The sequence below is a fragment of the Bacillus sp. PAMC28748 genome (assembly GCF_014250415.1).
GTDB lineage: Bacteria > Bacillota > Bacilli > Bacillales > Bacillaceae > Bacillus > Bacillus licheniformis.
Genome location: NZ_CP060192.1, coordinates 2,907,270 through 2,964,940, shown reverse-complemented (window position 1 = coordinate 2,964,940; position 57,671 = coordinate 2,907,270). Strand labels below are relative to the sequence as shown.

The window sequence follows — 57,671 nt, the reverse complement described above, 5'->3', positions numbered from 1 at the left end:
CGCTTTTCTTCTGTCAGCGTATGCGACGAACGCTTCATCAATACATCCGGCGCGCCCTTTGTGATGACAAAGCGCTTGCCGCTCTTGTCTTCCACAATGACAGACATCATTTTCCGCGTTGAATCAAACGGAAACTCCTCGATGATTTTAAAATGTTCATCAACATATTTGTCCGTAAAGCCTGCTTTTCGAGCCGCCGTCAGCAAAGCCCCTTCGGTGGGATCGCCATCAAGACGAAACTCCCCGTCTTTTTCGATAATCGAAGATGAATTGCATAATGCGCCGAACAATAGTACCTGCTGGAGCGGTTTATGATGCTTTGCTTGCACATCTCGCCCGTTCATGCTGAAAGAGCCTTCAGGCTCATAGCCGATCCCTGACACGTTCCATATCTTCCCGCCTGACCAGACATGGGTGACCGTCATTTTGTTCTGCGTCATCGTCCCGGTTTTATCGGAGCAAATAATGGACGCGCAGCCGAGCGTCTCAACCGCGGGCAGCTTCCTGACGATCGACTTTTGCCTGATCATCCGCTGCACGCCGAGAGACAGAGCGACCGTGACAATGGCAGGCAGCCCTTCAGGTATGGCAGCGACGGCAAGGGAAACTCCCGCTAAAAACATGCTGTATAAATCATGCCCCTGAATGACGCCGGCAGCAACGACAAGCAGTGTCAGGAACAAAGCGGCGACAATCAAAATTTTGCCGAGCTCTTCAAGCCTTCTTTGCAGCGGGGTCGCCGTATTCCCGGCAGATTCAAGCATATCGGCGATTTTCCCCATCGCAGAGTTCATACCCGTACCGATGACGACGCCGATTCCGCTCCCCCTTGTGACAAGCGTTCCCATGAAAGCCATATTCTTCAGATCGCCCAGCGATACATCTGACGCCTGAAAAGCATCTGCCTGTTTGGACACGGGGAGCGATTCACCTGTAAGGGCCGATTCTTCTATTTCAAGGCTCTTTGTCTCGACAAGTCTGAGATCGGCGCCGATTCTGTCTCCGCTTGCAAAACGGACAACATCTCCCGGGACAAGCTCTTTGGAAGGAATTTTCACCCAATTCCCCTCCCGGAGCACAGCCACTTGAGGAGCTGACAGTTCTTTCAAAGCCTCGAGCGACCTTTCCGCCCGCCTCTCCTGAAAGAATCCGAGAATGCCGTTAACAAAGATGATCGCGATGATCGCGATGGCGTCAATGTATTCGCCGAGGAAACCCGAAATCAACGTGGCCGCAAGCAAAACAAGAACCATGAAATCTTTGAATTGAGAAAAAAACAATGCGACCGCCGATGTTTTTTCCCCTTCCTGAAGTTCGTTTGTTCCGTGTCTTTCCAGCCGCTTTCCGGCCTCTTTTTCTGTTAGACCTTTGTCGATGGACGTTTTTGTTATATTTAACAATTCGGTTTGTCCCATCTCGTGCCATTTCATTGAATCGTCCACTCCTCCTGCCCTAAAGGTTGCTTTTGGTGTATCCATCTCTATAAGTCAATTTATTCAGACTCGTCCCAAATCATGCTATAATTATTGAATGGACGTTTTACGAAGAGGATTAACGAGAAAAGGGAGTTTTTCATATGTCTTTTGACGGCATTTTTACATACGGAATGATCGAGGAATTAAATGAGGCGATTCGAGGCGGACGGATCGCAAAAATCCACCAGCCGTTTAAGCACGAGCTAGTGTTTCATATCAGGGCAAACGGGAAGAACCGCAAATTGCTGCTCTCCGCCCATCCGAGTTATGCGCGGGTACACCTGACAAACGAAACCTACGACAACCCGAGCACCCCTCCGATGTTCTGCATGCTCCTCCGCAAACATCTGGAAGGCGGCTTTATCGACCAAGTCGAGCAAATCGGCATGGACAGAATGATGGTCTTTCATATCAGGAGCCGGAACGAAATCGGCGACACGCTGACAAGAAAGCTGATGGTCGAAATCATGGGCAGGCACAGCAACATCGTGTTAACAGACGGAGAAAAAGACGTCATCATCGACAGTTTGAAGCATCTGTCACCTGCGATGAACAGCTACCGCACCGTGCTCCCGGGATACGATTACATTCTCCCTCCCGCGCAGAACAAATTGTCTCCGCTTGAAGCGGAGACTGAAGATATTCTCCGCCATCTGAATTTCCAGGAAGGCAAACTTGACAGGCAGATCGTCGATACCTTCTCCGGCGTCTCGCCTCTGTTTGCGAAGGAAGCCGTCTTTCGCGCGGGTCTAGCTAACAGGGCGACACTGCCAAACGTCTTGACGGAGATGTTCAGCGAAATCAAAAGCCGGCGTTTTCAGCCCCAGCTTGTCACCACAGAAGACGGAAAAGAATATTTTTACCTTCTTGAGCTGACCCATATAAAAGGAGACAACAGGCCCTTTCATACGCTGAGCGAACTTCTTGACCGCTACTATTTCGGAAAAGCGGAGCGTGACCGCGTCAAACAGCAGGCTCACGATTTAGAGCGTTTCGCGGCAAACGAAAAGAAAAAGAACGAAAATAAAATCAAAAAGCTGAAAAAAACGCTTGAGCAGTCCGAACACGCGCAAGACTATCAGCTGTACGGAGAGCTGTTGACAGCGAACCTGTACCAGCTGAAAAAAGGGGACAAAGAGGCGAAGGTCATCAACTACTATGATGAAAACGGCGGAGAAATCACGATTCCGCTCAATCCTAATAAAACGCCTTCTGAAAATGCACAAAGCTATTTTACAAAATATCAAAAAGCGAAAAATTCGGTAGAAGTCGTGAAGGAGCAGATCAAATTGGCAGAAGAGGAAATCGCTTATTTCGACCAGCTGATTCAGCAGCTTTCATCTGCCTCACCGAAAGATATAACCGAAATTCGCGAAGAGCTCGCCGAAGGAAAATACTTGCGGGCCAAGCAGCAAGGGGGCCAGAAGAAACAGAAAAAACAGGCGCCGACGCTCGAAGCATATGAGTCCAGCTCAGGAGAAACGATTCTCGTCGGCAAAAACAACAAGCAGAACGAATATTTAACGATGAAGCTTGCCGCCCGCGACCACATCTGGCTTCACACAAAAGATATTCCGGGGTCGCACGTCGTCATTCAATCGACCGATCCGGACGAGCAAACCATTCTGGAAGCGGCGCAGATCGCTGCATATTACAGCAAAGCGAAAAACTCCGCTTCGGTTCCCGTCGACTATACAAAAATACGCCACGTCAAAAAACCGAATGGCGCAAAACCGGGGTTTGTCACCTACGACAGCCAGCAAACCGTTTTTGTAACACCTGATGAAGACTTGATCATCCAGCTGAAAAAATAATAATGCCAAAAGCCTGAACCTCAAGGGTTCAGGCCTCTTCTTTTTCGGAAAAGCTCGTCGATCTCTTGGACGAGCTCATCATCGATCAAATCATCGATCTGTCCGGCCAGCCTGATCGTGTGGCGCGGGCTGGCTCCGTTTGTTGAGACGGATATGGTTATGTTTCCTCTGTTGATTATTTTTGGAACATATACATTTCCCAGCTCCGCTTCACTCGCAACATTGACGAGCTGCTCAGGAGCTGCCGATGCGGCGAGACGCTTGTTTGCCTCATGGTCATCGGTCGCAAGAATGATCAGAAATGCATTCTTGAAATCACCGGGTTCCGCCTTTTTCTTCTTCCATTCGATGCCGTGTTCGTTAATCAATCCGAGCATCTCTTCTGATGCTTCAGGGCTGATGACGGTCGCGGATGCACCTTCTGCCAGCACCGTTTTCAGCCGCCGCGCCGCAATCTTCCCCCCGCCCGCAATGACTGCGGCTTTGCCTTTCATGTTAATGTGCAGCGGCAGCATCTGATGCTCCTGTAAAATCAAAGCGGCCGGCTTTGTTGATAACCGCTTCCTCTACGCGGTGCAAAAAGGCGTTTTTTACATGGGGGTGGAAGCCGAGGTAATCCGTCAGCACGACATTCGGATTCGTTTCTTTCAGCTTTGCGGTTTCCCTTTCAATCTCGTTCATCAGCATACCGGTGAACAGCAGATACGGAACGATGAATGTCGTTTTTCCGTCCCGTTCTTTAAGCTGTTTAAACACATCCAGGTAGTGCGGCTCACAGGCTGTCATAAAGCAGGGAATGACCTCATCCACTGGTGTGAGGTCTCTCAGCCGTTCGCAAATATCATAAACATCCCGTTTGACATCCGGATCAGAGCTTCCCCTTCCGATCAACACGACTCTTGCATGTTCATATGGCGTCCCCGTTTCTTCGATCCTTGTAAAAACCGCTTTGACGACTTCCTGATCGACGCCGATCGGCTTTCCGTAAGCGACGCTGACGGAAGGGTACTGTGAGGAAGCACGGGCAAGCTCTTCAGGGATGTCCCTTTTGGCATGTGCGGCTGTCAAGAGGAGAAGCGGCACGGCCGCGATATGCGTCGCCCCCTTTTCCACACACGCTTTAAAGCCGGTTTCGATATCCGGTGCCGCCAATTCCAAAAAAGATATTTCCTGAATGGGGGCGGACATGTTTTCTTTGCAGCTCTCCAAAAAAGCGGCTGCTTCTGTTTGGGCTCTTTTCAGACGGCTTCCATGGCCGATATATAAAATCGCTTGTTTCATATTAAAGCGCCTCGCTTAATGCCGGATCTTTCAGCTCAGGTTCAAACCAGCTTAACTGCGAGCTGAATTGAACGACATCCCCGATGACAATCAGGCTCGGGTTTTCAATCTTTTCGCTTTCGACTGTACCGGCAAGCGTTTCAACCGTGCAAAGCACCGTTTTTTGTTTGTCTGTCGTTCCCCAATGGATGAAAGCGGCTGGCGTTGACGGGTCTCTGCCGTTTTCGATCAGAAGCCTTTCAATTTGCTTCACGTTTTTAATCCCCATATAAATGACAAGCGTATCGATCCCTGTGGCTAACGCTTTCCACTTCTCTTCAAAGTTTTCTTCTTTTTGATAATGGCCTGTCACGAAAGCGACGTTTGAACTCGCTTCCCGGTGTGTCACCGGAATGCCCGCATAAGCAGCGGCAGCTATTCCCGAGGTGATTCCCGGCACGATTTCAAAAGCAACCCCGTGCTCAGCGAGGGTTTGCGCTTCCTCGCCGCCTCTGCCGAATACGAAAGGATCGCCGCCTTTCAGTCTGACAACGGTTTTCCCTTTTTTCGCATACTTGACGAGAAAATGATTGATCGTTTCCTGCTTCATCATGTGGTAGTCCGGAAGCTTTCCGCAGTAGATGAGATCCGCTCCCTCCTTGGCGTGCTGTAAAATCTGTTTATTCACAAGCCTGTCATACAAAATGACATCGGCTGTCTGGATGGCTTTTAAAGCTTTGATCGTCAGTAAATCGGGGTCTCCAGGACCTGCCCCAACGATATATACTTTCCCCATCTTAGATCTCCCCCCGATCTGATCAACGTCTTCTTCAATTCATTATAAATCATAAAGAAAGCGTTTGGTGCCTGAAAATATCACAAAAACCAAACGTTTTCTTTATGAAATAGGAAAGTGCATGCGCCGCACTTTCCTATTCACCCGCATTTTATTTCGTTTGATCTTTCACGTATTGGACGAGCTGGTTTTTGCACTCTTCCCGGTTATGTGCGCCTGTATCAAGAACAAGCTCAGGCGTTTCAGGCTCTTCATAAGGCGAATCGATCCCTGTGAAAAATGGAATTTCTCCGTTTCTCGCTTTTTTGTACAAGCCTTTCGGGTCGCGCTCTTCACACGTCGCCAAATCGCATTTCACATAGACTTCGTGAAACTCATCTTCCTCGACAAGCTGTCTGACAAGCCCGCGATCTTCTTTAAAAGGAGAAATGAACGCCGTAATGACGATCGTCCCCTGTTCGACAAAGAGCTTCGCAACCTCGCCGATCCGGCGGATGTTTTCCTTCCGGTCTTCATCGGAAAACCCGAGGTCCTTGTTCAGCCCGTGCCTGACGTTGTCGCCGTCAAGCACCGTGACCTGGTAGCCTTGTGCAAACAACTCACGCGCAGCGGCGTTGGCAATCGTTGATTTTCCTGAACCGCTTAAGCCCGTCAGCCAAATGATTGAGCTTTTATGTTGATTTTTCTCATGATATTCCCGTTTTGTAATGGACGCTTCATGCCAGACAATATCTTTATTTACCAAGAGATGCTCCCCCTTAAGAAACCCCGGCCGCTAAGCCTTTGATTAATGTTTGAATAACTTCGGGACGGCTGAATGTGCTCGGCGGGAACTCGCCGCTTCTCAGCATCGCCCTCACCTTTGTGCCGGATAAAATGACATGATGTTCTTTGCCGTGAGGGCACGTTTTCGCCGTAGCCATTGAACCGCAGACATTGCAGTAGAAGCTGTGTTCGAATTTCAGCGGCGTAATGCCGATTTCTTCCGGCGCGAACTGATCGAACAGCTCCTGCGCTTCATATGTGCCGTAGTAATCGCCGACTCCGGCATGGTCTCTTCCGACGATAAAGTGCGTGCATCCGTAGTTCTTTCTCACAAGGGCATGGAAGATCGCTTCCTTCGGCCCCGCATAGCGCATCGCCGCCGGAAAAACGCCGAGGAAGACGCGGTCTTTCGGATAGTAGCCGTCAAGCAGCACCTGATAGCTTTCCATGCGGACATCAGCCGGAATATCGTCTGATTTTGTTTCCCCGACGAGCGGATTGAGGAAAAGGCCGTCTACCGTCTCGAGCGCCGTTTTTTGAATGTATTCGTGCGCTCTGTGAACCGGATTTCTCGTCTGGAATCCGACGATCGTTTTCCAGCCGAGTTCCGCGAATTTTTTTCTTGTTTCAAGAGGTTCGAATGTGTGCGCCGGGAATTGTTTTACACTCCGCTTAATGAGCGTGATCGGCCCGCCCACATAAACGCTGCCGCGGTCAAACAATTTTTTGACGCCCGGATGTTCGAGTTCGTCGGTTTTATAGATATTGACGGCTTCCGTTTTCTTGTCCAGCGTATAGATATCTTCGATCTCAATGACGCCGTAGGTTTCCCCATTATAGGTAAGGCGGACGGTGTCACCCGCTTTTAAGCTTAAAGCTTTTTGCTCGTCAACAGGCAGAGTGATCGGAAGCGTCCATACTTCGCCGCTTGATAGTCTCATATTTTCGACAACGGACAGATAGTCTTTCTCTGTCATAAAGCCTTGGAGCGGGCTGTACGCACCGATTCCGATCAGCTCCAAATCTGAAAAAGCCATTACATCAAGCTCAATTTCATGTGCGATATGTTGAAAATCGTATGCTTCATTGACGCGGTTAACCAATACACCGCCGTGTGGTGCTAAACTCATAAACTTGTTTCCCCCTACTTTGTGTTTAAATTCCTCCGCCTTGTTCATGGACGGAGCTGTGCTCTTTTTTGACCGCTCTCATCAGGCTGATCGTTCCGACAGATGCCAGCAGAACGCTTGTGACAACAATAAGAGCGTAGTAGTCTCCTTTTAATAAAAGGCTGACCAGCATATAAGATAGGCTTAATGAAAGGAACGGCGAGACGACCCATACTTTCAGCATCGTTTTGACCACTTGTTTATGAAAGACGTTGCCGCCGTTTTTTGCCATTCCCATCCCTATAATAGAAGATGATGTGACTTGCGCAAGCGGAACCGGTAAACCGAAAATTGAACTGGTAATGACAAGCCCGGCCCCCGTTCCGGAAAGGATGATTCCCTCTCCTTTTGAAAACCTCGTAATCTTTTTGCCGTTTGTTTCAAGAACGCGCCTGCCCAGTAAAAGGGCGCCCAGCGCGACAAACAGCCCGCCGTAGAGCGTTCCTTCCCCGACTGTCAAAACATGCGCCGCCACCAGAGGTCCGACAGCGTTTGCGACATTGTTCATGCCCGCTGAGAAGGCTTCAAAAAACCCTGTGATCAATAGAATGACCGCCAAAACCTTTGCTTTTTTTCCCGAGGCTGGACGTTTGATCGTTTTTTTCATGATTTTTGCCATCGCAAATGTAAATGCAAAAGCGACGATTGGTACAATGACCCAAAATGAGACGATGACAAGCAAAGATTTGACATACAAAACCTGGTATGCGACACCTACTCCGACAACAGATCCGACTGTCACTTCACTTGTCGAAAGCGGAATGCCGAGTACATTTGCGATAAAGAGCGACAGCGCCGCTGATCCGATAATAATGCAGACGATTTCAAGAGAAATCACCCGTTCGGGAATGATGCCTGAACTGATCGTTTTCACGACGTTTCCTCCGCCGATGACAGCGCCCGAGAGAACGCCCGCTGCACAGATCAGGAGGGCGTGAAACTTCTTTTTGACAGCTTCAGATCCATAGGCGATCCCCATTGAAGCAGCTGCACCGCTCGCTCCGATATTCATCGCAAAAAACATGCTAAATAAAATGGCGGCAAGTTCCATGACTCATCTCCTTACTCGTGTAATCCGCATTCTGTTTTAGCCGATCCGTTCCAGCGGCCGGATCGAAGATCATCCATTGTAAAGGCCGGAGAGGTGCACGGAGCGCAGCCGATGCTCGGATAGCCTTGATCATGAAGCGGATTGTATGGGAGATCGTGCTTTGTCACATATCTCCAAATATCCTTCCACGTCCAATGAATGAGCGGACAAACTTTGATAGACTTGAATTTTTCATCTTTGTTCAAAAAATTCGTTTTGCTCCGTCCGGGCGATTGCTCGCGGCGCAGACCAGACAGCCACGCCGGGTAGCCTGAAAGCGTCTCGCGGAGAGGGATGACCTTCCTCATTTCGCAGCAGGAATTCGGAGCGGTCTTCCATAGTTCGTCCCCATATTCTTTCGCCTGCTCTTCGACGGTAAGCTCCGGTTTTTTCATGATAATCTGAAGGCCTGGATATCGTTCTTTGACGGCGTCGATCGTTTCATACGTTTCTTTAAAATGAAGCCCTGTATCAAGAAAAACGATAACTGCATCTTTTTTCACCTTATAAATCAAATCGATCAGGACGATCCCCTCAATTCCGAAGCTGCACGCGTATACGAGCTGATCCCCGTAATGTCCGTACGCCCATTTCAGGACGGACAGCGCTCCTTTATAAGAGTCATCTTCCTGAAAAGAGATGTTTGGTTCCTCCCATGTGCTGTAAGTAAAAATTTTCGGTTCCCCCTTTTTTCGCCAACAAAAAAACGGCTTCCAGCAGAAAAAAAAACTGTGAAAACCGCCTCTAGTTTGTCTAGTCAGCTATTTCAATCTTATTTTTTCATTTTTTTCGATTTGAATGACTTTGCCGTCCTGAACAACGAATGTGATCGATCCGTAATTCATGTCTTTCAGCATGTCTTTCATTTTGATGATCACCTTTTCAAGCTGTTCATCTGTCTTCACTTCTAGCTCCTCCTCTGCCCCTAAAAAATTAAAATCTTTCTTCCAATTTTGAAAGAAAGACGAGGAACTCCGCTATTCCTTATCTCTCAAAATGAGGGCATTTTGCTGGAAGTAGCACCTTACGCTTCACACGCAGGTTGCCGGGTTTCATCGGACCAGTCCCTCCACCGCTCTTGATAAGTTTGCTTTTGTTATTTTAAAATTTTAGCACAATTCGAATAAAAGTCAACCCGACTTTTTTTATAGGATTAATAAAAAATAAAAATAATCCGATTTTACTATTTTAAAAACGGCAAAAAGGCGCAAAAAAGCCGTTCTCCCATTTGGAGAATACGGCTTTGATCATCAGTTCATCCAAGACTTGCTTTCAGGATCCGCTTTCCATTCTTTCAGTTTGGCGGCATCCTGTTCAGTAATATATCCACCGGCAAGCGCAGCCTCGGTCAGCGTATCGTAATCAGTCAGCGTGTGGTATTCAACGCCTGCTTCGCTGAAGGCGGCGGCGGCTTTTGGAAGCCCGTAAGTGAAAATGGCGGCGACGCCGAGCACTTCACATCCCGCCTCTGTGAGGGCGGCGGCGGCTTCAAGAACGCTTCCTCCCGTTGAAATTAAATCTTCGATCACAACGACTTTCTGTCCTTTTACAACGGCCCCTTCAATTTGGTTTCCTTTGCCGTGCGCCTTCGGTTTGCTTCTGACGTAGCACATCGGCAGGCTCAGCCTGTCAGCGGCAAGCGCGGCATGAGGGATTCCCGCGGTCGCTGTACCGGCGATCATCTCGGCTCCGGGAAATTTGTCTTGAATCAGTCCGGCAAGCCCTGAAGCGATATCATCTCTTACTTCCGGATATGAAAGCGTCAAACGGTTGTCGCAGTAGATGGGCGACAGAATGCCGCTCGCCCATGTAAACGGTTCGTTCGGGCGCAGGAAAACCGCTTTGATTTTTAATAAATGGTTTGCAATGTCTGTTTTCATGCCTTGGTTCCCTCCCACTCATGTCCTATTCTTCTGTAGGCTGACACAGGATCTTCCGCCTGGGTAATCGAACGGCCGACAACGATCGCCGACACGCCTTTTTCCCTTGCGTAGCCAGGCGTCGCCACCCGGACCTGGTCGTTGTTTTTGTCATCTGCCATGCGAATTCCGGGTGTCACGGTCAGAAAATCTACAGACACAGCCCGGTAAATGTGTTCGGCTTCATGAACGGAGCAGACGACGCCGTCAAGACCGCTTTCTTCAGCCAGCCGGCTGTAGTGGACAACTGTATCGAGAAGCGGCGTTTCAATCAGGAGCTCACGCTGAAGCATTTCTGAGGACGTGCTTGTCAGCTGAGTCACGGCAATTAATGAAGGGCGTTTTTGGCCTGCCGGAGTCCCCGCTTCAAGGCCTTCAAGCGCCGACTCCATCATTTGCTTTCCGCCTGCTGCGTGCACATTGACAAGACTGACGCCAAATCCCGCCAGCCTTTTCACCGCCTTGTATACGGTCGTTGGAATGTCGTGGCACTTTAGATCGAGGAAAATGCGGCAGCCGCGCTCCTGCAGATTTTCAAGGATGGCAGGTCCTTCCTGATAAAAAAGCTCCATGCCCACCTTAACGAACAGCTCTTCTCCTTGAAACCGGTCCAAAAACGCATATGTTTCCTGTGCTGATGCAAAATCAAGCGCGATGATGGGCGGCGTATTGTTCATCCTTCCAGCTCCTTCCGATACACTCGTTCAACGAACGGTATCCGTATTTTTCTAAAACGCGCGGCAAATCGTCGATGATGTCGGGACAAGCAAACGGATTAACGAAGTTTGCCGTGCCGACGGCGACTGCGCTCGCACCCGCCAGCAAAAACTCAAGCACATCTTCGGCTGACTGGACGCCGCCCATGCCGATGATCGGAATGCTGACCTTTTGGCTGACTTCATGCACCATTCTGATGGCCACCGGTTTAACGGCAGGTCCTGATAATCCGCCGGTTTTGTTCGCCAAAATCGGCTTTCCCGTTTTTAAGTCGAGCCGCATCCCGATCAGCGTGTTGATCATCGTCAAACCGTCCGCTCCCGCTTCTTCTATGGCAAGAGCGATGTCGGTAATGTTCGCGACGTTCGGCGACAGCTTCACATAGACGGGGACGCTCGCAACCTCTTTCACCGCTTTCGTCAGCTCGCCGGCCATTTCCGGCTGCGTGCCGAAGGCGATGCCTCCGGTTTTCACATTGGGACAGGAAATATTCAGCTCGAGCGCATGAACGTTTGGCGCTTTGCTGATTTCTTCAGCCACCTCAACATAATCCTCGATCTGCGAGCCGGCGACATTGGCGATAATCGGTGTATCGAACTGTTCGAGCCACGGCAATTCGCGTTCCATGACAGCCTTTAAACCCGGATTTTGCAGGCCGATGGCATTAAGCATGCCGGCTTGCGTCTCGGCGACGCGCGGCGTCGGATTCCCGAAGCGCGGCTCGCTCGTCGTCGCTTTAATCATGATCGCACCGAGACGCGAAAGATCGTAAAAGTTCGCAAATTCTCTCCCGAATCCGAAGCAGCCTGAGGCCGGCATGATCGGATTTTTCAATTGAAGGCCCGGCAAATTGATTTCAAGCATCATAACAGCACCTCCTGGGCTTTGAAAACAGGACCGTCAAGGCATACCTTCACATAAGACGTTTCGCTTTCTTCCGTATGGCAGACACAGGCAAAGCAAGCGCCGATCCCGCATCCCATGCGCTCCTCCATTGACAGATATACCTCTTTATCCGGATAGCGCTGTTTTAAAGCTTTCAGCATCGGCGTCGGTCCGCAGGCCATTATGCAGTCAAACTGAAGCCCCTCGTTTTCAATGACATCTGTAACAAATCCCTTTGAACCGCGGGTGCCGTCTGCGGTTGCCACATACACCCGGCCGAAACGGCTGAATTCCTGTTCGTAAAAGACATCTTTTGCAGAAGCAAATCCTAACACATGGATCGCGTGCACCCCTCTGTTTGTCAGCTGTTTGCTCAGCTCGTAAAGCGGCGGAACACCGATCCCTCCTCCGACGAGAAGAGCCGTTTTCCCCTGTTCAAGCGATTCAGCCGGAAAACCGTTGCCGAGCGGACCGAGAACATCGAGCTGATCTCCTTCCTGTTTTAAAGAAAGGAGTCTCGTGCCTTCCCCATCTTTGCGAAAGATGATGGTCACCTGCCGGGCGGCTTTGTTGATATCAGCGATGCTGATCGGCCGCCTCAAAAGCGGCGTGAGGGAGTCTGAGACCTTGATGTGAAGGAACTGGCCGGGAGCGCCGCAAACTTCGGCAATCTCCCCTTCCAGCACCATTTGATAAATATGATCCGCGATGCACTTGTTTGAACGGACTGTCATATACCCTTTTCTCATCTGACGGCCGCCTTTTGGGCGATTTTAATCGCCGGCATATGATCGGCGCGGAAGCTCATGCTTTCAAGCACCCGCAAAATCGCTTCCGCCGTATCAAGGGATGTCAGGCAGGCAACGCCGTTTTCAACGGATTCGCGTCTGATTCTGAAGCCGTCCCTTGCCGGCTGCTTCCCTTTTGTCAGCGTATTGACGACGAACTGCGCCTCCCCGTTTCGAATGACATCAAGGAGATTTGTACCTTCTTCGCCGATTTTCCCGACGGTTTTAACAGGTACGGATGCATCTCTTAAATAGCCTGCCGTTCCTTCCGTAGCCAAGATTTTATAGCCGATCGCATGGAACCGCTTGGCGATCAACAGCCCTTCCTCTTTATCTTTATCAGCAACTGTCAGGAGAACAGAGCCGTAGTTCGGAATTTGAATGCCTGAAGCGATCAGTCCTTTATATAGCGCTTTTTCCAATGTGCTGTCTTTGCCCATGACTTCCCCGGTCGATTTCATTTCCGGTCCGAGCGTGATATCCACTCTTCTAAGCTTCGCAAACGAGAAGACCGGCACTTTCACATATACGCCTTCCTGCTCTTTTTGGAGGCCTTCTGTATAGCCCATATCGGCAAGCTTCCCGCCGAGAATCACCTTTGTTGCGAGATTGGCCATCGGAATGCCGGTGATTTTGCTGAGAAACGGCACCGTTCGGCTCGATCTCGGGTTGACTTCAAGGACGTAAACCTCATCTTTTGAAAGGACAAACTGAATGTTGAGCAGGCCGACGATGTTTAAGCCCTTTGCTAGCTTAATCGTGTATGCTTCAAGCTTTTTCTTGATGTCCTCTGAAAGGGATTGCGGCGGGTAAACGGCAATCGAATCCCCCGAGTGGACGCCCGCCCGTTCGATGTGCTCCATAATCCCCGGAATGACGACCGTTTCACCGTCAGAAATGGCATCCACTTCTATTTCTTTTCCGGTCAAATATTTATCGATCAGGACAGGGTGCTGCGGATTGATTTTTACTGCATTTTCCATATAATGGAGAAGCTCTGCTTCATGGTAGACGATCTCCATCGCACGTCCGCCGAGTACATACGATGGGCGGACAAGCAATGGATAGCCGATATTGGCTGCGATTTCAACGGCGCCTTCCACAGATGTCGCCGTTTTTCCAAGCGGCTGGGGTACCTGCAGCATTTCAAGCGTCTGTTCGAACTTGTCGCGGTCCTCGGCGCGGTCCAAATCTTCAAGGGATGTTCCGAGAATGGCGACGCCCCTTTCTGCGAGCTCGTCGGCAAGGTTGATCGCAGTCTGTCCGCCAAACTGAACGACGACGCCTTTCGGCTGCTCCAAATCGATGATATGCATGACATCTTCAACAGTAAGCGGCTCAAAGTAGAGCTTGTCGGATATGCTGAAGTCTGTTGAAACCGTCTCAGGATTGTTGTTGATAATAATGGCTTCATAGCCGGCTTCTTTAATCGCCCAGACCGAATGCACGGTCGCATAGTCGAATTCGACCCCCTGGCCGATCCGGATCGGACCGGAGCCAAGAACGATGACGCTGTTTTTGTCCGTTCTGACCGATTCGTTTTCTTCTTCATACGTGCTGTAGAAATACGGCGTCTCCGATTCAAATTCGGCCGCGCATGTATCAACCATTTTATAAACAGGCGTGATGCCTGCTTCTTTTCTAAGATCATAAAGCTTTCGTTCAGGCATCTCCCAGAGAAGGCTGATAAAGCGGTCTGAAAAGCCGAGCTCTTTCGCTTCTTTTAAAAGGCCGAGGTCGCCGCGTCCGGCTTTCAGCTTCTCTTCAAAGCGGATGATTCCCTCAAGCTTGTGGAGGAAGAACAGGTCAATTGCCGAAAATTCGTGGAGGTCGCTGACTGTGTATCCTCTTCTGAACGCTTCGGCCAGGTAAAAGAGCCGTTCGTCTCCCGCTTTTTTAATCCGTTTTTCAAGCACTTCATTCGAGATCTCACCGGCATCTTTCAGTTCCAGATGGTAGACATCCGCTTCAAGAGAACGGACCGCTTTCAGGAGAGATTCCTCCCACGTTCTTCCGATCGCCATCACTTCGCCTGTCGCTTTCATCTGCGTGCCGAGCCTGCGGTTTGCTGATTCAAATTTGTCAAACGGCCAGCGCGGTATTTTTGACACAACATAGTCGAGTGCAGGTTCGAAAGACGCGTACGTTTTTCCTGTAACAGGATTCATCATTTCGTCAAGAGACAAACCGACAGCGATTTTTGCGGCAAGCTTTGCGATTGGATAGCCCGTCGCTTTTGAGGCAAGCGCAGAAGAACGGCTGACCCGCGGGTTAACCTCGATGATGTAGTACTGAAAGCTGTCCGGGTCAAGCGCCAGCTGAACATTACAGCCGCCTTCGATTTCAAGCGCGCGGATGATTTTCAGCGAGACATTGCGAAGCATTTGGTATTCGCGGTCGCTCAGCGTTTGGCTCGGTGCTACAACGATGCTGTCCCCGGTATGAATCCCGACCGGATCGATGTTTTCCATATTGCAGACGACGATCGCATGGTCGCTCGAGTCTCTCATGACTTCATACTCGATTTCTTTGTAGCCGGCGATGCTCTTTTCAAGCAGGCATTGATGAACCGGGCTCATTTTTAAGCCGTTTTCAACGATTTCCTTCAGCTCGTCTTCGTTTGAGCAGATGCCTCCGCCTGTTCCGCCAAGCGTGTATGCCGGCCTGACGATGACGGGGAAACCGATGCGCTCGACAAACTCGCGCGCTTCGCCGAGCGAGTGGATGATCTCGCTTTCCGGAACAGGCTCATTCAACTCATTCATCAAGCTTCTGAACAAATCGCGGTCCTCCGCTTTTTGGATCGCCGACAATTTCGTGCCGAGCACTTCGACGCCGCACTCAGCCAAGATGCCGTGCTCTGACAGTTCGACCGCCAAGTTGAGGCCCGTCTGCCCGCCCAATGTCGGCAATATGGCGTCCGGCTGCTCTTTGCGGATGATCCGTGTTAAGAATTCAAGCGTCAGCGGTTCGATATACACGCGGTCGGCCATTTCCGTATCCGTCATGATCGTCGCCGGATTCGAGTTGACGAGAATAACTTCATAGCCTTCTTCTTTTAAAGCGAGGCAGGCCTGTGTGCCTGCATAATCAAATTCCGCCGCCTGCCCGATAATAATCGGCCCCGATCCGATCACCAAAATCTTTTTGATATCTACACGTTTAGGCATACCGCTTCCCCTTCTTTCTCTGTGGTTTCAATCATGTCTAAAAATTGATCAAATAAATGGTTTGCGTCTTCCGGCCCCGGTGAAGCTTCCGGATGGTATTGAACCGTAAAAGCCGGTTCGTGTTTATGTTTAAGCCCTTCGATTGTGTCGTCGTTTATCGCCACATGGGTCACTTCAAGCGGCGTGTTTTCAACAGACGATACGGTATAGCCGTGGTTTTGAGCCGTAATTGATACTCTGCCGGTTTCAAGCTCTCTAACCGGATGGTTGGAACCGCGGTGTCCGAACTTCATTTTCTCCGTCTTTGCTCCGCAGGCGAGGGCAAACAGCTGATGGCCGAGACAGATGCCGAACAGCGGAACCTTGCCGAGAATGTTTTGGATCATCGCAATCGCTTCCGGTACGTCCGTTGGATCTCCGGGTCCGTTTGACAGCATTACGCCGTCAGGCTTCAGCTGCATCACTTCTTCTGCCGTTATATTGTGGGGAACGACGATCACATCGCATTTGCGCTTGTTCAGCTCCCTTAAGATGCCGTGTTTCATTCCGAAATCGACGAGCACGATTCGCTTCCCTCTCCCAGGGCTCGGATATGCCGTTTTTGTTGATACTTGGCTGACCTGATCGGTCGGAAGGTTCGTTTCTTTCAGCTTTTGAACCAAAGCCCCAGCATCTTCTTCAGGGCCGGCAAATACCCCTTTCAGCGTACCTGCCGTTCTGATCATTCTTGTCAGCTTTCTCGTGTCTATCCCTGAGAGTCCCGGGATGTTTTTCATTTTTAAATATTCATCAAGTGTATAAGCAGAGCGCCAGTTTGATGGAAGTTGACATAATTCCTTTACGATAAACCCTTTTACATAAGGGGTGATGGATTCAAAGTCGTCTCTGTTGATCCCGTAGTTCCCGATCAAAGGGTAGGTCAGGGTGACAATTTGTCCGCAGTATGACGGGTCTGAGAGGATTTCCTGATAGCCTGTCATCCCCGTGTTGAAGACGACTTCTCCCATGGTGTTTTCCAGGCTGCCGAATGCTTCCCCTTCAAAAATCGTTCCGTTTTCTAATATAAGACGTCTTTTCATTTTACAAGTCTCCCCTCTTGGTAAACGAGTTTTCCCTTTGCCATTGTCATAGCCGGCCAGCCGAAGCAGCTGATGCCGTCAAACGGCGTGTTTTTCCCTTTAGAAAGAAAGGTGCTTTTATCAATTTTTTCTTCGCGTTCAAGATCAATGAGCGTAATATCCGCGGACCGTCCGGCTTCAAGCTTCCCGTACGGCAGCCCGAACGCCTCGCAAGGTTTGACCGTCATATAATCGTGCAGCTGTTTCAGCGTCCATTTGCCTGTTTTGACAAAGTGCGTGTAAAGGAGCGGAAAAGCCGTCTCCAAGCCGACAATTCCAAAAGGCGCAAGGCTCATTGTCTGTTGTTTTTCTTCTTCTGTATGCGGGGCATGATCCGTTGCGATAAAATCAATTGTTCCGTCTCTAAGCCCCTCAAGGAGCGCTTCCCTGTCTTCCGGACTTCTAAGCGGCGGATTCATTTTATAATTCGTATCAAGGCCGGGAATGTCGCTGTCTGAAAGGAGCAGATGGTGCGGCGTCACTTCCGCCGTCACGCGGATTCCCGCTTTTTTGGCGTCGCGGACGACCCTGACCGATTCCTTCGTGCTGATATGACAGACGTGGTAATGGCAGCCTGCCGCTTCGGCAAGAAGCACATCCCTTGCGATGTGAACCGCTTCGCACACCGAAGGAATCCCGTTTAAACCGTTGGCTTTGGCAAATTCCCCATCGTGTACACTGCCGCCGTAGATCAGTGAATTGTCTTCACAGTGAGCGACGATCGCTTTATTAATCGAAGCCGCTTTTTTCATCGCTTCATACATCATCCCCGCCGTTTGAACGCCGACGCCGTCATCGGTAAACGCGAACGCGCCGGCGTCTTTCAGCCCTTCGAAATCGGTCATTTCCCGACCTGTTTGCCTGATGGTGATTGAAGCATACGGCAGCACTCTCACTGATGCCGTTTCGTCAATGCGGTTGACAAGCCACTCCATCTGCTCTTTCGTATCGGGGACAGGCCGGGTATTCGGCATTGCGGCGACAGTTGTAAACCCGCCTCTCGCTGCGGCTTTTGCACCTGTTTCGATCGTTTCTTTCTTCTCGCCGCCCGGCTCTCTGAAGTGAACGTGAAGGTCAACAAGCCCTGGCGAGACGAAAAGTCCATCCGCATCGATGACCGTTTCCCCCGAAGCGGCCTCAAGGCTTCCGATCTCGCTGATTGCATCGCCTTCAACCCTGATATCGCGCTGTACTTTTTCGCCTTTTTCGTCGAGCATGAAGCCGTTTTTAATTAAATAAGACATAAGCCTGATCTCCCCTTTTTTTGTTTTCGCCGTTTAGAAGCGCTCTTTTTAAAACCGCCATTCTGATATATACTCCGTTTTCCATTTGTTTGAAAATCCTCGACCGGCCGGATTCGACCAGTGCACTGTCAATCTCGACGCCTCGGTTGACAGGTGCGGGGTGCATGATGACCGCGTCTTTTTTCAAGAGCTCCGCCCGCTTGAGCGACAATCCGAATGTTTCGAGATAATCGCGTTCTGCCGCCTTTTTCTCATGCCGTTCGTGCTGAATCCGGAGAAGTATCACGACATCCGAATGTGCAACCGCTTCGTCAGGCGACACATATGTCCCGTATGGATTGTCTTCATCCCGCCATTCGTCTGGACCTGAGAAAAGAACCTTTGCTCCGAGTCTTGTCAGCACTTCGGCATTGGACCTTGCCACTCTGCTGTGCTTGATATCTCCGTGTATGGATACCGTCAGTCCGGCAAATCTGCCCCATTCCTCGTGAATCGTCATCAAATCGAGCAAAGACTGAGTGGGATGCTGACCGCAGCCGTCTCCGGCATTGATCACCGGAATGCCGACATGTCCGATGAGTTCATCGTAATAATGATCATGAGAGTGTCTGATCACACATACATCAGCGCCGATGGATTCGAGGGTCTTGACGGTATCGTACAACGATTCTCCTTTTTGTACGCTCGTTGAAACACCGTCCAGGTTCAACACATTCATGCCGAGTTTCTTTTCAGCCACTTCGAAGCTGAAGCGCGTTCTTGTGCTCGGTTCAAAAAACAGGTTGGCAGCGAACTTTCCGGAGAGAACGGAATCGGACTTGCCTTTTTTCAGCTCTCTCGCCTCTTCAATCAGCTCGTGAATATCCTCAAGACTAAGCTCATTCATTGCGGTCAAGTGTTTCATTTTTTCTCCCCCTCAGGCTTAATTTCCCGTAAAAAAACCCCAGGCCATAACGGCTTGGGGTACAGTGAATCAGAGAATGCGCTTTTTTGCACTTCTCTCTCCGCAACCCTTTCAAGCCTCTCTGGACTTCATTTAAAAGGTTTTTAAATATGCTCTTCTATTTCAATTCCGTCCTGATCTCCCTTTGATTCAGGCAGGACAAGGTTTAAAACCACTCCGACGATCGCCGCAAGCGCCATGCTTGACAGCTCAAACCCTGAGATCTTGATAAATGCGCCGCCCACTCCGATGACGAGAATGACGGATGAGATGATCAGGTTTCGCTTGTTTTCCAAGTCAATTTTATTATCGATCAGCATGCGCAGTCCGCTGGATGCGATGATACCGAACAGCAGGAAGGAAACGCCTCCCATGACTGCGGAAGGGACAGAGCTGATCAGGGCCGAAATTTTGCCGATAAATCCGAAGCACAGTGCAATGACAGCCGCTCCGCCGATGACAAATACGCTGAATACTCTTGTGATGGCGAGTACGCCGATGTTTTCTCCGTAAGTCGTTGTCGGGGGTCCGCCGATGCATGATGCAAGCATCGTTGCGACGCTGTCGCCGAAAATCGAGCGGTGAAGCCCGGGCTTCTTAATAAAATCCTGGCCGACGACCTTGCTTAATACCATTTGGTGTCCGATATGTTCTGACATTGTCACGAAAGCGACGGGCACCATGGCGATTCCGATTCCGACAGCCGCCGCGCTCGGCGTATAGTCGACAAACGGAAGCACGAAGTCCGGAACAGCAAACCATTTGGCGTCAAGAACCATCTGGAAGTCGACGATTCCCTGGGTCAGGGCGAACAAGTATCCGCCGATAATTCCGATCAAGACAGGAATCAGGCTGAAAAATCCTCTCAAGAAAATCGCGCAGATTATGGTGAGCGCGAGTGTGAATCCTGCGACGCCAAAATGCTTGGCGCTGTAGACGAGCACTTTTGCTCCCGAATCTTCATACATGGCCATATTGACAGCCGTGCTTGCCAGCCCGAGTCCGATGACGATAATGACCGGACCGACGACAACAGGCGGCAGAAGCCTCATCAGCCAGTCCGTTCCAAGCTGCTGGATGAGAAGGGCGATCAGCCCGTAGGCGATGCCTGCCATAAATGCGCCGATCATGGCCGCGCCAGGGCCTCCGGCGGCTTTTGCCGCGATAATCGGGGCAATAAATGCAAAGGATGAACCTAAGTAAGCCGGGATCTGTCCTTTTGTAATCAAGAGATACGCAAGCGTTCCAAGCCCGCTTGTAATGAGGGCCACGCCCGGGCTTAAGCCTACAAGCTTCGGCACAAGGATCGTCGCTCCGAACATGGCAAACAGATGCTGCAGGCTGAAAGATATCCAATTCAAAGGTTTTGGTACTTCTCTGACACCAAGGTTCACTTTTTTCTGACTCATATTTTTTCCTCCTGATGATCGACTCACTGTCTATGATGTCTTCATATCCTGAAATGATTTATGCCCATTAAAAAAGCCTCTTTGCTTAAATTGCGCAAAGAGGCAGACAAAGACCGCCGCACGGTAAGGCGGCTTTCTTTCGTTCCATCCCTCTTTGCAAACTCACTGGAATGCATTTAAAAAAGGATTATAGGATTATCATTCACTTTTTATAAATCGCCGCAAGGTCGCGTCCGTCAACTTCCTCCAATTGAACCATGACCTTTTCGGTTTTCGACGTCGGGATGTTTTTCCCGATAAAGTCGGCTCTGATCGGCAGCTCTCTGTGGCCGCGGTCGACAAGCACCGCAAGCTGGATGGATGAAGGCCGCCCGACATCGACGAGCGCATCCATGGCCGCTCTGACCGTCCGTCCCGTGTAAAGCACGTCATCGACGAGGATCACCTTTTGATCGGTGATGTCCGCCGGAATGTCCGCTCCTTTGACAAGCGGCTCTTTATTGGACGTTTTTTTGGAGAGATCATCCCGGTAAAGGGTGATGTCCAGCTCTCCTACGGTGACTTTGTTTCCTTCGATTTGCTCAATCCGTTCGGCAAGCCGTTTGGCCAGATAGATGCCTCTCGTTTTGATTCCGACAAGGATACAGTTGTTCATTCCTTTGTTTCGTTCAATCATTTCGTGGGCGATTCTTGTCAGCGCCCTTCTGATCGCCTGTTCGTCAAGCACAACAGCCTTTTCCTGCTCTTGCATGGCCAAACACCTCGCATCTTTTAAAGGATAAAACAAAAACCCCTTCTGCATAAAGGCAGAGAGGGGTCTTTAAACGAATTCATTGATTCGCTTGTCCGGTATCCTTCTCAGCCTCTCTGGACTGTGTTAAAGAATCTGATTTAACTGCATTTATTATTTCAAAAAAGAAAACGTCTGTCAACGTTTATTTCGAATTTTGTCGAGGAGGTTTTTCATGTCGTCAGGCAGAGGCGCCTCAAATTCAACATATTCTCCCGTACGCGGATGGTCAAACCCCAATACGCCCGCATGCAGCACCTGGCCGTTGAAATCGACCGTCTTTTTCGGTCCGTATTTCGGATCTCCCGCGAGAGGAAAGCCGATATATTTCATATGCACGCGAATTTGATGGGTTCTCCCCGTTTCAAGCTGGCATTCAACGACAGTAAAATCGTCGAACCGTTCGATTACTTCAAAATGAGTGACGGCATGCTTTCCGTTTTCCCTTGTAACCGTCATACTCTGCCTGTCTTTTTTATCCCTGCCGATCGGCGCGTCGATCGTCCCGTGGTCATGCGGGATGACGCCGTGGACGAGCGCGGTGTATTTTCTCGTTACTGTTTTGTTGACAAGCTGGTTCACGAGCGACTCATGCGCCATGTCGTTTTTGGCAACCATCAACAGGCCTGAAGTGTCCTTATCAATCCGGTGGACGATCCCCGGTCTCATCACGCCGTTGATGCCTGACAGGTCGTCACAATGCGCCATCAAACCATTGACTAGCGTCCCTGTCAAATGGCCGGGAGCCGGATGAACGACCATTCCCCGCGGCTTGTTGACGACCAGTACGTCCTGGTCCTCATAATAAATATCAAGATCCATCGGTTCAGCCGTGACATCCAGCGGTTCCGGTTCGGGAACCTGGACTGACACCGCATCCCCTTCCTGAACTTTATAATTGGCTTTCACCGCATTTCCGTTAACCAGCACACGGTCTTCTTTAATCCACTGCTGTACTTGAGTCCGCGACCAATCCGCTTCAACTGCGGTCAAGTACTTGTCAATCCGTTCACCTTTATGTTCTTCATGAACGGTCATATCATAATGCTCCATGTTACAGCTCCTTCTTCTTCTTTCCGTCTAACAGCATTTGTATAAATAAGAGCAGGACTCCGATGCATAAAGATGAATCGGCAATGTTGAAAATCGGATAGTGATAATTGACGATCGTCACGTGGATAAAATCGACAACTTCTTGTCTGAACACGCGGTCGATGAAATTGCCGACAGCACCGCCAAGCATCAAACCGAGAGCGATTCCGAGCAGGATTTGTCCTTTTGCATGTTTTTGAATGTAGTATACAATGCCGATGATCACCACCGTCGTAATGATGTAAAAAAACCACATCTGCCCGGCCAAAATGCCCCATGCCGCACCTGTATTCCTGTGCGACGTAATCTGAAAGAAGCCATCGATGACGGGGATGCTTTCACCGTACTCCATTTTGCTGACGACCAGCCATTTTGTAAATTGATCGATACCGATAATGAGCAGCGCAATTATGTAATAAGGCACAAACCGTTCCTCCAGTTTCTGTTTCTCTTCATTTAAGCATTTTAACAAGAAAAAGAAAAGGAGTAAAGGAATATTCATTGACATCCTGCAAGAGGGCAAATGCCCTCCCCTCTTGCAGAATGTTATGAGTAGAGCGCCCGGTTGAACGTTTCATCCGTCTCAGCCCAAATAGGAAGCGTCTTTTTTTCAAATTGGGCATGATATAAAAAATCGTTCGCAGTGCGCGCCGTCGGCAGAATAGCCATCTTTGCCAGCGGAATAGCCTGATTTGTTTCTTCGCAAATGCCGTATGTTCCGTTTTCGATTTTTGAAAGGGCCAAAAGCACGTCCTGAAGCTCTTCTTTTACATGATACATAAGTGTTGCCTGCTGATACGAACTGATGCCCTGAGAATCCTGCTGAAAAAAGGAGTATTCAAAAAGCCTTGCTTCCAACTCTTCCTTCATTTGAAGAAGTTCGGTATGAATTGCCGCCAGCTGCTCGTTCACGCCTACATCAACTCCTGCTCTTATCGTTTGTGACCTTAGTGTTACCGACAATGCCGGTATCCAAGCCCAAAAGATTTTTCCTGACGTACAAAACGATGTCAGCAATGGCATCCTTACTGCGGACTTTCACAGGATGTGGCGGCGGCGTTCAAGCAGGTTAGCTGCCGATCCTTTTTATTTACTTAGCAGGCATGACAGCAAATGATAAGGTTTGGCGGCATGCTAAAAGCGGTTCGGAAAAACTCCGAACCGCTTCATGGTTAATTTTGATAATACGTCTTCACAATTCCAGCACAGCGAGGGCAGAGTTCCGGATGATCGGGATCCTCGCCGATTTCTTTGGAAACCATGCGGCACCGCTCGCAAGTCTCGCCTTCTGCCTGAGCAACGACGATTTTTCCTGCTTCAAACGACTGCGCATCCTCAGGCGCATCGGCTTCCGTTCCGCCGATGGCAAGCTCCGACACGATGAACAGCTGTTTGACGTCTTCCTTGATTGAAGAAAGCAGCGCTTTAGCTTCTTCATTCGGATACAGCGTCAAGCTGGCAACCGAAGATTTTCCGATGATCTTTTCATTCCGTGCTGTTTCAAGCGCTTTAAGAACATCGTCGCGCAGCTTCATGAAGCTGTCGAACTTCTCTTCCGTCTCTTTTGCATTCGGAATGTCTCTTGTTTCCGGCATATCTGTAAGCTGCACGCTTTTTTCCGATACGAATGTGAAGTGGCTCCACATTTCGTCCGCAGTATGCGGCAGAATCGGCGCGATCAGCTTGACAAGCGCAAGCAGCGTTTCGTAAAAAACGGTCTGCATGCTGCGGCGGTCTTTATGATCGGCGTGTTCAATATAAACGACGTCTTTAGCAAAGTCCATATAGAATGAGCTGAGCTCGATCGCACAGAAGTTGTGGACAGCATGGTAAATGACCGCAAAATCGTATTCTTCATACGCTTTTTTGACTTTTTCAATGAGGCTGTTCAGTTTGATCAAAATGTACTGATCGACTTCTCTCAGATCTTCCACAGCGATTGCATCTTTCGCCGGGTCAAAATCAGCAATGTTTCCGTGAAGGAAGCGGAACGTGTTGCGGATCTTCCGGTACACTTCTGCGACTTGCTTTAAGATCGCGTCAGACACGCGGACATCTGCCTGATAGTCGACAGACGCAACCCACAGCCTTAAAATATCTGCCCCGAACTGGTTCATGATTTTTGCAGGAACAACGACATTGCCGAGTGATTTACTCATTTTGCGGCCTTCTCCGTCAAGAGCAAAACCGTGCGAAAGCACGCCTTTATAAGGTGCTTTGCCTGTTACGGCAACCGCTGTCGAAATCGATGAGTTAAACCAGCCGCGGTATTGGTCAGATCCTTCCAGATACAAGTCGGCAGGTCTTACAAGATCTTCGCGCTCTTCCAGTACGGCCTGATGAGACGAACCTGAATCAAACCAGACGTCCATGATGTCCTGCTCTTTTGTAAACTTGCCGTTCGGGCTTCCAGGGTGAGTAAAGCCTTCCGGAAGCAGTTCATTCGCTTCTTTTTCAAACCAAATGTTCGAACCGTGCTCCCTGAATAGTTCAGAAACGTGGTTGATCGTTTCGTCCGTGATGATCGGCTCCCCGTTTTCCGCATAAAATACCGGAATCGGCACGCCCCATGCGCGCTGTCTTGAAATACACCAGTCGCCGCGGTCGCGGATCATATTGTAGAGGCGTGTCTCGCCCCATTCAGGCACCCATTTAGTTTTTTTAACCGCTTCAAGAAGCTCGTCTCTAAAGTCTTTGATGGAAGCGAACCATTGGGCGGTTGCACGGAAAATAGTCGGTTTTTTCGTTCTCCAGTCGTGCGGATAGGAGTGAGTGATGAAATCAAGCTTCAGCAAAGCGCCTTTTTCTTCGAGCTGTTCTGTAATCGGCTTGTTGGCCTGATCGTAAAACAGTCCTTCAAAACCAGGGGCTTCGCTCGTCATATGTCCTTTTTCATCAACCGGACAAAGCACGTCAAGCCCGTATTTTTGACCGATGATAAAGTCGTCTTCCCCGTGTCCTGGAGCGGTATGAACGCAGCCTGTACCGGCATCTGTTGTTACGTGTTCGCCGAGCATCACAAGCGAATCTCTGCCGTATAGAGGATGAACTGCGACGATATGTTCCAAATCTTTACCTTTAACAGTCTGAACGACTTCATGATCTTCAAAGCCGATCGCTTTTGCCACGCTTTCAATCAATGCGCTTGCCATCACGTAGCGCGCGCCGCCGGCAGCAACGACGCTGTACTCCAGTTCAGGATGTACGGCGATGCCGAGGTTGGCCGGGATTGTCCACGGCGTTGTCGTCCAGATGACAATCTTTTCGCCGTTTGTTAATACGCCTTTTCCATCCTTTACATCAAATGCAACATAGATAGACGGAGAGCGTTTATCATGGTACTCGATTTCCGCTTCAGCCAGAGCAGACTCACTTGAAGGAGACCAGTAAACCGGCTTCTTCCCTTTGTAAATATAGCCTTTTTTCGCCATTTCGCCGAATACTTTAATTTGCTGCGCTTCAAACTCAGGCTTAAGCGTCACGTATGGATTTTCCCAATCTCCTCTGACACCGAGCCGCTTAAATTGCGCTTTTTGGCCTTCGATTTGCTGCCATGCATATTCTTCGCAAAGTTTGCGGAATTCGGCAACTGTCATTTCTTTGCGCTTCACTTTTTTGTTCTTCGTGAGCGCTGTTTCAATCGGCAGGCCGTGTGTGTCCCAGCCCGGAACGTACGGCGCATGATAGCCGCTCATCGATCTCGAACGGACGATGAAATCCTTCAGTACTTTGTTAAGCGCATGCCCCATATGAATATCGCCGTTCGCATACGGCGGTCCGTCATGAAGCACGAACATCGGCCGGCCTTCGGTACGTTTCTGAACGAGGCTGTAAATGTCCATATCCTCCCATTTCCCCTGGATTTCAGGTTCGCGGTTCGGCAGGTTTCCTCTCATCGGAAAATCTGTTTTCGGCATTAAGAGCGTGTCTTTATAATCCATTACCATTCCTCCAAAACATCTTTTCTAAAACAAAAAAAGCCTTTTCATCCCATAAGGGACGAGAAGGCTTTGATCTCGCGGTACCACCCTTTTAGACAAGCCGATTCGGCTTATCCGCTCAAACATCGTAACGTGATGGGACGTCCTTTCCTACTGGACGGTTCAGAAAGGAAACTTGAGGGCTGATACACAACGATTCCAACAATCCCGGGCTTACACCGCCCCCGGGTCGCTTTCATTGTTTTCAGGAATCAATGTCTGTCCCTCTCAAACGTTTTTCACTCAATTTATGAACGTATTATATGCGAACAGATGACGGTATGTCAAGATTGCAAACGAAAATCTATTCCTTTTCATCCATTACTGCGTCTACTTCGTATTCAAGCAAATGATCCCAGTCATCGTTTTTCAACAGGTCAAGCTGCGCTTCGATCAGCATTTGGAAACGGGTTCTGAACACTTTTGACTGCTTTTTCAGCTCTTCGATTTCCATAGCGATCTTTCTCGATTTTGAAAGAGACTCATTAATGATCCGATCTGCGTTTTTCTCAGCTTCACGGATGATGAGCTTCGCTTCTTTCTCGGAATTGCGCTTTACGTCTTCTGCCGCTTCCTGTGCGACAAGGATCGATTTATTCAACGTCTCTTCGATCGTCGAAAAATGGCCGAGACGCTCGTCAAGCTCGTTCACCTTTGTTTCAAGCTCATTTTTTTTGCGCAGAATGATCTCATAATCCTTCCTCACCTGGGCCAGGAATTCGTTCACTTCATCTTCATCATAGCCGCGGAACGCTTTCGTAAATGTTTTATTATGAATGTCATTTGGCGTCAAAGGCATGCTGCCCACCTCCATTTTTTTCTTTATGTACACTTGTCCTAGTCAACATTATAAAGCAAAATTCGACCGGGCGGAGAAAAAACTGTTAAAACGCGTCATTTTTGTTTTTCAAACGTCAATCTCCATTTGCCCTTCTTCGTTTTGCCGTCAATGTTTTTCATTCTGAAGCGGCCAAATCCCCGGATCGAAACCATATCCCCTTCAGCCAGTGCATATGAAGGGTCTTCGATGACTTTCCAGTTCACTTTCACGAGGCCGTTTTTCACAAGAACCTGTGCTTTCTGCCGGGATTGCCTGCTCATTGCCGAGCAAATCGCATCAAGCCTCAAAGATGAAACCGTATCATCCCTTATTTCGACATCCTGCTCCGGTACTTTAAGCTTTGAAAGCGGAATTTTTTCAAGGGAAACTTTCACCTTGCCGATTTGTGTCAGCTGGGTGAAAACAAAATCAGCGACTTCTTCCGAACAGATAAACTGCCATGTTCCGTCCGAAAAGATCAGATCGCCGAACTTTTGGCGCTTCAATCCGATGCCCATCAATGAGCCGAGAAGCTCGCGATGCTCGATGGAGGCAAATTTTTGCGGGTAGATGACTTCCCAGGCTTGAAGCTGAAAATCTTCGGCAGACGGCTCGGCATATTCGGGGAACAGCACAGCCCGCTTTCGTTCAGCCTCAGGGAACCCCCCGAAAAATTCAAGCCTCACTTCGTCCGACTGACCGATGACAGACTGCAGGATCACCTGTTCCCGCGGATCCAAAAAATCGGTCAGCTTCATCCGGTACTGTTCCGCTACGATTCTTTTCCACTCAAGAGCCTGGTCGATAAACGGCTCTTCGTCTTTTCTGAAATGCTGGTAAATATCGCTCATTGTCTTTCCTTTCTATGTAAAGAGGCCTGGCTACAGCCAAGCCCGATACTCGGCCCGCAAAGATTGAAGGCACACTCATGAAAAGCGGCGCCGCTGCCGCCGGCAAGTCCTTACGGGAAATCGGCATGATCTCAATTAAAAAGCGCCGAGCATTCTGAAAACCGCAAGAAGCCCTGCATCTGCGAATTTCAGGACGAAAATCGCCACAATCGGAGAAATATCAATCATCCCGAGCGGAGGAATGATCCTTCTGAACGGTTCGAGATAAGGCTCGCAAAGTGAAGCAAGCACCCGGCCGAATGAAGATTCCCTTGCATTAGGCACCCAAGACATAAAAATGTAAATAATGAGCGCAAAAGAATAGACGGTTAAAAGCGTGCTTAAAATTTGATAAAGTAGGATCATCTGCGATTTACCACCTCTGATGTTCTTCTTCTATGAGCTCGGAAATCGTGCCGGAAACATCGACGTTCTCAGGCGTGCATAAAAAGATGTCCGCTCCGATCCGCTGAATATCGCCGCCGAGAGCATATACAGTTCCGCTCAAGAAATCAACGATTCTTTTCGCCTGATCGTGCTGGATGCGCTGCAGGTTCACGACGACGGCGCGTCGGTTTTTGATATGGTCTGCGATTTCCTGGGCTTCCGCGTACACCCGAGGCTCACTTAACACTACTTTAGAAGATTTCTGAACGCTTTGCAAACTTACGACATTCTGCTTCCCAGCCGCTTTAGACTGGTAGGCGGTTCTGTCTTTTGATTCATGCTCTTCAGGGATTTCCTCCCTGTCTGTTTCAATATACTCGTATTCGTATTCCTCATCATCCAAGGAAAAAAAGTTTTTAAATTTGTTTTTCAAACTCATGATTGTCCACCTCCAGTTTCATTTCCGACTAAGGAAGATCCGATTCTGACGAATGTCGCGCCTTCCTCGACTGCGATCGCATAGTCGTTAGACATACCCATCGAAAGCTCGCTGCACGGAGCGTTCCATTGATCAAGGCCGCGCACCTCGTCGCGCAGCTCTCTCAGCAAGCGAAAACAGCTTCTGATTGCCTTCTCATCATCCGTAAAAGGAGCCATCGTCATTAATCCCGCGATCCGAATGTTTTCGTATCCAGACAGTTTTTTTACAAAAGGAAGAACTTCTTCTTTTGCCATGCCGTGTTTTGAAGGTTCAAGGGATGTGTTGACCTGGACAAAACAGTCAATCGGTTTTTTTGCCCTCTTTTGAATTTCATCGGCCAGTGAAAGCCTGTCTAAAGAATGGATATATGAGACATGAGCGATGATTGCTTTTACCTTTCTCGTCTGCAGGGTTCCGATAAAATGCCATACCGGTTCGCTGTCTTTCAGAACGTCGAGCTTGTGAAGCAGCCCGGTATCACGGTTTTCACCCAAATGCCTGATTCCTGCATCCAGCGCTGCCTGCGCCCGTTCCGGGGAAACATATTTCGTGACAGCGATGACGGATATTTCGTCGGGCGTTCTGCCCGCTTTGATACACGCTTCGTTGATCCTGTCATTTATATGTCGTAAATTGCTTTTTACATCCACCTGTAAGCTATACCTCCTTTAATCCGATGAAGGACATCATCCGTCCGGTTTTTCCCCGGTCTCTCCGATGGGAGAAAAACAGTGAACGCTCGCAGCTCGTACAAAGGGAACTCACTTCGATCTGGCCGTTTGGAATTCCGGCGTGTACAAGCAGCTGCCTGTTCACTTCTTTTAATTCGAGACGGTACTCCCCTTCTTTTATCGTCAAAAAGGCTTTGTCTTCTTGCTGAAGAGGAAGATTTCTGATTTTGTCTATTACATGATCGTCGACAGTGTAGCAGCACGAACCGATCGCAGGCCCGATCACGGCACGGATGTCTGCGGGATTCGACCCTTCCCGCCTGATCCACGTGTCAACCATGCTGGCGGCGATCCCAAGTGCGGTGCCTTTCCAGCCCGCGTGAGCGATGCCGACCAGCGAGCGGACCGGATCGTAAAAATAAACGGGAACGCAGTCGGCAAAGCAAAGCGCCAAAAACAGGTTTGGCCTGTCTGTATAAAGTCCGTCCGTAGCCTTCAGCGCCGTATCGTATCGGAAAGCGCCGCTGGCGCGATCGCCATCCGTCACTTTATGAATCCGGTCTTCATGCGTCTGATCAGCAAATACCCAGTCGTGCAGATCTGTTTTTAGGATGTCGGCAACCTTTTTTCTGTTATTGATGACATGCTGTTCATGATCCTGAACGTGCAGCCCTGTATTCAATGAGTGAAAAGGCGGTTCGCTTTCTCCGCCGTTTTTTGTCGTAAATCCGGCTGTGACGGCTCCGCCGGTTTCCGCCGTCTGATTCCATTCCTCAATCAAAAGCATTGACGGAGCATCAAGACGAAAGGGGTTATATGTATTCATGGTGATCAGCCTTTCGACAAACATCGTAGTCTTTCATCATATCGCTCCTATTTTAACACATCTTGATGCATTCGTTTAGTTTCGTTTCAAAAAACTAAACGAAATGTATTGTTTGCAACATTTATCCCTGCTTTTGCAGACGTTCTCATCGTTCACAACATTTTGAAAAAAGCAGGCGGATAAAGGTCCGCCGATTGATCAGGCAGCATCTGATTGTGCTAGATCAGCTTAAACGCACAAGAATCACATCTTCTCCAATTTTAACAATATTTCGCCACGGAATGACGATTTCCTCTTCTTTTCCGAAAAATCCGAAAACTTTCCCCGTTCCTCCGATGACGATCGCCTGTATTTTGCCTGTCGTTACATTTATATCGATATCGCCGATGCTGCCGAGCTTTTTTCCGTTTGATACGTTAACGACATCTTTTATCTGGAAATCAGAAATATTCATCATGTCCACCGCACGCCTCCTCTGATCAAATGTCCTTTTAAGATTATATGAAAGGCAGTCCTTTATTTAGACTGCCTTTTCAGTGGTTTATTTCGTTTTTTTCCTGCCGGCTAAAATATCGAGATGGACGGTCATAACAGCGGATTCCTTCTTTAGAAAGGCATTGATCCGCTCCTTTTGCGCGCGCCATGATAAAGGCGTCATCTTGATGAGCGGCGGGAGCTGGATTCGGTCTAAACGTTTGCTGTAGGCGATCTCCGTTCTGTCGATCAGATCAAAATGAGACGCGAAGCGCTCAGCCGTATCCTCGCTCGTATAGGCTTGTTTGTCCGAGCCGTCGTACAAAAATCTCCTCAGTTCTTTCAGATGGCCGCTTCTCGGAATCACTTTCAAAACGATGCCGTCATCCGATAACAGCCGCTCGAATTCCGCGTAATTAGAAGGCGACAATATATTGAGGATCGCGTCGAATGAACGATTCCGAAACGGTGCGGCAGCCAGATCGGCGACACACCAGATCGCCTCTCTTTCTTGCTTAGCCGCAGACACAATCCCGGCTTTCGCCAAATCCAGCCCGACGCCAAGGACAGGCGTTCCGGAACGCGCTTGAAGCATTTCAGCGATCCGCGCCAAATGCGAACCTTCCCCGCAGCCGGCATCAAGGATGCTGACAAAGTTGCAAAACGGGAGGCCTGCTTGTTCGAGACGATCTGTCAACACGCCGCTAAGCGGTTCAAAAAAGCCGGCGGCGGCTAACATTCTTCTCGCTTCAAATAATTCTTTATCATATTTAACAGAAGGAGCATGCGTCGTGACATTGACATATCCCTCTCTTGCGATATCAAACGTATGTCCGTTTGCACAGATCAGGCTTTTTAAATCGGTGACCGCCATATTCGCCGCACATATCGGGCACTGAAACATCGTTTCGTGCCTCTTCATAAGCGCTGCTCTTTTTAATTTTTTATTCATCATTGTTACACCTCATTCATTCGTATTTAGATCAATGAAAAAGGCATAGACAAATAAACCCGCTCCTTCGGCATTTTTAAAGCCATAGGTGTGGATGGGCTAAGCGTTTGTCTATACCTTTCATTATCTGTAGCGAATGAATTGAATGATCATAATGATGAACTCCCCTAAAACATGACGTTCTTTATTATCTTACCAGCTTCTTTAAAATGATGAAAGCTGAAAAAGAGCCTCCATAATAGAAGGAGGCTCCCAAACACATCCGAAGCTTTAAACATTGAGGTTTGCAGTTTTTTTCTTGGACAAGTACGGCCGATCTTCCGTCCATACCGCCTGGACGGGCATATCGAAAAATTCGGACAGAACCTCGCCGGACATCATCTCTCTTGTCTTTCCCAACGCAAACACTTCCCCTTTTTTTAACAGCAGGGTTTGGCTGAAAGCGGGGAGAATTTCTTCTGCATGGTGAGTAACGTAAAGCATGGACGGCGCACTGTCTTTCTTGGCAATTTGTTCAACCGTATCCAGCACCTGCTCCCTCGCGATAAAATCTAGACCGGTGACAGGTTCGTCGAGAATCAGCAGCTCAGGATCGGCCATCAAGGCCCTTGCGATCAGCACCTTTTGCTTTTCTCCCTGGGAGAGCGTTTCATATCTCCTGTCCGCATAGCGGATGGAGCCGAATTCCTCCAAGAGGGCGACCGCTTTCTCTCTGACAGACTGTGAAGGCGATTCATAAAGGCCGATCGAAGCGAAGGCGCCGCTTAAAACAATTTCAAATGCACTGTCTTCAGGATAAAGCTTCTGCTGCAGGGCGGCTGAAACAAGGCCGATTTTTCGCCGAAGCTTCTCGCCAAGCTCCGTTTTTCCGAATTCGCGCCCTAACACGGTGACTTTTCCTATTGTCGGAAAATAATAAGCGCACAGCATATTGAGCAGTGCGGTTTTGCCGGCTCCGTTCAATCCGTATAACGCCCAGTGCTCCCCCTTTTCCACCGTCCAATCAATATCCTTTAATATCCACTCTCCGTTTCGTTTTAGTGAAGCATGCTCAAGCTGCAGAACCACTTAAAATCCCCCTTTTTTTATGTAAATATTCTGATAAATTAAAATATAATTCTTTTATTATAGCTTATATATTTAATAAAGTGAATGAGAGATTTTCCATTTTTAGCATGTGAAAAGCCGCAGATTGACTGCGGCTTAGTGAATGTTCTTATTCATTTGTTTAATGGCGGCTTTTTCCAGCCTTGAGACCTGGGCTTGGGAGATTCCGATCTCATCAGCGACTTCCATTTGCGTCTTGCCTTGGAAGAAGCGTTTTCTGAGGATCATTTTTTCCCGTTCATTCAGCCGTCTCATGCCTTCTTTTAAGGCGAGCTCTTCGATCCATTGCGAATCCTTGTTGCGCTCATCGCTGATTTGATCCATGACATAAATCGGATCTCCTCCGTCATTGTAAATCGGCTCAAACAAAGATACAGGATCTTGAATGGCGTCAAGCGCAAAAACGATTTCTTCATGGGACACTTCAAGCTCTTTAGCGATCTCCTGAGCAGTCGGCTCCCTGCTTGTCTCACTGATCAGCCGTTCTCTCACTTGCAGCGCCTTGTACGCGATATCCCTGAGTGACCGTGAGACGCGGATCGGGTTGTTATCGCGCAAATATCTGCGGATTTCTCCGATGATCATTGGTACAGCATATGTTGAAAACTTAACATTGTGGCTCAGGTCAAAATTATCAATTGATTTCATTAGTCCGATGCAGCCGACTTGGAATAAGTCATCAACATATTCTCCTCTGTTGTTAAACCTTTGAATGACGCTTAAGACAAGGCGCAAATTGCCGTTAACAAGCTTTTCTCTCGCTGTTGTGTCTCCTTCATCCTGCATTTGCTTGAATAACTTTCTCATCTCTTCGTTCTTCAGTACGGGCAGTTTTGATGTATCAACCCCGCAGATTTCAACTTTATTCCTCGACACTTTTTTCCCTCCCTACAGGAGCTGCTGTACAAAGTTCAGTATCTCCTCGGGTGGGAAAAATATGCATCGTTAATTTCCAAAAATAAGAAGATCGAGCCGAAAACCCTTGACTGTCAATGCTTCAAATTTCATAAAAAAATTAAACCATCTTGTTGAATTCTTTTCGGAGCCTTTTAATAATTCTTTTTTCAAGTCGGGAAATATATGACTGGGAGATCCCGAGCATATCGGCAACGTCTTTTTGTGTTTTTTCTTCCCCTCCGACAAGCCCGAAACGGAGCTCCATGATCTGTTTTTCTCTGTCATTGAGCTGTTCAAGCGCTTTTTTCAGCAGCTTCTTGTCAACGTTTGCTTCGATGTCTTTTGTAATAATGTCGTTTTCTGTTCCGAGCACATCTGAGAGAAGCAGCTCATTTCCGTCCCAATCGATGTTCAGCGGTTCGTCGAATGATACCTCTGAACGGATTTTATTGTTTCTTCTTAAATACATCAAAATTTCATTTTCAATGCATCTGGAAGCATATGTAGCCAGTTTGATTTTTTTCTCGGGATTAAACGTATTCACCGCTTTGATGAGCCCGATCGTGCCGATGGAGATTAAATCCTCGATATTGATTCCTGTATTTTCAAATTTTCTCGCGATGTACACGACCAGTCTGAGATTTCGTTCAATCAAAATCGCTCGTGCCGCCTGATCACCGTCAGGCAGCTTATGGAGAAGCACCTGCTCTTCATCTTTTGACAATGGCGGGGGAAGCGCCTCGCTTCCGCCGATATAATAAATTTCGTCGCTTTTCAGCCCCAGTTTCATTAAAAGTTTGTACCATAGATAGGTTAACCTTAATTTTAGTTTTTTCATCTTCCTCCCCCTTCTAAATAAACGTCTTCAGGAGTATGATAATGTAACAGACTTCAAGTTTAAGAAACGTGTTTGACCGGGTTTCCGGCCAGCATTTTCGGATGGACGATGGCGTCAAATTCGCCGTCAGCGGAAAGCGGTGATGTGCTGATGCCAATCAGGCATTTCGGCGCTTCAATCACTTCTCTTTCCGTACAAACGAGCACATGATCCGGCTTTAAGCAGAGCAGAAACTGATGCTGATGGCCGACCCCGCGGTACGGAATCAGGCGGATCCGCCCGATATACGGCAGTGCTTCATCCAGTTTCCCGACGGCATCAAGCGGGCTCATTTCCTTGATGGTCACACTTGCCTCTTCTCCCAATACAACTTTCAATTTTTCAATATTGACGATCATGACGGGCGTTTTTGTGATTGGATCGTAGAGCTGGTTTCCGGAGTCAATCAATCCGGTGAAATGAAGCGTATGTTCACCAATGCAGGCCTCTAGGCGGACGCGTTCTTCGTATTGAATTTTCTTCGCTTCAGCATCTTCAAAACGCTTTTTTGAAAACAGCCATACAGCCGCAAAACCCACACAGACAAACAGCCAGCTGACGGGGTCTCCAAAACCGGACCAATTCGTCATAAAGACGCCGTTTTCCATGATCGAATCCGTTTCAAGCAAAGAATGCGCTCCGATAATCCCTCCTCCCATTAAAAAAGTGGCAAAATAAAAAGAAAACAAATTCTGCAAAAAAAACCGGAACCGCTTAAAACCAAATGCCACAAGAACGATCACAACCGAAAACGACAGTTTGCCGGCAGGATGAAGGACGTACGGTGAAAAAGGTGTAAACATAAACAGAACGATGCTTGACGCGACAAATGCCCCTAGGATCAGCCTCCGCTTTTTAACCCTTCGCTTTAAAATAAATGCGGTCATCATTAAAAGCAGCAAGTCAAAACAAAAGTTTAACAGCCATATCGCATCTAAATAGATTTCCACATCCTTCCCCTTTCTGCGGCTCGGTGACCTTAGTGTTTGTTTTCCTAAGTATAAATCAAGCCCAAAGGTAAAGTCTGTCAATTAATGTTGCGTAAATCGTACATTTTTTGAAGTTTTCGTACTGAATTTGTCGATCGTAAAACGAAAAAAACGCTGCCATTAAAGACAGCGTCTTTTCACCTTTATTTCAGCTTTTCATTGATATACAGCTTGCCTTTTGCCGTTTGTCTCGTTTCATTGCCGTAATCATCTCTGACGATGACCTCGATTTCCGCTCCTTTTGCTTTTGCAGTTGAAGTAGCGGTCCAATATCCTTCATATTTTCCTTTTGAGACTTCTCTGATCGGCAGCTCCGTTACGTTTTGGGCAGCGGTTTTGAAATTGGTCAGCGGCATTCTGATCACAAAGACAGCATCCAAATCAGCGGCGCTTTCAAACTCGATTTTCACGGTTTCTCCCGTTTTGAGCTCGAGATCTTCGGCCGGTTTCAAGCCGGTGATTTGCGGCGCTTCAAAGTTGACATCTACCGTGACCTTTTTGGTCGTTTTGTTGCCTGCCGCATCCGATGCCGTTACTTTGATTTCATTTTTGCCGTTGTCAAGCATAATCCTTGCAGAATATTCGCCATTGTCAACAGCTGCTTTTTTGCCGTTTACATGAACAGATTCTAAGTGATCGTCTGATACTGTTCCTTTCACGGTGACGGTCTCTTTATTGAGTTTTGAGCCGCTTTCCGGCGTGTCGATTGTAAGCTTCGGCTTTTTCTGGTCAAGGACGATCCGGACCGGTTCTGAAGCATCAGTCGTTCCGGAAGCCGATGACGATTTCGCGGTGATGACATTTTCCCCTTTATTCAACGGTATTTCTTTTGAGAAAGTGCCGTCTGCCGCCGTTTCCGCTGTTCCGGCTTCTTCATCCCCGTTAAAGAGATGAACGGTCGTATTCGGCGAGGATGTCCCTTCAATGACAGCGTTCTTTTGGTTGGTGATGAATCCGTCTTTAGGAGACGTAATCACAGGCACCGACAATTCATAGTCGACCAAAGCGCGGATCATAAAGTTGCCTTGGTCTGATGGCGCTTTTGACCATGAGCCGTCCGTATACTGCCAGTTGCGGCCGGAATATTCTCCGTCTTCGTCTGTAGCAAGTCCAGGTGAGTTGGCCAGATCCTCTTTCTGGACGTATACGAGGTAAAAGTCTTTTCCGACGATGATGCCTTCGTCACCTAAATCAACGGTCGTCCATTCGCCTGTGCGGAGCGCTTCAGCCTTGAACGGGCCGGCGATTTTTTTGCCCGGAGAGCCTTTTTCACCCGAAGCATCATAGACCTCTACTGCAAAATCAGTGCCGCCCGGATCAGGGAATTCTGTATCCCAGAATTTAAACAAACCGCCTTTCAGCATGGCTTTTTCCTGCCCGTTTTCAAGCGTCATTTTAACGGCCAGCCCGTTGCCGGATTCATAGAAAGCCCAGGCGTTTTCCCCGGTTCCGTCATCATAGCCTATTTCCCCCGGATAGCCGATGAAAGGATCGAGATCGATATCTTTCGAGACATCGCCTTTTAAATCAACGGAAAACTCGCTGCTGTAATATCCGTTTGCAGAGACCTTTACCGTATACGAGCCTTCATAGGCCGTTAATGAATAGCTTCCGTCATCATCCGTCTGGACTGGTTTTACAGCTGCATCTTCAACGATATACAACTTTGCATGCCGGACGGGTTCGCCCGTTTTTTTATTTTTTATCGTTCCGGTGAGCGTCCCTTTTTTTAGTTCTTTTAAAACAAAGTCTGCCGTTGTTGTCTTGTCGGACTCGATTTTTACGGTTTGGGCGTTTGATTCATATCCGTACGCTTCCGCTTTCAGCGTATAGGTTCCAGGTGCATGAGCCAAGCTGTATGCGCCTGTTGCCTGGTTGGAATATGTCGATTTGCCCGTTTCCAGCACGCTGACCTGAGCGCGCACCGGAAGAACCGCAGGAGCTGCTTTTTTCGTTTCGGTTTTTTCCTGAAGGGCTTCTGCCGGTTTTGCTTTTTTCGGATCAATCATTCGTTTCTTTGTTTTCTTATCCTTCATTTTGGCCGGCTGTTTTTCAACGCCCAATCGTTTTTTCGTACCGGCGCTCTTCACTTCCTTGACAAGCGCTACATCATCGATGTACAGCCCGTCACCTTCAATGCTGTCGTCAGATTGAAGGTTGAACATGACCTTAATCGTCTGTCCCCCGTATTCCGACAAATCGATCTGTCCGTCTTTCCATTCTGATGTCTTGCCGCTGTACTCGGCAGCCGGGATCCATTCACCTTTTCCTTCAGGCTGTACGTAAACGAAGCCGTAATCAAAGTCCTCTTCAATATCGTGCCAATATTTGTATGTGAGATAAAGCTTTTGATTTTTTGGAACGCTGACAGGAGGCATGAGAAGATTCATATTAGCCGAACTTTCATACGGCCCTGTCAGATTTGTTGCGAATACGTTTTTTCCCGATGCTGCGGCGTTCGGGCCTGACTGAGGAATTCCGCGCTCCCATGAATTCTTCACGCCTGATGTGAGCCAGCCGCTGGCGGAATTCTCGAAATCTTGTTTATACCCTGTTGTCACAGCCGGGGAAATCGGGACTTCGTACACTTTGGATTCCGTTTTGTTGCCTCCGAAATCGGTGACAATCCACTTGTAGGAAAGGGTTTTCCCTTCAGAAACAGTTACAGCCGCCTCGTACGTTCCTTTTTTATAGTCGCCGGAAGTTTGTTTGGCAGCGATCGTCTCCCAATCGGCGTCATCTGTTTTATAGCTCAATTTGACCGATATGATGCTGACATCGTCTTCTACATCAGCTTTAAGAGGCGTTTTCGAGCCTGAGTAAATTTCGGTGATCTCTTGATGGTTTAAGGCCGGCGGACTTTTGTCTTCGCCTTCTTTTCCGACTTGTCCTTCCGCTCTGTCCAACCCGCCTGTCACAGCGGACACTGCGTCAAACACGTTCACGAGTCCGTGGCCGTATCCGTTGTTCGGCGATTCGGTAAATTTGCTGTCTGTGAGCGGTGTTGCAGTTTCCATCAAAATCTTTTCGGTCTCATCAACAGTGATCGACGAATCGGCTTGCTTGATAAGAGCGGCGGCGGCTGCGACATGCGGGCCAGCCATTGAAGTGCCGTCCCAGCCGTCTTGATAGCCGCTTCCAGGCACAGATGAGCGAATGTTGACACCAGGCGCCGATATTTCAGGCTTAGTCTCATCATACGGGGAAGGACCTTGAAGTGAAAAATCGGCTAAGCGATTATCGATGTCTGTCGCTCCGGTTGCGAACGCTTCAGGGTAGTTTGCCGGATTGGCAATCGAAGCAGGTCCTCCCGGATTGGCGAAATCGACGTTCCCCGCAGAGAACTCAGGAAAGATGCCGGCAGCTCGCCACGCTTTTACGATATCCCTGTAAAACTCATCAATCCCGGCTCCCCCTGACCATGAGTTATTGACGACATCCGGCGCCATTTCAGGGTGCGGGTTGCCGTCTTTATCTTTTGGCGCCAAAATCCATTCACCTGCTGCAATAAGGTCTTCGTCCGTTCCGCCGTCATCTGAAAAAGCTTTCACAGCAATCCACTTCGCACCCGGCGCCACGCCGATTTGGTTTTGGCCGTCAGGCTCTGAGCCGACCATCGTCCCGGTTACATGCGTGCCGTGCTCCAGATCGTCAAATGGTTCAGAAGCGCCTGAAACCGCATCATACCAACTGAATTCGTGGTTAGGCTGATCGGGATGCTTCGGGTCATATCCGCGGTATTTTTCTTTCAAGGCCGGATGATCCCACTGCACGCCCGTATCAATCGACGCGACAACCGTGCCCGATCCGTCATATCCCAATTTCCAGGCTTTTGGTGCGTCGACTCGATTGATATTCCATTCGATTTCTTTTTCATCCTTGGCTGCTGATTTTTTCACAGACTGTTTAGTCGGTTTGATCAGCTGCCTTTTTTCGTTCGGAAGCACTTTTTCTACTTCCGGAAAAGCCGCTACTTGTTCCATGACCTCTTTCGTCGCATGGACGGCCATGCCGTTGACAATATAATAGGATCTGATTTTTTTTACGTTCCCCTGTTTTTCCTGCTTTTTCAAATAACGTTTCAGATCGCTTTGCGACTCATCCGCTTTGACTCTTAAAGCGGAAACAACAGCCGAGCGTTTTTGATATTCTGTTTTAGCAGCGCTCAGCGACTTTTTCTTCGCGTTCTTTTCCGCCTGTTTGGCCACTTTTGGTGTATCGACTTGATCTTTCAGTTTAATCAAAAATGTGACTTGATCTTCTTTTTTGAACTGTTTGACAAGAGTTTTTGAAATTTTCCCCTTCCCTGCGGCTGCTTGTTCTTTCATGGAAGTAAGTGCGGGCTTTGCTGCGGCATCTGAAACGGCGGGCATGAACAGCGAGCCGATTAACAAACCGCTTAAAATGGTGGAAAACGCCTTTTTTCTCAGCTTTCTTTTCAAATGAACATCCCCCTTTTTTATGAAATTAGCTGAATTTTCCTGTCCCCCTCTCCTTGTGGACGCCTTGTCTGACTTTGATGTAACTTAAATATAGTAAAAACTGGTTAATTATTTTGTCGGTATTTGTCAAGGCCTTGTTTAAAATTAGATAAAAAAAGGACAAAACCGCTTAAAGGTTTTGTCCTTTTTTATCATTTAGTTTTTTTTGCTGCGTCAAAAGCTTTTAAAGCGTTGACCAAGCCGTATCCGTAGCCGTTGTTCGGGGATTTTTTAAACGTTTTGTCAGTCAGAGGCGTCGCCGTTTTCAGCAGGATGCGCTCGATTTCATCGACTGTGAGGTCCGGATTGGCTTCCCTCATTAAGGCGACGATGCCGGATACATGCGGGGTCGCCATCGATGTCCCGTTCATTGCAGCATACTTATGTCCCGGATAAGCAGAGCGGATGCTGACGCCAGGTGCAGAAATATCGGGCTTGATTTCGTCATATGGCGAAGGCCCTTGCAATGAAAAGTCGGCTAACGCGTTTGAGCTGTCAACTGCGCCAATCGCGAAAGATTGCGGATAGTTGGACGGGTTTTCAACTGAACCCGGTCCGCCCGGTTCGAATTCGCTGACATTGCCCGCTGCAAATGCAGGGAAGATATCAGCTGCCCGCCAAGCTTTGACAATATCCAAATACCATTCATCGAGTCCGCGTTCCCCTGCCCAAGAGTTGTTGACGACATCGGGAGCCTTTTCAGGGTGCGCTTTTCCTTTCGCATCTTTCGGGGCCAAAATCCATTCTCCTGCAGCCAAAAGGGATTTTTCATCTCCACCGTCCTCTGAAAAGGCCTTGACAGCGATCCATTTCGCCGTCGGCGCGACACCGATCTGGTTTTTGCCGCCGGCTTCTGAGCCGACCATCGTGCCTGTCACATGTGTGCCGTGGCCCAAGTCATCATATGGCGTTTTCTTATTGCTTACCGCATCAAACCAGTTGAACTCATTGTCTGGACTGTTCGGTTTAGAAGGGTTGTAGCCTCTGTACTTTGTTTTCAACGCCGGATGATCCCACTCTACGCCGGTGTCAATTGAAGCGACGACGGCTCCTTTGCCTTTATAGCGCTTTTTCCAGACATCCGGCGCATGAACCTGCTCAATGTTGGAAGCAGGGGTGCGATCCGCGGTTGTTTTCGATTCTACTGTAGGTTTTTCGGTATTGCCCAGCTTGATTTTTTGATTGGGCAGCACCTTTTCAACCTCAGGAAATGAAGCCGCTTTTTCCATAACATCTTTTGTCGCCGTCACGGCGATGCCGTTTACAATATAGAAAGATTCCACTTTCTTAGCTGTTCCTTTTTTCTCTTCTTTTTCCAAAAACGATTTCAAATCTTTTTGTGTTCTTTCAGCTTTTGTACGCAGGGAAGTCAGCACTGCCGAGCGTTTGATCTCTTTTGCTTTTTTCACGGTCATAACGCTTGCTTTCGCCCGTTTTTCAGCCGCGGTTGCCGCTTGCTGAAGGTTCGCCTGGCTTTTCATTTTAATTAAAAAGGTCACTTTACCTTCTTTCTCAAAACGTTTATAAAGAGCGCTAGATATTTTGCTTTGTTCCTTTGTCTTCGCTGCCGTGCCTGTATCAGCCTGCACAGCAACCGGAGCGAGAAGTGAACCGATGAGTGCAGCGCACATGAACGTGCGGAATAATGGCTTTTTCTTCACATGACATCCTCCTTTAAGCAATAGCAAATATAGTCGTTTCTTGCGTTTCTATGTCTAGAAACAGAATCTATTAATAATGGTAATAGAAAAGGTTTATAGATATTGTCGTATTCTGTCATTTTTCCTTTGTCAGTTTGCAAATTCGTTCTTTTTACATATGACTTGTTCACCGTTCATAGTTCGGCCTGATGACAAGAAAAAAGGAAAATCTGTACATTCGGGAGAAAAGAGAGAGATTAGATGCAAGGCTTTTGAGGGAGCCGCTTCCATCAAGAAGACAATTGATGCTTTTGGAGGGGAAGGAACATCGGCTGCTGTTCCAGCGCGCAAAAAAAGCCGCCGACTTCTTGTCGGCAGCTTTCCAATGTATTGTAGACGTTTAGCGTTTATTGCGGTTTCTTAAGAAAGTCGGGATGTCAAGCGTATCCTCGGCAGGCTGTGATGGGCTGCGATGCGGCATGCTTGGCTCCTCGCGCTTCGGCTCCCGTTTCGGAGCAGGCTGATGATGCTGTTTTAAGCCTTGGTTTAAAGGTCTCTGCGGCTTTGATGAATCTTGATCCTGTTCGATAAATCCAGTCGCGATCACCGTAACGACGATCTCGTCTTTTAAGTTTTCATTGATGACAGATCCAAAGATCATGTTGACGTCCTGGTCAGATGCAGCTGCAACGATGTCCGCCGCTTCCTGAACTTCGTATAGGCTTAAGTTGGTGCCGCCTGTAATGTTCATCAGCACGCCTTGGGCGCCGTCAATCGCCGTTTCAAGCAGCGGGCTGGAAACAGCTTTTTTAGCGGCTTCCGCAGCGCGGTTTTCGCCTGTCGCTACACCGATACCCATCAGTGCAGAACCTTTGTTGGACATGATCGTTTTGACATCGGCAAAGTCAAGGTTGATCAGTCCAGGCGTTGCGATCAGGTCTGAAATGCCCTGAACACCTTGGCGGAGAACGTTGTCCGCTTCACGGAACGCTTCAAGCATCGGTGTGTTTTTATCGACGATTTCAAGAAGACGGTCATTCGGAATGACGATCAGGGTGTCGACGGCTTCCTTCATTGCTGAAATACCGCCTGCAGCCTGAAGCTGTCTTTTTCTTCCTTCAAAGGTAAACGGCCTTGTGACAACGCCGACAGTCAATGCGCCCAGATCTTTTGCGATTTGTGCGATGACAGGTGCCGCGCCCGTTCCTGTTCCGCCGCCCATTCCGGCTGTGACGAACACCATATCTGCACCTTTCAGCGCTTCTTCAATTTGTTCTTTGCTTTCCTCTGCGGCTTTTTTGCCGACTTCCGGATTGGCTCCGGCGCCGAGCCCGCGCGTCAGCTTCGCACCGATCTGCATTTTCGTTTCCGCTTTTGACAGGTTGAGAGCCTGAGCATCCGTGTTGACTGCGATAAACTCGACTCCCTGAACGTCATTTTCGATCATCCGATTGACGGCATTGTTACCGCCGCCACCTACTCCTATTACTTTAATCGATGCTAAGCCGTCTATATTTGTTTCAAACTCTAACATGCTAAATCCTCCTAATCCGTCGAATGACTAATCTCTATTCCCAAAAGAAGTTAAATATTTTCTTCATTTTGCTCGGCTTTTTCTCAGCTTGAGCCTGCTGCTTGGATTTTGGCTTCGGTCGCTGCTGCACTTCTTTTTGATGAGTTGCCGCGACTTCCTGAACCGCTTGTTCCGGCATCTTAAACCCTACTTTTCTGCCTTGGATTTTTGCGTTGCGGTAAGCGAATTGGATGAGGCCGACTCCTGTCATGTATTGAGGTTCTCTTACACCGATATAATTCGGGCTAGCCACTCTGACGTTATTTTGAAGAACATCCTGTGCGAGGCTGAGGACCCCCGGCATTCCAGCCTGTCCCCCTGTAAGCACAAAGCCTCCCGGCAATTCTTTTATTCCCATGTTCCGCAGTTCCTCTGCCACGAATAAAAAGATTTCTTCAAGCCTGGCTTCTATAATGTCTGCCACTTCCCGCTGAGTAAAGGTCTGCTTTTGGTCCGTCCCGATCACGGCGACTTCAAATGTTTCCTCTTCCGACGCTTCTTCGTAGAAAGCATGTCCAAACTGCTTTTTCACCCGCTCAGCTTCGTCCGTGGAGGTGCGCAATCCGATTGAAATATCCTTGGTGATGTTTTCTCCTCCCAGTGGTATGACACGGGTCGCAAGAAGGTGGCCGTCCTCAAATACGGCAACCGTTGTTGATCCTCCCCCGATGTCGATTAAAGCCACTCCGAGGTTTTTTTCGTCCTTTGATAAAGCGACAGATCCGGCAGCCAGCGGCTGAAGGCAAATATCCGTTATTTCAATTCCCGCTCTTTCCACACAGCGGAGCAGGTTATGTAAAATCGTTTTAGAGCCCGTGATCAGCGATCCTTCCACTTCAAGGCGGACGCCGAGCATCTTTTTCGGATCTGTAATATCGCCTCTTCCGTCAACGATAAACTGTCTCGGAATCACATCGACGATCAGCTGTTCAGGCGGGATGGAAACGACTTGAGCGGCCTCCATCACCCGGCGCACGTCTTCAACGTGGATTTCTTTATTCTCGCTTGAGACAGCCACAACACCGTTCGTATCTTGAATATGGATGTAGTTCCCATTAACCCCGACGATCGCGTGGGTCAGCGGAAAACCTATCATTCTTTCTGCTTGTTCAAACGCTTTTTTTATAGAATGAACCGTTTCATCTATATCAACGATTGATCCTTTTTTCAGCCCCTCTGAGGGAACATTTCCGACTCCGATAATGTTAAGAGAATCGTCTGACATTTCACCGACGATCACTTTAATATTGGACGTACCGATGTCTAGACTGACGTAAAGTTCATTGTTGTTCATTCTATGGCACCTCCTCACATTTCAGTCAATTCTATTCTATTATTTGCCGAACAACAATACAATGAATCTGGTTTTACAAGTGTGTAACAATCAATACAAACCAATACGCTTCGTTTTCAGTTTTAGGATTACTGTGAATATTCGTGATATCCTATGTATATCCTCTTTTAAATCCGATTTTTTTTAATTTTTTCTCCTCGATGCCGTCCATTTGGCGAGCAGTATTCTTCTGATGACCGCGATGTTTTGAAAAAGCCTCACGCCAAATGCAAACATACCGACTAAATACAAGTCTACACCAAGATGAACGCCCAGAAAAGCCAAACTTATGGCAAGAATAATATTGAAGAAAAAGCCTGTCACAAAAACTAGTTCATCGTATACACTTTCCAAATGGGCCCTTATTCCCCCGATCAACGTATCGAGCGATGCCAGAATCGCCAGGGACAAATAATTTGAGTACTCATCCGGAATGGTGAAATTCGTGCTGAACCCGATTGTAATTCCGAGCAAAAGCCCTAAAACCGGAAGCCACATTAGGAATTCTCTCCTTTTGATTTTTCGAGCGGTTTCAATGGCGCAACTTGCATTGAACCTTCGTAAGCTTTGATTTTGATTTGTTTTTCAGGCCTTTTGATTTGCAAATCCAGATTTTCTCCCGCGAACAGATCCTGCAGGGATGAAGCATTCATTCGGCTATATAGTTTATCGGCGTTTTTGCCGATGACTTTTACCGTTATCGGATAGTTGTCCAAAGGATAACCGTCTATTTTGGTTGTTCCGTTGATATCGCGGATCACCGTCGTGTTGACAACCCTTCTGTCGTTGATGGATATTTCTTCCGCTTCATACATATTCAGTTCATTAATCAGCTTTTTCAGAAGGTCGGGAGGGGGATTTTGAATCGATTCCCCTGTCAATTCTTCCGAGAAGAGCTGAGAAATGGTGATGATGATTCCGTTCCCTGTGACATCTGTGAAGCCGGCCTGTTTTTTTAAGTTTTGAAGCGTTTCATTCAACGCTTTTGTCCGCGAGGTTTCTTCTTGATGACTGTATGTGTTCAGCATTTTTTCATACTTGTCAATTTCGCTGATCAGATCAAGCTGTTTTTTCTGTTCTTCCTTCAAGTCCTCCCTGAGGTCCCAAATGTCCCGCGTATCGCGGACCTTCGGCGCCTTCAGCGAATTGAACTGCACGGACAGCATAATGCCGAAAATGAGCATCAAGATGCTCAAACTGATGAAACGATTATTTTTCTTCAATGTCCGCCCACCAACTTTTCAACGTTCATTCCCCTTGCTTCAAAAGGGGCTCCATCTCGATATTATCTTGTTTTTCGATGCTGACTGAAATATGATCGCGGCTCAGCTGGTCCACAAGCCCTCCTGCAATGTTCAGCGCCGGCATCAGCACATCCGCATCCCCGATGGCCGAAATAACAAACGGCGCCGGATACTGGTTGCCGTCAACCGTGATGACAGGGCCGTTGCACGATATGTAGGAATGATGTGTCACGCGCTGTCCGTTGATCGACACCGCGGCCGCCCCGGAAATCCACAGCTCATTGAGCAGGCGGAAAATGTGGCTTTCATGGACGATATAGTTGTTGACATTCTCACCCTCTGGGATGTACGAAGCGTCTTTCAGCGTCACTTTGATCCCTTCGCCCTGAACGCCGATTTCCCCGACGAACATTCTGTACCTCTCAACATCTTCCACAATATTGTAGTACTCTTTTTTTTCCTTTTTCAAAGCCGTCTCTGTTTTCTGTACTTCCTGCTGTTTTTTGTAAAGCTCCTGTTCCAGCTTCTTATTTTGCTTTTCTTGGGAAATCAGCCGGTCGCGCAGGGAATATTCCTCTTTCCAATTTTCAGCAGTTTCTTCATGGTCTTTGTTTTCCCTGGCGAATTGATAGGAGAAAGACAGCAGGAAGCCGAGGACAAGCATGGCGAGTGAAAGATTGACTGTGTGCCTCTTCAATTTCCGTCTCCCTTTTTGCTTTCATCCGTTTTTTTCAGAGGTTCAAAATAAGTCGCGACTTCCATATGGATAATGCCTTTTTCCCCTTTCGGCAGCTCTTTTACGATCGCCGGATAGCTGTTCATTTTCTGTCCGAACGTTTTCAGCGAAGCTGTCACGATATAGCCGTCGTTCATATACAGTTTGATCAGCCAAGGGTTTGATTTTTGAGGCGTATAGTTGATCTCGGAAATCGATTTTTTCACGGAATCGGAAAGCTTGTTCAGCTGTTTTGCCATTTGAACGAGCTTTTCGTCTTCCTCCCAGTTATTAAGGGTTGGTCCGATGTCAGTCGGCGTCACCTCTTCAGGAAGCACCGTGCCGTTTTCAAGCACGGAGTAGTACACATTATGTTTTTGCAAAAACGCAATGCTTTTATACTCTTCGATGGAGATGGCGATTTTGTTGGGCAGTTGTTTAGAAATTTCGGCTTTTTTGATCAGTTTATTCTGCTCGATCTTTTCTGCGGCTTTTTGCTTGCTCAGACTCCAAAATTCCGTCTGTCCTTTATGGATTGAAGAAAGGGAAATGATCTGTTCCTTTGAAACGTTTTTGTTTCCTTTGATCTCTACCTTCGAGACTTTGCTGATCGGCGTCTGCAGGTAAATGATGATCAGCATCATCGTGAAAAAGAGCAGAATAAAGGTGATCAGCCGGCGGTTTGCCTTTTGCTTTCGCTGTTCTTTAATTTTGGGAATACGTTCTTCTATATTCACTACTTTTTCTTTATCAATACCGGGTTTCACGTAGGCTCACCTCAGGTTAATAAAGCAGACAAAAAGACTTTTATTTGCTTATTTTTGTTCGAAAAAAGACGCGCTTTTCGACATATGAAAGCACGGGGGCAAGCTAAAAAGCTTCCGTTTAGCGAAACAAACGACATACTAGGATGCCGTTTGCTTGTTTGTTTCATACATTATATCATAAGGCGATCTGAAGTAGAGAGGCCGTTTACCGTTTTTCTCCGATAATTTCGACCTCAGTGTGCATGTCGATATCGTATTTTTCCTTAATCGTTTTCTGAATGAATGCAATCAAATCAAGGACGTCTTTCGCTGTTGCGCCGCCTGCGTTGACAATGAAATTGCCGTGCATCTCCGAAACCTTTGCCCCGCCGATCTGATGGCCTTTCAAACCAGCCTCTTCAACTAGCCGGCCCGCATGTTCAGGCAGCGGGTTTCTGAAGATGCTGCCTGCACAAGGGTTGGACACAGGCTGCGTTTCTTTTCGGTAGTCTTTGTTTTTCTGCATCTGCGCGACGATCTGATCGCGTTCTTTTTGCTCCAATTGGAGAACGGCTTCAAGACAAATGCCCGGCCGCTTGTTTTGAAGGATGGATGTGCGGTAGCTGAACGCCATCTCTTCATTCGTCAGCCATTCGATCGTTCCGTCTTCAAAAAGGATCAATGCTTTCACCAATACTTTGCTGATATCTGAGCCGTGGGCGCCGGCATTCATGTAAACCGCTCCGCCGACCGAACCAGGAATGCCTGCGGCAAATTCAAGGCCGGAAAGCCCTTTTTTGCTGATGCCTGTCGCAAGCCTTACGACAGAGTAGCCGCCGCCGACCGTCACTTGCTCGCCGTCGATTTCCATATGGTCGAGTCCCTGGCCGAGCTTGATGACGACGCCTCTTATCCCTTCATCGAGAACGAGAAGATTCGAGCCTCTGCCGATGGCCGTCCACTTGACGCCGTGCTTCTTGACAACCTTCATCGTATCTTTGACAGCTTGAATGTCTTTCGGAATCACCAGCACGTCAGCCGGTCCTCCGATTTTAATCGTTGTATGGTTGCTGAGCGGCTCGTTTTCCAGAACTTTGCCGACTTCAAGTTCTTTTAATTCTTGTATCACCTTATCCATCGAAAACCTCCACAATCCTTCTGTCTTATCATTTTGCATGATGTTTCAATTCTTTCAGCACATTGTACAAGCGTTCCGCAGCGTCCGGCACGCCAAGCGATTTCGCGCGGATCTTCATCTCTTCCAACGTCTTTTCGTCTTGTAAAATATGATCGATCGCCTGAATTAAGCGGTCTCCATTAAGCTCTGATTCTTTTAAAACGACAGCGGCGTTCTGCTCCCCGAGTGAGCGTGCGTTTACTTCCTGGTGGTTGGCCGTAACATACGGACTCGGAATCAGAACGCTTGGAATGCCGAGCGCGGTGATTTCCGCTATTGTCGTTGCCCCTGCGCGGCCCACGACGACATCGAACGCTTTTAAGTACTCGGGCATTTGATGGAGAAACGGCTGGACGACCATATTCGGAGCGGCGCCTTCTTTTTCAAGCGCAGCTGTGACTTTATCATAGTGAACTTCCCCTGTGACATAAAGAACCTGGTAATCCCGCTTTTTTAATTCGTTTTGCATCGCAATGACCGCTTCATTGATCGGAGCGGCACCGCGGCTGCCTCCGAAAATAAGGACCGTTTTTTTGCCCTCTGCAAGACCCAAAGCGGTCAGGGAACGGCCCCCTTTTATAGAGACGACTTCAGACGCCCTCGGGTTTCCTGTAAAAACAACTTTTTCTGCAGGAAAATGTGTTTTCGCTTCATCAAAACAAATCGCTACCTTATCAACATATTTGGATAAAAACTTATTGGTGAGTCCGGGAAGGCTGTTTTGTTCGTGGATAATCGTCGGAATCCCCAGTTTTGAAGCGGCGTATACGACGGGGCCGCACACGTAGCCGCCCGTGCCGATCACGGCATCCGGCTTGAACCGTTTTAATTCTTCTTTGCATTCTTTTACACCCTTTAAAAAGCGCATGACGGTTTTGACGTTTTCAAATGAAAGTTTTCTTTTAAAACCCGTAATTTCAATCGCTTTGAAAGGGATCCCTTCCCGCTCGACGATATTTTTCTCCAGGCCGTTTTCGGTTCCGATATATAAAAACTCAACATCTTCGTGATGCCGTTTCACTTCTTTAATAAACGCAAGGGCGGGGTAAATATGGCCGCCCGTTCCGCCTCCGCTAACAACAATCCGCATCTGTTCTCCCCCTTAATCCTTATGTACACGCCGATAACCCTGCTATCTCGCAACAGGGTTATCGCCAAAATCTAGTATCTAGAATACCTGCTGACATTCAGCAGCACGCCGACCGCCATGAGCATCAAGGTCAGTGATGAACCGCCATAGCTTAAAAACGGAAGCGTAATGCCTGTAACAGGAATCAAGCCAGTCACGACTCCGATATTGATCATAACCTGAATCGCTATCATCGAAATGACGCCGACGGCGACAAAACTGCCGTATAAATCGGGCGCACCGAGCGCGATTCTGATGCCTCTCCATAATAGAACGCTGAAGAGCAAAAGAATCAGCGATCCGCCGATAAAGCCGAGCTCCTCTGATAAAATCGCAAAAATAAAATCTGTCTGCGGCTCAGGCAGATAGAAGAACTTTTGCCTGCTCTGGCCGAGGCCGAGGCCGAACAGCCCGCCGGGCCCCACCGCATAAAGAGACTGAATGATTTGAAAGCCGCTTCCTAAAGGGTCCTCCCAAGGGTTCAAGTATGAAGTGATCCTTTTGATCCGGTACGGCGCCGACAGCACAAGGCCGACAAAACCGCTCAGTCCGATCAGGCCGAGAAAAACGAAGTGCGAAATTCTCGCCCCCGCGACAAAGATCATAATGATGCATGTGCCGACCATCACGGTTCCTGTTCCGAGGTCAGGCTGCATCATGATGATCAGAAAAGCTGAAAAGACAATGCCCAGCGCCGGCACAAAGCCTTTTCTAAACGACGTAATATTCTTTTGCTTTTCAGATAAAAACTTGGCCAAAAATGCGATCATCGCGAGTTTCATAAACTCGGACGGCTGAATGCTGAAAGCGCCGACTCCGATCCAGCTCCTCGACCCGTTCCGTTCCATGCCGATCCCGGGAACCAGGACGATGATGAGCAGAAAGAAACATACAATGATCAGTATTTTCGCATAAGTCCTCCACGTCCAGTAGTCGACGTTCATGATGAAAAACATGGCGATGACCCCGATGCCGGCAAACAAAAGCTGCCGTTTCGCAAAGAAAAAGGAGTCGTCGTATTTGTAAGTCGCCCATACTGCACTGGCGCTGTATACCATAATCAGTCCGATTGTTAAAAGCAATAGCGTAATGATAACCAGCAAAAAATCCGGTGACGTTTTTTTTGTTTGCAAAGCCGAACACCCCAAGCTCTAATTCTTAGGGCTATCTTTACGAGACAAGCCCTTATTTAAGCATATGCACGGCGTTTACAAACATGTCACCACGTTCTTCAAATGTTTTGTACTGATCCCAGCTTGCGCAGGCCGGGGACAGAAGAATGACATCTCCTTCGTCTGACAGGCTGAACGCCGCAGTTGCTGCTTGTTCAACATTATCGACACGTTTAACCTGTTGTATTCCCATTTCTTCGGCCAGCTTCTCAAACTTCGGCGCGGTCTCGCCGAAAGTGATCACCGCTTTTACAAAAGACATATGCGGCTTTAGTTCATCAAATTCATTTCCGCGGTCAAGCCCCCCTGCCAGCAAAATGACCGGCTTTTGAAAGGCGGACAGCGCTTTTTTCGTCGCAAGAATGTTTGTCGCTTTGCTGTCATTGTAAAACAGTCTGTTTTTGATCGTCGCGACGTATTGCATCCTGTGCTTAACACCTGTAAAGCTCGTCAGCACCTTACGGACGGCCGCGTCGGAAACGCCTGCTGTTTTAACGATGCAAAGGGCGGCCAAAATGTTCTCCAAATTGTGCTCTCCCGGCAAAACGACGTCTTCCAGCGGCATGACCGGTTCGCCGTTAAACATGATTGCGCCGTCTTTCACGCACGCTCCGCGCTCAAGTGTCCGGCGGACCGAAAAATACACCTTCTCCGCTTTTGAACACTCCGCGAGCCGGACGACTGTCTCATCGTCCAAATTGACAACGGCAACGTCTGTTTCCGATTGATTTCGATAAACCTGCTGTTTGGCAAGCTCATAATTTTTGCGCGAATGGTGATAATCGAGATGGGCATCAAATACGTTTAATAATAATCCAATCTTCGGTCTGAATTGATAAGTCCCCATGAGCTGAAAACTCGACAGCTCTGTCACGATCCATTCGTCTCCGCTGGCCTGATTGGCCACTTCGCTTGCCGCCGTACCGATATTCCCAGCAACGAGCGCTTTTTTCGAATCGGCCTTCAGCATTTCATAAACAAGCGTTGTCGTTGTCGTCTTTCCGTTTGAACCGGTAATGCCGATGAACGGAGCATCTGTCAGATGATAGGCGAGTTCAACCTCCGTCCAGACCGGGATACCCCGCTTCAGCGCTTCTTCGACCATCACGTTTTCATAGCGGATGCCCGGATTTTTAATCAGAATGTCGATCGAATGAAGATCAAACAGTTCCGTCGGATGAGAGCCGCAGACGACTTCCACCCCTTTTTCCGCGAGAATCCGCGCAGGTTCATTTTCCTCAAAAGGCAGCTGGTCATTCACGACAACCTTTACGCCTTTCTCATGAAGGATCGAAGCGGCAGCATATCCGCTTTTCGCCAGCCCCAGTACGAGCACATTTTGATTTTGCAATAAATCTTGAGTATCCACTTATAACCACACCTCGATGTAAATTCCTAAGACGGCAAGCAGAAGCCCCGCTGTCCAAAAAGTGACGACAACTCTCCACTCAGACCATCCGACAAGCTCGTAGTGATGGTGAAGAGGGCTCATTTTGAAAATTCGTTTGCCGGTCGTTTTAAATGAAATGACCTGCAAAATGACGGACAGCGTTTCAATGACGAATACACCGCCGATGATAACAAGCAGGATTTCCAGTTTCGTTAAAATCGCGATCGTCACAATCGCGCCGCCGAGGGCAAGCGACCCTGTATCTCCCATAAAGACTTTCGCGGGGTGCGCGTTAAACACAAGAAATCCTAACACCGCTCCGACAACGGCAACCGCGAAAATTGCGACATCGTATTGCGACTGGTTCCACGCCAAAATCGCAAACGCACCGAACGCGATGGCAGCTGTACCCGACAACAGACCGTCAAGCCCGTCAGTCAGGTTGACGGCATTTGAACCGCCGACAAGCATAAAGATGACGAGCACTGGATAAATCCAGCCGAAGTCAAACGACAGCTCTGTTCCCGGAATGCGGATGTCAGTCGGCAGCCCTTGGAAGTGGTAGACGGCATAGAATACGAGAGCAATCACGATCTGACCGATCAGTTTTTGTTTGGATGTGAGTCCAAGGTTGCGCTTCATCACGACTTTAATATAATCATCCAGAAAGCCGAGCAGACCGTATCCAACCGTAACAAACAAGAGGAGGATCATGTTCATGCTGACTTCGGAAAATTTCATCGTCATAACAATGGTCGTCGCGATAATCGACAATATGATCATGACGCCGCCCATCGTCGGCGTTCCCGATTTTTTCTGATGGGATTTCGGACCTTCCTCACGGATGCTCTGCCCGAATTTCAGCCTTCTTAAAAACGGAATGAAAATCGGAGATAAAAGAACGCTGATTAAAAAGCCCATGATAATGGTAAATAAAATTACTTGTTCGAGCATCGTTCTTCTCTCCTTTCCGCATGATATAAGAAGCAGCATACGCATTTATCATATTCACTGTTTTTTTTCATATGTTGATTTATTTCATCCATCATTTCAACAACTCTTTCCTGTAGTTCTTTTTCGATTATTTCAGCTCAAGAATGGCTCTTTTGGCCACCTCAGCGTCATCAAAATCAAAGGTTTGACCGCCGATCTGCTGGTAAGTTTCATGGCCTTTGCCTGCAATCAGGACGACATCGCCTTTTTTGGCGTTTGCAATTGCAAAAAAGATCGCTTGCTCGCGGTTGACGATGCTGTGATAGTAAGCTCCTTTTACGCCTTCCTCCATATCGTTTAAAATGGCGAGCGGGTTTTCGCTTCTCGGGTTATCGGCTGTAAAGACGGGTTCATCAGCAAGGTCAACGGCGATCTTCGCCATTTTCGGACGCTTCGTCTTATCGCGGTCTCCACCGCAGCCGACGACGACAAACAGCTTTCCTTCCGTTAAGCCTCTGCACGTATTCAAGACATTTTCGAGGCTGTCAGGGGTATGGGCATAATCGACGATCACCGGGAAGTCCTGGCCTGCGTCCACAAGCTCAAATCTTCCTCTGACCCCTTTCAGCCCTTCAATTCCTTCTGTAATCGTGGCAAACGGGATATCCGCTGCAATCGCGATCGCGGCAGCCGTTAAAACATTGTAGACGTTAAACAGGCCGACAAGCGGAATCGTCACTTGTGCAGAACCTTTTGGCGTCACCAGGTCAAAGGTTGTCCCTTTCGGAGCCATTTTGATATTTTCAGCCATGACATCGGCATCGTTTTGAATTCCGTATGTCAAAAGATGTGCTGACGTCACTTGGGCGAAATAGGCTGAAGCAGGGTCATCCGCATTCAGCACGGCCCACTTCGGTGTTTCGTGGTTAAAGGATCCGCCGAGCTGCGAGAAAAGCAGACTTTTCGCATGTTTATATTCTTCCATTGTCTCGTGGTAGTCGAGGTGGTCCTGGGTCAGGTTTGTAAATGCGGCGATATCGTAATCACACCCGTGCACCCGGCCCATGTGGAGAGCGTGTGAAGATACTTCCATGACGGCTGTATCCACACCCTGATCAACCATTTTTCTAAACGTTTTTTGAAGTGTGACGCTTTCCGGCGTCGTATTTTTCGCCTCGAACGTTTCGTCGTGGATTTTCGTGTACATCGTGCCGATCAGTCCTGTACGGCTCCCGGCTTTTCTAAAGATCTCCTCCACCATGTGAGAAGTCGATGTCTTGCCGTTCGTGCCTGTAATTCCGATCAGCCTCAGCTGCTTTGTCGGCTGGCCGTAAAAAGCGTCCGACAGCACGGCAAGCGCTCTCTTCGTATGACGGACGATAATCACCGGCACATCGGCGTCCACTTCCCTTTCCGCCACAATGGCGGCGGCCCCTTTTTCAGCGGCTTGGCGGGCGTAGTCATGCCCGTCGACTGTATAGCCTTTTATACAAACAAAAAGACTCCCTGTCTTGACTTCCCTGGAGTCCATCTCAATTGAAGTTATATCAGGGTCTTCTTGGCCGGCATAGGAAGGTGCATTTTTTAAATATGTAAGAAGCTTTGTCAATTTCATCGTATCAAACCTCTCAAGTCTAATCATTCTTCATTCGTTGTCATATTGATTCGCCGCACGAGCTTCGTGCAGACATACAGTTCATATTTTAGCGTAAAAAAGAGGATACATCCAGCTAATCCTTTAAAATCGATATATTTTTTAGGAGGAACGGCCCCGGACATCAGCAGGCAGCCGCTCCTATATTGAAACGAATTAATCAGAGGCTCCGTCATCGCTGTCAAGATAAATGCGAATCGTCGATCCTTCTTTTACTTTTTCGCCCGGCTTAGGGGACTGCTGAACGACGACATCGCCTTCTCCGGAAGCCTTCAGCCTGAGGTTGATCAGCAATGGTTCAAGCTCTGTCACGGAAAGCCCTATAAGGTTCGGGACCTCGATCAGCTTTTTGTCCAGCCATTGATATTCGCGTTCGATCTGATCTTTCCGCTTCTTAACGCCGAGCTGCGGAAGACTGTCTCTCATGATGTTTCCGACGATCGGCGCTGCAACCGTACCCCCGAATTGAATCGTTCCTTTCGGGTTGTCGACGGCGACGTAGACGACAATGCTCGGATCATCTGAAGGAGCCGTTCCGATAAATGAGACGATGTGGTTGTTTTTCAAATATTTCCCGTCTTTTACTTTTTGCGCCGTACCGGTTTTGCCGCCGACCCGGTAGCCGTCGACAAAAGCGTTCCGCCCCGTCCCCTGGGCGACAACGCTCTCCAGGGCGTAGCGGATCTGTTTGGATGTCTCTTCAGATATCACTTTTCTTTTGGCGATCGGCGTCTGTTTTTTCACTGTTTGTTTTGTCACGGGATCAATCCACTCTTTGGCAATATACGGCGTATACAGCGTTCCGCCGTTAACAGCCGCAGAAACGGCCGCGACCTGCTGGATCGGCGTCACCGATACCCCCTGCCCGAAAGCTGTTGTCGCCTGCTCTACGGGGCCGACGCGGTCAAGAGGGAATAGGATGCCTGTTCCTTCGCCTTGCAGATCGATCCCGGTTTTTTGTCCGAAGCCGAAATTTTTAATGTAGCTGAACAGTTTTTCTTTGCCGAGCCGCTGACCAAGCTCAACAAATCCCGGGTTGCACGAATTTTGGACGACTTCAAGAAACGATTGTGCGCCGTGTCCGCCGCGCTTCCAGCACTTCAGCCTCGCGCCGTCCACTTCAACGGAACCTTTATCATAGAATTGATCTTTTTGGAGGTTGACTTTGTTTTCCTCCAAAGCTGCGGCAAGCGTGATGATTTTAAAAGTAGAACCCGGCTCATATGTGCTCCATACAGGCAGGTTCCGGTTATAGACTTTGGGATCGATTGATTGGTAGTTTGCGGGATCAAAGTCCGGCCGGCTGACCATCGCCAATATCTCCCCGTTTTTCGGATTCATCGCAACACCGACCATACCGTCCGGATTATACTTCGCTTCTGCGATATCAAATTCCCGCTCCATGATCGTCTGCACCTTTGAATCGATCGTCAGCTTCATATCAAGCCCGTCTTTCGGCGGGGTATAGTCATCCGCCTCCCCAGGCATTCTCTTGCCTTTTGCATCGGAATAAAATTTCACATAGCCCTTTTCGCCCTTCAGCTCTTTGTCATAAAAGGCTTCAAGGCCGAGCAGACCCTGGTTGTCAATGCCCGCAAATCCGAGCACATGGGACAGATAGCTGCCGAACGGATAATGGCGGATCGAGTCTTCTGCGATGTATACGCCTTTCAAATTGAGATCTCTGACTTCTTTTGCTTTCTCGTGGGAAATCTTCCGGCCCTCGGGATTGATCCTTTCAATCGACGTTTTTTTCGTGACATGTTTATACGCTTTTTCTTCCGACATATTCAAAACGCTGGCCAGCAGTCTGCTCGTTTTGATCGGATTTTCAACTTGCTTCGGAACAACCAAAACCGATGGCGCGCTTTGGTTTGTTGCCAGCTTGACGCCGTTCCTGTCCAATATTTCGCCCCTTTCCGGCTCAAAAGGAAGGTTCCGGCTCCAAGAATCTTTTGCTAAAGTCGTCAGTTTATCCCCGAGAACGAACTGAACGTATCCGAGCCTTGTATCAATAATCAAAAAGATGATCACACCAAAAAGCAGAACGAATATTAAACGTTTTCTGACCGTTACATTGGAAACGCGCAAGAGACCGTTCACTCCTTATTTAGGCTTGTTTCATTTTATGCCTCGGAGCGTTTTGATAGAACGGCCCGATTTTTCATCTATTCAAGGCGGCCGCGTCCAAACGGAAGGCTATCGACTTTGAGCCGATAGCCTTTGACGGGATCTATTCGTTTTTCAATCTGACTTTCACGACTGAATTTGCTTTTAATTCTTTGCCTGCTTTTACATTTTGACTCTTCACATAGCCCTGGCCGCTCGTTTCGATATGAATGCCTGCCATGGCGCCGAAGCGGAGGGCGTCCCGTTTTGACCAGCCTGTCATATCTGGGAGTGTGATTTTCCCGTCGGTTTTCAGGAAGACCCGTTGGTTCGGCAGGACGGCTTCGCCCGCTTTCGGGTACTGTTCTTTCACAGCCAAGCCATCGCCGATCGTAACGGGAACAAGGCTGCTGCCTTGCGCCTCTTTTGCGGCGGATTCGGCTCGTTTGCCGGAGAAATCAGGCATTTTCAGCTGTTTTTCTTCCTGCTTTTCTTCTTTTTCAGTCTCTTTCGGTGTGATATTTAAGTAGTGAAGACTGTTTTTCATCACCGGATTGAAAATTTTTGACACCGGAGCAGA

Annotated in this window: 52 protein-coding genes, 1 riboswitch and 1 other annotated feature (2 of these 54 cut by a window edge); of the genes, 1 reads left to right on the top strand and 51 read right to left on the bottom strand. The window is 48.4% G+C overall.

Going from position 1 to position 57,671, the window contains the following annotated elements; translation table 11 throughout:
* Window positions 1-1,430, bottom strand: the 5' portion of a protein-coding gene (locus H7F26_RS15245) for a calcium-translocating P-type ATPase, SERCA-type (RefSeq protein ID WP_003181653.1). It extends 1,243 nt beyond the left edge of the window; the window shows 1,430 of its 2,673 coding nt (coding positions 1-1,430); its start codon is at window positions 1,428-1,430; its stop codon lies off the left edge, out of view.
* A gap of 146 nt (window positions 1,431-1,576) precedes the next feature.
* Here H7F26_RS15245 and H7F26_RS15240 point away from each other — a divergent pair, with 146 nt between their 5' ends.
* On the top strand, window positions 1,577-3,289 hold the full coding sequence (locus H7F26_RS15240) for an Rqc2 family fibronectin-binding protein (protein WP_017474813.1): 1,713 nt from the start codon (window positions 1,577-1,579) through the stop codon (window positions 3,287-3,289).
* Between the two features lie 20 nt (window positions 3,290-3,309).
* On the opposite strand, the gene H7F26_RS15235 is transcribed toward H7F26_RS15240, so the two are convergent.
* From H7F26_RS15235 to H7F26_RS14990, 50 genes are all read right to left on the bottom strand, one after another.
* Window positions 3,310-3,804 carry a precorrin-2 dehydrogenase/sirohydrochlorin ferrochelatase family protein gene (locus tag H7F26_RS15235; RefSeq protein ID WP_003181648.1) on the bottom strand — a complete coding sequence of 165 codons (495 nt, stop codon included), beginning with the start codon at window positions 3,802-3,804 and terminating at the stop codon, window positions 3,310-3,312.
* The gene (locus tag H7F26_RS15230; RefSeq protein WP_003181646.1) at window positions 3,785-4,570 is read right to left on the bottom strand and encodes a sirohydrochlorin chelatase; all 786 of its coding nucleotides are present in this window, start codon (window positions 4,568-4,570) and stop codon (window positions 3,785-3,787) included. Before H7F26_RS15230 ends, H7F26_RS15235 begins: the two co-directional genes overlap by 20 nt.
* A gap of 1 nt (window position 4,571) precedes the next feature.
* Window positions 4,572-5,345, bottom strand: a complete 774-nt coding sequence (gene cobA, locus H7F26_RS15225; RefSeq protein ID WP_003181644.1) for a uroporphyrinogen-III C-methyltransferase — start codon at window positions 5,343-5,345, stop codon at window positions 4,572-4,574.
* 151 nt (window positions 5,346-5,496) lie between these two features.
* Window positions 5,497-6,090, bottom strand: a complete 594-nt coding sequence (cysC, locus tag H7F26_RS15220) for an adenylyl-sulfate kinase (RefSeq protein WP_003181642.1) — start codon at window positions 6,088-6,090, stop codon at window positions 5,497-5,499.
* Window positions 6,091-6,103: 13 nt separating this feature from the next.
* Entirely contained in the window at window positions 6,104-7,240 is a 1,137-nt protein-coding gene (gene sat / locus H7F26_RS15215; protein ID WP_061565874.1) for a sulfate adenylyltransferase, read from the bottom strand.
* Between the two features lie 25 nt (window positions 7,241-7,265).
* Window positions 7,266-8,330: a sulfate permease gene (locus H7F26_RS15210; RefSeq protein ID WP_011197967.1), complete on the bottom strand. Its 1,065-nt coding sequence runs from the start codon at window positions 8,328-8,330 to the stop codon at window positions 7,266-7,268.
* 11 nt (window positions 8,331-8,341) lie between these two features.
* A complete protein-coding gene (locus H7F26_RS15205; protein ID WP_011197966.1) occupies window positions 8,342-9,043 on the bottom strand; it encodes a phosphoadenylyl-sulfate reductase in 702 nt (233 codons plus the stop codon).
* An 87-nt stretch (window positions 9,044-9,130) separates the two neighbouring features.
* Complete coding sequence (locus tag H7F26_RS15200; protein ID WP_369878884.1) at window positions 9,131-9,247, bottom strand: YezD family protein; 117 nt, start codon at window positions 9,245-9,247, stop codon at window positions 9,131-9,133.
* A gap of 103 nt (window positions 9,248-9,350) precedes the next feature.
* Window positions 9,351-9,457, bottom strand: a riboswitch (SAM riboswitch).
* A 162-nt stretch (window positions 9,458-9,619) separates the two neighbouring features.
* Window positions 9,620-10,249, bottom strand: a complete 630-nt coding sequence (pyrE, locus tag H7F26_RS15195) for an orotate phosphoribosyltransferase (RefSeq protein WP_003181632.1) — start codon at window positions 10,247-10,249, stop codon at window positions 9,620-9,622.
* Window positions 10,246-10,965: an orotidine-5'-phosphate decarboxylase gene (gene pyrF, locus H7F26_RS15190; RefSeq protein WP_017474815.1), complete on the bottom strand. Its 720-nt coding sequence runs from the start codon at window positions 10,963-10,965 to the stop codon at window positions 10,246-10,248. The genes pyrE and pyrF overlap by 4 nt, the downstream gene beginning before the upstream one ends.
* The gene (locus H7F26_RS15185; protein ID WP_011197965.1) at window positions 10,934-11,869 is read right to left on the bottom strand and encodes a dihydroorotate dehydrogenase; all 936 of its coding nucleotides are present in this window, start codon (window positions 11,867-11,869) and stop codon (window positions 10,934-10,936) included. The genes pyrF and H7F26_RS15185 overlap by 32 nt, the downstream gene beginning before the upstream one ends.
* A complete protein-coding gene (locus H7F26_RS15180) occupies window positions 11,869-12,639 on the bottom strand; it encodes a dihydroorotate dehydrogenase electron transfer subunit (RefSeq protein ID WP_003181626.1) in 771 nt (256 codons plus the stop codon). Before H7F26_RS15180 ends, H7F26_RS15185 begins: the two co-directional genes overlap by 1 nt.
* Window positions 12,636-15,848, bottom strand: coding sequence for a carbamoyl-phosphate synthase large subunit (gene carB / locus H7F26_RS15175; RefSeq protein WP_185855192.1), 3,213 nt, complete (start codon window positions 15,846-15,848; stop codon window positions 12,636-12,638). Before carB ends, H7F26_RS15180 begins: the two co-directional genes overlap by 4 nt.
* A complete protein-coding gene (locus H7F26_RS15170) occupies window positions 15,833-16,927 on the bottom strand; it encodes a carbamoyl phosphate synthase small subunit (protein ID WP_017474817.1) in 1,095 nt (364 codons plus the stop codon). The genes carB and H7F26_RS15170 overlap by 16 nt, the downstream gene beginning before the upstream one ends.
* Window positions 16,924-18,210, bottom strand: coding sequence for a dihydroorotase (locus tag H7F26_RS15165; protein WP_003181620.1), 1,287 nt, complete (start codon window positions 18,208-18,210; stop codon window positions 16,924-16,926). Before H7F26_RS15165 ends, H7F26_RS15170 begins: the two co-directional genes overlap by 4 nt.
* A complete protein-coding gene (locus tag H7F26_RS15160; RefSeq protein WP_185855191.1) occupies window positions 18,194-19,114 on the bottom strand; it encodes an aspartate carbamoyltransferase catalytic subunit in 921 nt (306 codons plus the stop codon). Before H7F26_RS15160 ends, H7F26_RS15165 begins: the two co-directional genes overlap by 17 nt.
* A 143-nt stretch (window positions 19,115-19,257) precedes the next feature.
* Entirely contained in the window at window positions 19,258-20,562 is a 1,305-nt protein-coding gene (gene pyrP, locus H7F26_RS15155; protein WP_003181617.1) for a uracil permease PyrP, read from the bottom strand.
* A 202-nt stretch (window positions 20,563-20,764) separates the two neighbouring features.
* Window positions 20,765-21,313: a bifunctional pyr operon transcriptional regulator/uracil phosphoribosyltransferase PyrR gene (pyrR, locus tag H7F26_RS15150; RefSeq protein WP_003181615.1), complete on the bottom strand. Its 549-nt coding sequence runs from the start codon at window positions 21,311-21,313 to the stop codon at window positions 20,765-20,767.
* A 177-nt stretch (window positions 21,314-21,490) separates the two neighbouring features.
* Window positions 21,491-22,405: an RluA family pseudouridine synthase gene (locus H7F26_RS15145; RefSeq protein ID WP_003181613.1), complete on the bottom strand. Its 915-nt coding sequence runs from the start codon at window positions 22,403-22,405 to the stop codon at window positions 21,491-21,493.
* 1 nt (window position 22,406) lies between these two features.
* Window positions 22,407-22,868 (bottom strand): signal peptidase II, encoded by a 462-nt coding sequence (gene lspA / locus H7F26_RS15140; protein WP_003181612.1) that lies wholly within the window; start codon window positions 22,866-22,868, stop codon window positions 22,407-22,409.
* A gap of 122 nt (window positions 22,869-22,990) precedes the next feature.
* Window positions 22,991-23,356: a TraR/DksA C4-type zinc finger protein gene (locus H7F26_RS15135; RefSeq protein WP_003181606.1), complete on the bottom strand. Its 366-nt coding sequence runs from the start codon at window positions 23,354-23,356 to the stop codon at window positions 22,991-22,993.
* Between the two features lie 260 nt (window positions 23,357-23,616).
* On the bottom strand, window positions 23,617-26,385 hold the full coding sequence (ileS, locus tag H7F26_RS15130; protein WP_017474819.1) for an isoleucine--tRNA ligase: 2,769 nt from the start codon (window positions 26,383-26,385) through the stop codon (window positions 23,617-23,619).
* A 51-nt stretch (window positions 26,386-26,436) separates the two neighbouring features.
* Window positions 26,437-26,666 (bottom strand) — a binding site (T-box leader).
* A gap of 62 nt (window positions 26,667-26,728) precedes the next feature.
* On the bottom strand, window positions 26,729-27,223 hold the full coding sequence (locus tag H7F26_RS15125; RefSeq protein WP_003181601.1) for a DivIVA domain-containing protein: 495 nt from the start codon (window positions 27,221-27,223) through the stop codon (window positions 26,729-26,731).
* Between the two features lie 95 nt (window positions 27,224-27,318).
* Window positions 27,319-28,095: a YlmH family RNA-binding protein gene (locus H7F26_RS15120; protein ID WP_009328544.1), complete on the bottom strand. Its 777-nt coding sequence runs from the start codon at window positions 28,093-28,095 to the stop codon at window positions 27,319-27,321.
* A 135-nt stretch (window positions 28,096-28,230) separates the two neighbouring features.
* Window positions 28,231-28,497: a YggT family protein gene (locus tag H7F26_RS15115; RefSeq protein WP_025804499.1), complete on the bottom strand. Its 267-nt coding sequence runs from the start codon at window positions 28,495-28,497 to the stop codon at window positions 28,231-28,233.
* 10 nt (window positions 28,498-28,507) lie between these two features.
* Window positions 28,508-28,960: a cell division protein SepF gene (gene sepF / locus H7F26_RS15110; protein ID WP_003181594.1), complete on the bottom strand. Its 453-nt coding sequence runs from the start codon at window positions 28,958-28,960 to the stop codon at window positions 28,508-28,510.
* Window positions 28,957-29,652 carry a YggS family pyridoxal phosphate-dependent enzyme gene (locus tag H7F26_RS15105; RefSeq protein ID WP_017474820.1) on the bottom strand — a complete coding sequence of 232 codons (696 nt, stop codon included), beginning with the start codon at window positions 29,650-29,652 and terminating at the stop codon, window positions 28,957-28,959. Before H7F26_RS15105 ends, sepF begins: the two co-directional genes overlap by 4 nt.
* Window positions 29,653-29,659: 7 nt before the next feature.
* Window positions 29,660-30,499 carry a peptidoglycan editing factor PgeF gene (gene pgeF, locus H7F26_RS15100; protein WP_026080858.1) on the bottom strand — a complete coding sequence of 280 codons (840 nt, stop codon included), beginning with the start codon at window positions 30,497-30,499 and terminating at the stop codon, window positions 29,660-29,662.
* A 223-nt stretch (window positions 30,500-30,722) separates the two neighbouring features.
* A complete protein-coding gene (locus H7F26_RS15095; RefSeq protein ID WP_011197962.1) occupies window positions 30,723-30,956 on the bottom strand; it encodes a YlmC/YmxH family sporulation protein in 234 nt (77 codons plus the stop codon).
* 84 nt (window positions 30,957-31,040) lie between these two features.
* On the bottom strand, window positions 31,041-31,928 hold the full coding sequence (locus H7F26_RS15090) for a putative RNA methyltransferase (RefSeq protein WP_017474821.1): 888 nt from the start codon (window positions 31,926-31,928) through the stop codon (window positions 31,041-31,043).
* Window positions 31,929-32,195: 267 nt separating this feature from the next.
* A complete protein-coding gene (locus H7F26_RS15085) occupies window positions 32,196-32,993 on the bottom strand; it encodes an ABC transporter ATP-binding protein (RefSeq protein ID WP_009328547.1) in 798 nt (265 codons plus the stop codon).
* Window positions 32,994-33,128: 135 nt separating this feature from the next.
* Window positions 33,129-33,908: an RNA polymerase sporulation sigma factor SigG gene (gene sigG, locus H7F26_RS15080; protein WP_003181576.1), complete on the bottom strand. Its 780-nt coding sequence runs from the start codon at window positions 33,906-33,908 to the stop codon at window positions 33,129-33,131.
* A 139-nt stretch (window positions 33,909-34,047) separates the two neighbouring features.
* Entirely contained in the window at window positions 34,048-34,767 is a 720-nt protein-coding gene (gene sigE / locus H7F26_RS15075) for an RNA polymerase sporulation sigma factor SigE (protein WP_003181573.1), read from the bottom strand.
* A 59-nt stretch (window positions 34,768-34,826) separates the two neighbouring features.
* Window positions 34,827-35,756, bottom strand: coding sequence for a sigma-E processing peptidase SpoIIGA (gene spoIIGA, locus H7F26_RS15070; RefSeq protein ID WP_009328548.1), 930 nt, complete (start codon window positions 35,754-35,756; stop codon window positions 34,827-34,829).
* Between the two features lie 182 nt (window positions 35,757-35,938).
* Window positions 35,939-40,237, bottom strand: coding sequence for a S8 family peptidase (locus tag H7F26_RS15065; protein ID WP_026699227.1), 4,299 nt, complete (start codon window positions 40,235-40,237; stop codon window positions 35,939-35,941).
* A gap of 191 nt (window positions 40,238-40,428) precedes the next feature.
* Window positions 40,429-41,937: a S8 family serine peptidase gene (locus H7F26_RS15060; protein ID WP_003181566.1), complete on the bottom strand. Its 1,509-nt coding sequence runs from the start codon at window positions 41,935-41,937 to the stop codon at window positions 40,429-40,431.
* A gap of 379 nt (window positions 41,938-42,316) precedes the next feature.
* The gene (ftsZ, locus tag H7F26_RS15055) at window positions 42,317-43,450 is read right to left on the bottom strand and encodes a cell division protein FtsZ (protein ID WP_003181563.1); all 1,134 of its coding nucleotides are present in this window, start codon (window positions 43,448-43,450) and stop codon (window positions 42,317-42,319) included.
* 34 nt (window positions 43,451-43,484) lie between these two features.
* Complete coding sequence (gene ftsA / locus H7F26_RS15050) at window positions 43,485-44,783, bottom strand: cell division protein FtsA (protein ID WP_003181562.1); 1,299 nt, start codon at window positions 44,781-44,783, stop codon at window positions 43,485-43,487.
* Between the two features lie 183 nt (window positions 44,784-44,966).
* Window positions 44,967-45,320, bottom strand: coding sequence for a small basic family protein (locus H7F26_RS15045; RefSeq protein WP_003181559.1), 354 nt, complete (start codon window positions 45,318-45,320; stop codon window positions 44,967-44,969).
* Window positions 45,320-46,045 (bottom strand): DUF881 domain-containing protein, encoded by a 726-nt coding sequence (locus H7F26_RS15040; RefSeq protein WP_003181557.1) that lies wholly within the window; start codon window positions 46,043-46,045, stop codon window positions 45,320-45,322. Before H7F26_RS15040 ends, H7F26_RS15045 begins: the two co-directional genes overlap by 1 nt.
* A 25-nt stretch (window positions 46,046-46,070) precedes the next feature.
* Window positions 46,071-46,763 carry a DUF881 domain-containing protein gene (locus H7F26_RS15035; RefSeq protein WP_003181554.1) on the bottom strand — a complete coding sequence of 231 codons (693 nt, stop codon included), beginning with the start codon at window positions 46,761-46,763 and terminating at the stop codon, window positions 46,071-46,073.
* Window positions 46,760-47,548, bottom strand: a complete 789-nt coding sequence (locus H7F26_RS15030; RefSeq protein WP_003181552.1) for a cell division protein FtsQ/DivIB — start codon at window positions 47,546-47,548, stop codon at window positions 46,760-46,762. Before H7F26_RS15030 ends, H7F26_RS15035 begins: the two co-directional genes overlap by 4 nt.
* 205 nt (window positions 47,549-47,753) lie before the next feature.
* Entirely contained in the window at window positions 47,754-48,665 is a 912-nt protein-coding gene (murB, locus tag H7F26_RS15025; protein WP_003181550.1) for a UDP-N-acetylmuramate dehydrogenase, read from the bottom strand.
* A gap of 28 nt (window positions 48,666-48,693) precedes the next feature.
* A complete protein-coding gene (gene murG, locus H7F26_RS15020) occupies window positions 48,694-49,794 on the bottom strand; it encodes an undecaprenyldiphospho-muramoylpentapeptide beta-N-acetylglucosaminyltransferase (RefSeq protein WP_185855190.1) in 1,101 nt (366 codons plus the stop codon).
* A 71-nt stretch (window positions 49,795-49,865) separates the two neighbouring features.
* Complete coding sequence (gene spoVE, locus H7F26_RS15015) at window positions 49,866-50,966, bottom strand: stage V sporulation protein E (protein WP_003181546.1); 1,101 nt, start codon at window positions 50,964-50,966, stop codon at window positions 49,866-49,868.
* A 52-nt stretch (window positions 50,967-51,018) separates the two neighbouring features.
* Complete coding sequence (gene murD / locus H7F26_RS15010; protein ID WP_003181544.1) at window positions 51,019-52,374, bottom strand: UDP-N-acetylmuramoyl-L-alanine--D-glutamate ligase; 1,356 nt, start codon at window positions 52,372-52,374, stop codon at window positions 51,019-51,021.
* Window positions 52,375-53,349 (bottom strand): phospho-N-acetylmuramoyl-pentapeptide-transferase, encoded by a 975-nt coding sequence (gene mraY / locus H7F26_RS15005; RefSeq protein WP_020451299.1) that lies wholly within the window; start codon window positions 53,347-53,349, stop codon window positions 52,375-52,377. It lies immediately after the preceding gene.
* 127 nt (window positions 53,350-53,476) lie between these two features.
* Window positions 53,477-54,943 carry a UDP-N-acetylmuramoyl-L-alanyl-D-glutamate--2,6-diaminopimelate ligase gene (locus H7F26_RS15000; protein WP_021837458.1) on the bottom strand — a complete coding sequence of 489 codons (1,467 nt, stop codon included), beginning with the start codon at window positions 54,941-54,943 and terminating at the stop codon, window positions 53,477-53,479.
* 195 nt (window positions 54,944-55,138) lie between these two features.
* The gene (locus tag H7F26_RS14995; protein ID WP_021837457.1) at window positions 55,139-57,073 is read right to left on the bottom strand and encodes a stage V sporulation protein D; all 1,935 of its coding nucleotides are present in this window, start codon (window positions 57,071-57,073) and stop codon (window positions 55,139-55,141) included.
* A 142-nt stretch (window positions 57,074-57,215) separates the two neighbouring features.
* On the bottom strand, window positions 57,216-57,671 hold the end of the coding sequence (locus H7F26_RS14990) for a penicillin-binding protein (RefSeq protein ID WP_003181538.1). The gene runs 1,680 nt beyond the window's last position; the window shows 456 of its 2,136 coding nt (coding positions 1,681-2,136); its start codon lies off the right edge, out of view; it ends in the stop codon at window positions 57,216-57,218.

Coding starts and splice junctions, on each gene's coding strand:
- H7F26_RS15160 (WP_185855191.1), bottom strand. CDS start 19,114: ATGAAACACTTGACCGCAATGAATGAGCTTAGTCTTGAGGATATTCAC.
- sat (WP_061565874.1), bottom strand. CDS start 7,240: ATGAGTTTAGCACCACACGGCGGTGTATTGGTTAACCGCGTCAATGAA.
- H7F26_RS15240 (WP_017474813.1), top strand. CDS start 1,577: ATGTCTTTTGACGGCATTTTTACATACGGAATGATCGAGGAATTAAAT.
- H7F26_RS15170 (WP_017474817.1), bottom strand. CDS start 16,927: ATGAAAAGACGTCTTATATTAGAAAACGGAACGATTTTTGAAGGGGAA.
- sigE (WP_003181573.1), bottom strand. CDS start 34,767: ATGAAAAAACTAAAATTAAGGTTAACCTATCTATGGTACAAACTTTTA.
- mraY (WP_020451299.1), bottom strand. CDS start 53,349: ATGCTCGAACAAGTAATTTTATTTACCATTATCATGGGCTTTTTAATC.
- H7F26_RS15090 (WP_017474821.1), bottom strand. CDS start 31,928: ATGATGAATAAAAAATTAAAAAGAGCAGCGCTTATGAAGAGGCACGAA.
- H7F26_RS15230 (WP_003181646.1), bottom strand. CDS start 4,570: ATGAAACAAGCGATTTTATATATCGGCCATGGAAGCCGTCTGAAAAGA.
- pgeF (WP_026080858.1), bottom strand. CDS start 30,499: ATGAATACATATAACCCCTTTCGTCTTGATGCTCCGTCAATGCTTTTG.
- pyrR (WP_003181615.1), bottom strand. CDS start 21,313: ATGCAAGAGCAGGAAAAGGCTGTTGTGCTTGACGAACAGGCGATCAGA.
- H7F26_RS15165 (WP_003181620.1), bottom strand. CDS start 18,210: ATGTCTTATTTAATTAAAAACGGCTTCATGCTCGACGAAAAAGGCGAA.
- H7F26_RS15095 (WP_011197962.1), bottom strand. CDS start 30,956: ATGATGAATATTTCTGATTTCCAGATAAAAGATGTCGTTAACGTATCA.
- pyrF (WP_017474815.1), bottom strand. CDS start 10,965: ATGAACAATACGCCGCCCATCATCGCGCTTGATTTTGCATCAGCACAG.
- H7F26_RS15185 (WP_011197965.1), bottom strand. CDS start 11,869: ATGCTTGAAATCAATTTGCCGGGCCTTCAATTGAAAAATCCGATCATG.
- H7F26_RS15180 (WP_003181626.1), bottom strand. CDS start 12,639: ATGAGAAAAGGGTATATGACAGTCCGTTCAAACAAGTGCATCGCGGAT.
- murG (WP_185855190.1), bottom strand. CDS start 49,794: ATGCGGATTGTTGTTAGCGGAGGCGGAACGGGCGGCCATATTTACCCC.
- carB (WP_185855192.1), bottom strand. CDS start 15,848: ATGCCTAAACGTGTAGATATCAAAAAGATTTTGGTGATCGGATCGGGG.
- sepF (WP_003181594.1), bottom strand. CDS start 28,960: ATGAGTTTGAAAAACAAATTTAAAAACTTTTTTTCCTTGGATGATGAG.
- H7F26_RS15235 (WP_003181648.1), bottom strand. CDS start 3,804: ATGCTGCCGCTGCACATTAACATGAAAGGCAAAGCCGCAGTCATTGCG.
- pyrP (WP_003181617.1), bottom strand. CDS start 20,562: ATGAGTCAGAAAAAAGTGAACCTTGGTGTCAGAGAAGTACCAAAACCT.
- H7F26_RS15045 (WP_003181559.1), bottom strand. CDS start 45,320: ATGTGGCTTCCGGTTTTAGGGCTTTTGCTCGGAATTACAATCGGGTTC.
- H7F26_RS15210 (WP_011197967.1), bottom strand. CDS start 8,330: ATGGAACTTGCCGCCATTTTATTTAGCATGTTTTTTGCGATGAATATC.
- ftsZ (WP_003181563.1), bottom strand. CDS start 43,450: ATGTTAGAGTTTGAAACAAATATAGACGGCTTAGCATCGATTAAAGTA.
- murB (WP_003181550.1), bottom strand. CDS start 48,665: ATGGATAAGGTGATACAAGAATTAAAAGAACTTGAAGTCGGCAAAGTT.
- pyrE (WP_003181632.1), bottom strand. CDS start 10,249: ATGAAAACAGACATTGCAAACCATTTATTAAAAATCAAAGCGGTTTTC.
- ftsA (WP_003181562.1), bottom strand. CDS start 44,783: ATGAACAACAATGAACTTTACGTCAGTCTAGACATCGGTACGTCCAAT.
- H7F26_RS15000 (WP_021837458.1), bottom strand. CDS start 54,943: ATGAAATTGACAAAGCTTCTTACATATTTAAAAAATGCACCTTCCTAT.
- H7F26_RS15145 (WP_003181613.1), bottom strand. CDS start 22,405: ATGGAGCATTATGATATGACCGTTCATGAAGAACATAAAGGTGAACGG.
- H7F26_RS15125 (WP_003181601.1), bottom strand. CDS start 27,223: ATGCCTTTGACGCCAAATGACATTCATAATAAAACATTTACGAAAGCG.
- cobA (WP_003181644.1), bottom strand. CDS start 5,345: ATGGGGAAAGTATATATCGTTGGGGCAGGTCCTGGAGACCCCGATTTA.
- H7F26_RS15120 (WP_009328544.1), bottom strand. CDS start 28,095: ATGAGCGATATTTACCAGCATTTCAGAAAAGACGAAGAGCCGTTTATC.
- ileS (WP_017474819.1), bottom strand. CDS start 26,385: ATGGATTATAAAGACACGCTCTTAATGCCGAAAACAGATTTTCCGATG.